The organism is Gemmatimonadota bacterium (assembly GCA_026702745.1).
Lineage (GTDB): Bacteria > JAAXHH01 > JAAXHH01 > JAAXHH01 > JAAXHH01 > JAAXHH01.
Genome location: JAPPBT010000058.1, coordinates 57,672 through 115,342, shown reverse-complemented (window position 1 = coordinate 115,342; position 57,671 = coordinate 57,672). Strand labels below are relative to the sequence as shown.

At 63.5% G+C, this 57,671-nt stretch carries 50 protein-coding genes (2 of these 50 cut by a window edge); 33 read left to right on the top strand and 17 right to left on the bottom strand.

Annotated elements, in window-relative coordinates:
* Positions 1–1,294, bottom strand: partial view of an excinuclease ABC subunit UvrC gene (gene uvrC / locus OXH56_09285; GenBank protein ID MCY3555500.1) — the 5' portion only. The gene continues 542 nt to the left of window position 1, outside the view; 1,294 of the gene's 1,836 nt are visible here — the first part of the coding sequence; its start codon is at positions 1,292–1,294; its stop codon lies off the left edge, out of view.
* A 232-nt stretch (positions 1,295–1,526) separates the two neighbouring features.
* Between uvrC and rpsT the strand changes: the two genes are divergently transcribed.
* On the top strand, positions 1,527–1,772 hold the full coding sequence (gene rpsT / locus OXH56_09280; GenBank protein MCY3555499.1) for a 30S ribosomal protein S20: 246 nt from the start codon (positions 1,527–1,529) through the stop codon (positions 1,770–1,772).
* A gap of 68 nt (positions 1,773–1,840) precedes the next feature.
* Here rpsT and OXH56_09275 read toward each other — a convergent pair whose 3' ends face one another.
* Together OXH56_09275 and OXH56_09270 are read right to left on the bottom strand one after the other, a co-directional pair.
* Positions 1,841–3,508, bottom strand: a complete 1,668-nt coding sequence (locus OXH56_09275) for a CTP synthase (protein MCY3555498.1) — start codon at positions 3,506–3,508, stop codon at positions 1,841–1,843.
* Positions 3,509–3,726: 218 nt separating this feature from the next.
* Positions 3,727–4,524 carry a transporter substrate-binding domain-containing protein gene (locus OXH56_09270; protein MCY3555497.1) on the bottom strand — a complete coding sequence of 266 codons (798 nt, stop codon included), beginning with the start codon at positions 4,522–4,524 and terminating at the stop codon, positions 3,727–3,729.
* 403 nt (positions 4,525–4,927) lie between these two features.
* Here OXH56_09270 and OXH56_09265 point away from each other — a divergent pair, with 403 nt between their 5' ends.
* The 17 genes from OXH56_09265 (at position 4,928) to metK (ending at position 22,353) form a co-directional block, all read left to right on the top strand.
* The gene (locus OXH56_09265) at positions 4,928–6,550 is read left to right on the top strand and encodes a CRTAC1 family protein (protein MCY3555496.1); all 1,623 of its coding nucleotides are present in this window, start codon (positions 4,928–4,930) and stop codon (positions 6,548–6,550) included.
* On the top strand, positions 6,547–7,395 hold the full coding sequence (locus OXH56_09260; GenBank protein ID MCY3555495.1) for an RnfABCDGE type electron transport complex subunit D: 849 nt from the start codon (positions 6,547–6,549) through the stop codon (positions 7,393–7,395). The genes OXH56_09265 and OXH56_09260 overlap by 4 nt, the downstream gene beginning before the upstream one ends.
* 17 nt (positions 7,396–7,412) lie before the next feature.
* Positions 7,413–8,426 (top strand): Gfo/Idh/MocA family oxidoreductase, encoded by a 1,014-nt coding sequence (locus OXH56_09255; GenBank protein ID MCY3555494.1) that lies wholly within the window; start codon positions 7,413–7,415, stop codon positions 8,424–8,426.
* 46 nt (positions 8,427–8,472) lie between these two features.
* A complete protein-coding gene (locus OXH56_09250) occupies positions 8,473–8,868 on the top strand; it encodes a VOC family protein (GenBank protein ID MCY3555493.1) in 396 nt (131 codons plus the stop codon).
* Between the two features lie 63 nt (positions 8,869–8,931).
* A complete protein-coding gene (locus OXH56_09245) occupies positions 8,932–9,363 on the top strand; it encodes a hypothetical protein (GenBank protein ID MCY3555492.1) in 432 nt (143 codons plus the stop codon).
* Between the two features lie 173 nt (positions 9,364–9,536).
* Positions 9,537–10,640: a carboxylate-amine ligase gene (locus OXH56_09240; GenBank protein ID MCY3555491.1), complete on the top strand. Its 1,104-nt coding sequence runs from the start codon at positions 9,537–9,539 to the stop codon at positions 10,638–10,640.
* A 10-nt stretch (positions 10,641–10,650) separates the two neighbouring features.
* Positions 10,651–12,285 (top strand): sulfatase-like hydrolase/transferase, encoded by a 1,635-nt coding sequence (locus OXH56_09235; GenBank protein ID MCY3555490.1) that lies wholly within the window; start codon positions 10,651–10,653, stop codon positions 12,283–12,285.
* 124 nt (positions 12,286–12,409) lie between these two features.
* Positions 12,410–13,261, top strand: a complete 852-nt coding sequence (locus OXH56_09230) for a phytanoyl-CoA dioxygenase family protein (protein ID MCY3555489.1) — start codon at positions 12,410–12,412, stop codon at positions 13,259–13,261.
* Positions 13,262–13,366: 105 nt separating this feature from the next.
* Positions 13,367–13,660, top strand: a complete 294-nt coding sequence (locus tag OXH56_09225; protein ID MCY3555488.1) for a hypothetical protein — start codon at positions 13,367–13,369, stop codon at positions 13,658–13,660.
* Positions 13,661–13,664: 4 nt separating this feature from the next.
* The gene (locus OXH56_09220) at positions 13,665–15,467 is read left to right on the top strand and encodes a glutamate mutase L (protein MCY3555487.1); all 1,803 of its coding nucleotides are present in this window, start codon (positions 13,665–13,667) and stop codon (positions 15,465–15,467) included.
* Positions 15,467–16,606, top strand: a complete 1,140-nt coding sequence (locus tag OXH56_09215) for a hypothetical protein (protein ID MCY3555486.1) — start codon at positions 15,467–15,469, stop codon at positions 16,604–16,606. The genes OXH56_09220 and OXH56_09215 overlap by 1 nt, the downstream gene beginning before the upstream one ends.
* On the top strand, positions 16,606–17,583 hold the full coding sequence (locus OXH56_09210) for a hypothetical protein (protein MCY3555485.1): 978 nt from the start codon (positions 16,606–16,608) through the stop codon (positions 17,581–17,583). The genes OXH56_09215 and OXH56_09210 overlap by 1 nt, the downstream gene beginning before the upstream one ends.
* A 5-nt stretch (positions 17,584–17,588) precedes the next feature.
* Positions 17,589–18,269 (top strand): hypothetical protein, encoded by a 681-nt coding sequence (locus OXH56_09205; protein ID MCY3555484.1) that lies wholly within the window; start codon positions 17,589–17,591, stop codon positions 18,267–18,269.
* 2 nt (positions 18,270–18,271) lie between these two features.
* A complete protein-coding gene (locus tag OXH56_09200; protein ID MCY3555483.1) occupies positions 18,272–19,153 on the top strand; it encodes a hypothetical protein in 882 nt (293 codons plus the stop codon).
* A 64-nt stretch (positions 19,154–19,217) separates the two neighbouring features.
* On the top strand, positions 19,218–19,892 hold the full coding sequence (locus tag OXH56_09195; GenBank protein ID MCY3555482.1) for a hypothetical protein: 675 nt from the start codon (positions 19,218–19,220) through the stop codon (positions 19,890–19,892).
* A 203-nt stretch (positions 19,893–20,095) separates the two neighbouring features.
* A complete protein-coding gene (locus tag OXH56_09190) occupies positions 20,096–21,145 on the top strand; it encodes a sugar phosphate nucleotidyltransferase (GenBank protein ID MCY3555481.1) in 1,050 nt (349 codons plus the stop codon).
* A gap of 65 nt (positions 21,146–21,210) precedes the next feature.
* Positions 21,211–22,353, top strand: a complete 1,143-nt coding sequence (gene metK, locus OXH56_09185; GenBank protein MCY3555480.1) for a methionine adenosyltransferase — start codon at positions 21,211–21,213, stop codon at positions 22,351–22,353.
* Between the two features lie 144 nt (positions 22,354–22,497).
* Here the strand turns inward: metK and OXH56_09180 are convergent, their stop codons facing one another.
* Positions 22,498–23,580 (bottom strand): LptF/LptG family permease, encoded by a 1,083-nt coding sequence (locus OXH56_09180; GenBank protein ID MCY3555479.1) that lies wholly within the window; start codon positions 23,578–23,580, stop codon positions 22,498–22,500.
* Between the two features lie 64 nt (positions 23,581–23,644).
* Positions 23,645–24,871 (bottom strand): LptF/LptG family permease, encoded by a 1,227-nt coding sequence (locus tag OXH56_09175; GenBank protein MCY3555478.1) that lies wholly within the window; start codon positions 24,869–24,871, stop codon positions 23,645–23,647.
* A 245-nt stretch (positions 24,872–25,116) separates the two neighbouring features.
* On the opposite strand from OXH56_09175, the gene OXH56_09170 reads away from it, so the two are divergent.
* From OXH56_09170 to OXH56_09140, 7 genes are all read left to right on the top strand, one after another.
* Complete coding sequence (locus tag OXH56_09170) at positions 25,117–25,554, top strand: single-stranded DNA-binding protein (protein ID MCY3555477.1); 438 nt, start codon at positions 25,117–25,119, stop codon at positions 25,552–25,554.
* A gap of 70 nt (positions 25,555–25,624) precedes the next feature.
* Positions 25,625–26,323 (top strand): winged helix-turn-helix domain-containing protein, encoded by a 699-nt coding sequence (locus tag OXH56_09165; GenBank protein ID MCY3555476.1) that lies wholly within the window; start codon positions 25,625–25,627, stop codon positions 26,321–26,323.
* Position 26,324: 1 nt separating this feature from the next.
* Complete coding sequence (locus tag OXH56_09160) at positions 26,325–28,145, top strand: tetratricopeptide repeat protein (GenBank protein ID MCY3555475.1); 1,821 nt, start codon at positions 26,325–26,327, stop codon at positions 28,143–28,145.
* 41 nt (positions 28,146–28,186) lie between these two features.
* Positions 28,187–29,089 (top strand): dihydroorotate dehydrogenase electron transfer subunit, encoded by a 903-nt coding sequence (locus OXH56_09155; protein ID MCY3555474.1) that lies wholly within the window; start codon positions 28,187–28,189, stop codon positions 29,087–29,089.
* Positions 29,086–30,036 carry a dihydroorotate dehydrogenase gene (locus OXH56_09150; GenBank protein ID MCY3555473.1) on the top strand — a complete coding sequence of 317 codons (951 nt, stop codon included), beginning with the start codon at positions 29,086–29,088 and terminating at the stop codon, positions 30,034–30,036. The genes OXH56_09155 and OXH56_09150 overlap by 4 nt, the downstream gene beginning before the upstream one ends.
* Positions 30,021–30,833 carry an orotidine-5'-phosphate decarboxylase gene (gene pyrF, locus OXH56_09145; GenBank protein MCY3555472.1) on the top strand — a complete coding sequence of 271 codons (813 nt, stop codon included), beginning with the start codon at positions 30,021–30,023 and terminating at the stop codon, positions 30,831–30,833. The genes OXH56_09150 and pyrF overlap by 16 nt, the downstream gene beginning before the upstream one ends.
* Before the next feature lie 74 nt (positions 30,834–30,907).
* Positions 30,908–31,483, top strand: coding sequence for an RNA methyltransferase (locus OXH56_09140; GenBank protein MCY3555471.1), 576 nt, complete (start codon positions 30,908–30,910; stop codon positions 31,481–31,483).
* 10 nt (positions 31,484–31,493) lie between these two features.
* Here OXH56_09140 and OXH56_09135 read toward each other — a convergent pair whose 3' ends face one another.
* The gene (locus OXH56_09135) at positions 31,494–32,267 is read right to left on the bottom strand and encodes a chlorite dismutase family protein (GenBank protein MCY3555470.1); all 774 of its coding nucleotides are present in this window, start codon (positions 32,265–32,267) and stop codon (positions 31,494–31,496) included.
* 130 nt (positions 32,268–32,397) lie between these two features.
* Here OXH56_09135 and OXH56_09130 point away from each other — a divergent pair, with 130 nt between their 5' ends.
* Complete coding sequence (locus OXH56_09130; protein ID MCY3555469.1) at positions 32,398–33,555, top strand: ferrochelatase; 1,158 nt, start codon at positions 32,398–32,400, stop codon at positions 33,553–33,555.
* A gap of 25 nt (positions 33,556–33,580) precedes the next feature.
* On the opposite strand, the gene OXH56_09125 is transcribed toward OXH56_09130, so the two are convergent.
* The 3 genes from OXH56_09125 to OXH56_09115 all read right to left on the bottom strand — a co-directional run bounded on the left by OXH56_09125 (position 33,581) and on the right by OXH56_09115 (position 37,757).
* Positions 33,581–34,636, bottom strand: coding sequence for an isochorismatase (locus OXH56_09125; GenBank protein ID MCY3555468.1), 1,056 nt, complete (start codon positions 34,634–34,636; stop codon positions 33,581–33,583).
* Positions 34,626–36,677, bottom strand: coding sequence for an NAD(+) synthase (locus tag OXH56_09120; protein ID MCY3555467.1), 2,052 nt, complete (start codon positions 36,675–36,677; stop codon positions 34,626–34,628). The genes OXH56_09125 and OXH56_09120 overlap by 11 nt, the downstream gene beginning before the upstream one ends.
* A gap of 195 nt (positions 36,678–36,872) precedes the next feature.
* Entirely contained in the window at positions 36,873–37,757 is an 885-nt protein-coding gene (locus OXH56_09115) for a carbon-nitrogen hydrolase family protein (protein ID MCY3555466.1), read from the bottom strand.
* A gap of 187 nt (positions 37,758–37,944) precedes the next feature.
* On the opposite strand from OXH56_09115, the gene queC reads away from it, so the two are divergent.
* Positions 37,945–38,631 (top strand): 7-cyano-7-deazaguanine synthase QueC, encoded by a 687-nt coding sequence (queC, locus tag OXH56_09110; GenBank protein ID MCY3555465.1) that lies wholly within the window; start codon positions 37,945–37,947, stop codon positions 38,629–38,631.
* A 4-nt stretch (positions 38,632–38,635) separates the two neighbouring features.
* On the opposite strand, the gene hrpA is transcribed toward queC, so the two are convergent.
* The 3 genes from hrpA to OXH56_09095 form a co-directional block, all read right to left on the bottom strand.
* On the bottom strand, positions 38,636–42,733 hold the full coding sequence (gene hrpA / locus OXH56_09105; protein MCY3555464.1) for an ATP-dependent RNA helicase HrpA: 4,098 nt from the start codon (positions 42,731–42,733) through the stop codon (positions 38,636–38,638).
* A gap of 134 nt (positions 42,734–42,867) precedes the next feature.
* The gene (locus OXH56_09100) at positions 42,868–44,067 is read right to left on the bottom strand and encodes a NupC/NupG family nucleoside CNT transporter (GenBank protein MCY3555463.1); all 1,200 of its coding nucleotides are present in this window, start codon (positions 44,065–44,067) and stop codon (positions 42,868–42,870) included.
* Positions 44,068–44,070: 3 nt separating this feature from the next.
* Positions 44,071–45,651 (bottom strand): glycosyltransferase family 2 protein, encoded by a 1,581-nt coding sequence (locus OXH56_09095; protein ID MCY3555462.1) that lies wholly within the window; start codon positions 45,649–45,651, stop codon positions 44,071–44,073.
* 2 nt (positions 45,652–45,653) lie between these two features.
* Here OXH56_09095 and OXH56_09090 point away from each other — a divergent pair, with 2 nt between their 5' ends.
* Entirely contained in the window at positions 45,654–47,078 is a 1,425-nt protein-coding gene (locus OXH56_09090; protein ID MCY3555461.1) for a hypothetical protein, read from the top strand.
* Positions 47,079–47,432: 354 nt separating this feature from the next.
* Positions 47,433–48,200: a glucose 1-dehydrogenase gene (locus OXH56_09085; GenBank protein ID MCY3555460.1), complete on the top strand. Its 768-nt coding sequence runs from the start codon at positions 47,433–47,435 to the stop codon at positions 48,198–48,200.
* 92 nt (positions 48,201–48,292) lie between these two features.
* Here the strand turns inward: OXH56_09085 and mltG are convergent, their stop codons facing one another.
* The 5 genes from mltG to OXH56_09060 form a co-directional block, all read right to left on the bottom strand.
* Complete coding sequence (mltG, locus tag OXH56_09080; protein MCY3555459.1) at positions 48,293–49,288, bottom strand: endolytic transglycosylase MltG; 996 nt, start codon at positions 49,286–49,288, stop codon at positions 48,293–48,295.
* Complete coding sequence (gene ruvX / locus OXH56_09075) at positions 49,285–49,884, bottom strand: Holliday junction resolvase RuvX (GenBank protein ID MCY3555458.1); 600 nt, start codon at positions 49,882–49,884, stop codon at positions 49,285–49,287. The genes mltG and ruvX overlap by 4 nt, the downstream gene beginning before the upstream one ends.
* Before the next feature lie 136 nt (positions 49,885–50,020).
* Complete coding sequence (locus OXH56_09070; GenBank protein ID MCY3555457.1) at positions 50,021–50,908, bottom strand: TauD/TfdA family dioxygenase; 888 nt, start codon at positions 50,906–50,908, stop codon at positions 50,021–50,023.
* A 68-nt stretch (positions 50,909–50,976) separates the two neighbouring features.
* Positions 50,977–52,041 (bottom strand): hypothetical protein, encoded by a 1,065-nt coding sequence (locus OXH56_09065; protein ID MCY3555456.1) that lies wholly within the window; start codon positions 52,039–52,041, stop codon positions 50,977–50,979.
* A 6-nt stretch (positions 52,042–52,047) separates the two neighbouring features.
* The gene (locus OXH56_09060; protein ID MCY3555455.1) at positions 52,048–53,265 is read right to left on the bottom strand and encodes a M20/M25/M40 family metallo-hydrolase; all 1,218 of its coding nucleotides are present in this window, start codon (positions 53,263–53,265) and stop codon (positions 52,048–52,050) included.
* A gap of 138 nt (positions 53,266–53,403) precedes the next feature.
* On the opposite strand from OXH56_09060, the gene lpdA reads away from it, so the two are divergent.
* The 4 genes from lpdA to OXH56_09040 form a co-directional block, all read left to right on the top strand.
* On the top strand, positions 53,404–54,801 hold the full coding sequence (gene lpdA, locus OXH56_09055; protein MCY3555454.1) for a dihydrolipoyl dehydrogenase: 1,398 nt from the start codon (positions 53,404–53,406) through the stop codon (positions 54,799–54,801).
* Between the two features lie 227 nt (positions 54,802–55,028).
* Positions 55,029–56,732 carry a PcfJ domain-containing protein gene (locus tag OXH56_09050; GenBank protein MCY3555453.1) on the top strand — a complete coding sequence of 568 codons (1,704 nt, stop codon included), beginning with the start codon at positions 55,029–55,031 and terminating at the stop codon, positions 56,730–56,732.
* Positions 56,733–57,031: 299 nt separating this feature from the next.
* The gene (locus OXH56_09045; protein MCY3555452.1) at positions 57,032–57,478 is read left to right on the top strand and encodes a hypothetical protein; all 447 of its coding nucleotides are present in this window, start codon (positions 57,032–57,034) and stop codon (positions 57,476–57,478) included.
* A protein-coding gene (locus OXH56_09040; GenBank protein ID MCY3555451.1) for a phytanoyl-CoA dioxygenase family protein crosses the window boundary here: on the top strand, positions 57,475–57,671 show its 5' end (the start). The gene runs 622 nt beyond the window's last position; the window shows 197 of its 819 coding nt (coding positions 1–197); its start codon is at positions 57,475–57,477; the stop codon falls past the right edge of the window. Before OXH56_09045 ends, OXH56_09040 begins: the two co-directional genes overlap by 4 nt.

The following is a 57,671-nucleotide window of genomic DNA, read 5'->3' as shown; positions in this document are numbered from 1 at the left end:
AGTCCGACTTGCGGGGCCGGCCGTCCACGAAGCAGACCATGGAGGCCACCGGGTCCGAACCCTGGATATTGGAGATGTCGAAGGTCTCCACGCGCCGTGGGGGCGTCTCGAGTCCGAGGATTTCCTGCAGGGATCCCACCGAGGCCGGCATGCTGCGGCGAACCCGGGCTTCGGCCCGTTTCAAGGCGTGGGTGTTCAGCTGCAGTTCGGCGTTCTGCACGGCAAGCCGGACCATGGCGGCCTTGTCGCCCCGGCGGGGCACGGCGATTTCGACTTTGGATCCACGCTGCCGGGCCATCCATTCCCGGAAGGTCTCCAAGCCGTCCGGTTCGCCGCTCAGGAGGATCTCGTCGGGCCAGAGCTGCGCGGCGAGGTAGTACTGGGTCAGGAAGGCGCCCAGTGTCTCCGGTTCCGTGGACTCCTCCGGCGCGGTCAGGAAGAAGTGCTCCTTGCCCAGCAGTTTGCCCTCCCTGACCTGCAGGACCGCTCCGCACACGTCGGTCCCGTTCCTGGCGAGTCCGATGATGTCCCGGTCCAATTCCCTGCTTGAAAAAGCCCGTTGGCGGATCGTCGTCTTCTCGATGGCGACGATCTGGTCGCGAATGCGTCCCGCCAGTTCGAACTGCAACTGCTCTGATGCCTGCGCCATCCGTACCTTTAACTGTTTCAGCAGGTCCTTCGTCCTGCCCGTGAGAAACTGGCAAACCTGCTCGATGATCTCGCCGTATCCTTCCTCGCCGATGTGTCCCTTGCACGGACCGGGACAGCGGTCGATGTAGTAATCGAGGCAGGGCCGGTCCATGGACGGCCACGCCTTCGCGCTGGGACAGGTGCGAAGCGGGAAGACCTTCCGGACCAGGTCGATCGTCCTTCGCATGGCCTTCACGTTGGTGTAGGGGCCGAAGTACCGGGCCCCGTCCTGCCGGACATTGCGCGTTACCACGACCCGCGGAAAGGCCTCGTTGGTCACCATGATGAAGGGAAAGGACTTGTCGTCGCGCAGCATCACGTTGTATTTCGGCTTGTGCTCCTTGATGAGATGGTCTTCCAGGAGCAGCGCGTCGACCTCCGACTCGGTGGCCACGTAGTCGAAGTCACGGATCCGGCTGGCCAGGGCGACGGCCTTGGGCGCCGTGAGACGGGTCTTCTGGAAATAAGAGCGGATCCGCTGCCGCAGCGCACGGGTCTTGCCCACGTAGATGATGCGCGACCGGGCGTCTTTCATCAGGTACACGCCCGGTTTGCCGGGGAGCGACTTGAGCTTCTTTTCGATTTCCGTCGGTTCGACAGCCATGTTAAGGGTCGTCCGTTACGTGGATTCGAGAGGTCTGGCGCCGGGATTCAATTTAACCTTGACTTCCGGCGGCTCGCCAGCTAATTTGATGCTGATTTCTACAGGACCTTGCGAGCCGAAGACCGGCTGCAAAACAACCGGCCGCAACACAACGGACCGTATCACGACAGGCCGCTTCGGTCGGAACGCCGGGCGGTGCATTGACGATTCAGCGTATTTAAGGGAGTAAAAGTTGCCTACCCTCGTTTCATCCAAAAAGCGTTTGCGCCAGGAAAGCGTTCGTCAGCGGCGCAACGCCACGGTCAAGTCCGCCCTCCGAACCGCCATCAAGCGCCTGCGCGCTAACACGGACGCCAAAGCGGCGCCCGGGCTGCTCGGACAGGCCTATTCCAAGCTGGACAAAGCCGTCAAGCGCGGCGTGATGCACCGGCGGACCGCCGCCCGCATCAAGTCCAGGCTGACGAAACAGGCCAACTGAACCTGTAGTCTGTTTTTCGGGTACCTGCCAGACCTGACCGAACGCACGTCCAACTGACCAACTTCCCGCTATTCCGCTTGCCCGGCCTCCATGGCCACCTGCCGGTCTTCCGCTGATTCCGCGTATGTCAATGCGGCCTGCACCAGGCCTCTGAACAAGGGGTGGGGTCTGTAGGGACGGCTGGTCAACTCGGGGTGGAACTGGGTTCCTACGAAGAAGGGGTGCGTGGGGATTTCCAGGATCTGCATGATCTCCTCGTCGGGCGTCATGCCCGAGAACACCATGCCCTTGTGCTCGATAAGTTCCCGGTACTGGTTGTTGAACTCGTACCGGTGGCGGAACCGTTCGACGGCCGCTTCCGATCCGTAGCAGCGGTGGGCTTCCGTGCCGGCCTTCACTTTCACTTCGTGTCCTCCGAGCCGCATCGTTGCCCCCATGCCGGTCAGTTTCCGCTGGTCGGGCAACAGGTAGATGACCGGCGTTTCCGTCTCCGCGTCGAATTCCGCGTGGGCGGCTTCCAGCATGCCGCACGCGTTGCGCGCGAACTCCACCACGGCCAGCTGGAAGCCGTAGCACAGGCCCAGGAACGGCAACCCGTTCTCCCTGGCGTACTGAATGAACCGTATCTTGCCCTCGGCGCCCCGCTCTCCGAAGCCGCCGGGCACGATGATCCCTGAAATCCCGTCCAGCATGCCCTCGTCCAGCGCCTGATCACTCGAGAAATCGGTCGTGTCTATCCACTCGGTGGCGATCTCAGCGCCCACGGCGACCTTGCTGTGGTCCAGGGCGTTCAGGATGCTCACGTAGGAATCGTGCAGGGCCGTGTACTTTCCGGTGATGGCGATCCGTATTTCAGGATGGCTTCCCGAAAGGTACTTCAGGTAAATGTCAAACATCTCGGGACGCTGGTCGGTACGCTGCGGGAGGTTGACGTTGAGCTTGTCGGCGACGATCTGCACCGTCTCCTGGCGGTCGAGCAGGGCCGGCACCCGGTAGATGGAATCCGTGTCCGGACTGCTGACCACGCGGTCCTCGGCGATGTTGCAGAAGAGGCTGATCTTCTGGCGGACGCTCTTGTTCAGGGGTATGGCCGAGCGGCACACCACGATATCGGGCTGGATGCCCAGCTGCAGCAGCGCCTTGACGCTGTGTTGCGTGGGCTTGGTCTTCAGTTCCCCGGCGGACGCGTTGTAGGGCACCTGCGTGACGTGGACCGACATGACGTTGTCCCGTCCCTCGTCGTAAAGCATCTCGCGGGCGGCCTCGATGAAATGGATGTTCTCGATATCCCCGACGGTGCCGCCGATCTCGACGACCAGGATGTCGTAGGGTCCCTCGTGGGCCTTGGTCCGGATCAGGTTCTTGATCTCACCCGTCACGTGGGGCACGACCTGCACGTCACGGCCGAGGTACTCGCCCCGCCGTTCCTTGTCGAGGATGATCCGGTACACCCGGCCCGATGTGATGTAGTTGTTCCGGTTCAGGTTATCGTCGAGGAAGCGTTCGTAGGTGCCCAGGTCCATGTCGCATTCAGTGCCGTCCTCGAGCACGAACACTTCCCCGTGGCGATAGGGGTTGATGGTGCCGGCGTCCTGGTTCAGGTAGCCGTCGATCTTGATCTGGGAGACCGTGAATCCGTAATGCTTGAGCAGGTGTCCGAGGGAGGCGCTGAAGACGCCCTTGCCCACGCCGGACATGACGCCGCCGGTGACGAAGATGTACTTGGTCCGGCCGATGCGGTAGTCGGTGGGGAAGAATTCGATGGCCTCGGACTCTACGGTCCTGGCGCTGTGGGCGTCCAGGTCGACTTCATCAAAAAACACATCGTCGCTATAGTCCGGGGCACCGGCCAAAGACTCGCTCCTTGTTCAGGATTTTGGGATTTGAATAAGGCCGCACCTAAGATAGGGCGGGAAAGGCGAAATCGCAATATAATTATATCAGAAATCCTCTATCAGTACTCCCCGATCCATTTGCTCCTCAGCTCGTCCAGCGTACCCTTCTGACTCATCTGGTACAGCCACAGGTTCAGGAAGTTGATGAAGGGCTGGTCGCCGCGGACGGTCATGTAGCCCAGGTCCTCACGGGTCAACGGCTTGTCCGGGTCGAGGGCGTAAAGCAGGGGATTCTGTCTCGCGTAGATCACCGCTTCCACGTTGTCCGTGAACATCACGTCCACGTCCCCCTCCGCCACGGCCGGCTGGACGTCCAGGTTGTTTTCGAACATGACGATCGTGGCCTGCCGGATGTTGGCCCGCACGAAGGCTTCGTTGGTACCGCCGTGGTTTACTCCGATCCGTACCCAGGGCCGGTCCATGTCCTGCAGGCCCCTGAAACGGTTGCGGTCGGACTTTCTGATGAGCGCCGATTTACCGATGGTGACATAGGGGTCGGTAAGTGCCAGGACTTTCTGACGTGTCAGCGTCCGCGTAATCCCGCCCATGGCCAGGTCGAACCGGTCGTTCAGGGTATCTTCGGACAGGTTGCTCCAGGTCGTGGGGACGAATCGTACGCTGACGCCGAGGGCTTCACCCAGCAGATGCGCCGCTTCGATGTCCATGCCCTCGTAGGTTGCGGTCTCCGGATTCAGATAGGTGAAAGGCTTGTAGTCGCCGGTGGTCCCGATTCGGATCTCGCCCCGTTCCTGGATCCGGTCCAGCAGGGAGGTCTGGGCATGGGTGTGCACAGTAACGGCACACAGGCAGGCAAGCAGAAGAAGCGATGGGATGGCGCGCACAGGGTAAGTACTCATTGATCACTCCGGTAGAGTATGATTCGCTGCGTGAACTTCGATCGATCTGCGGATCGGGCTGTCGGTGAGTTTATAGTGCTTCCGGTCCGGCGTGTCAATGCATCTTGACAGGCCAGTGCCGGGTTTCTACCTTGAAACGGCACCCGGACCATTCGTAATACACGTGGCATTCCCGTCTGTCCACCCGCTGGATTTCTTGCCCCTTCAGGCCATGTCACCAGCCTCCTCCAGTACAATACGGACATCGGCGACCGCGCTGTTCATCATACTGATCATTTCGCCCTTTTTCTTCGACCGGTGGCTGTCCCGAGACGTAGACGTACGTGAGACAGACGTACGCCAGGCAGACGGGCGCGAGACAGACACGGCAATCGCGGGCCGGTATGGATTCCTGTTGACCGATGTGACGGCGGCGGCCGGCATTGCCTTCGTCCACGCAAAACCGCAGCTCGATCCGCAGCTCGACCCGATCATGCCCCATATCTCGGCCCTCGGGGCATCCGTCTCGGTCGTGGATTTCGACAACGACGGGTGGCAGGACCTTTACGTGACCAGCAGTCGGAAGGGCACGCCGAACGCCCTGTACCGGAACCTGGGCGACGGAAGTTTTTCGGAGGTTGCCGGGGAGGCCGGCCTGGCCGATGTGAACGGGGACGGCGGCGTGTCCATGGGCTCGGCGTGGGGGGATTACGATAACGACGGATTCGAGGATGTCTTCATCTACATGTGGGGGCGCCAGCGCCTGTACCGGAACCTGGGCGACGGAAGCTTTGAGGACGCGACCTCCGAGGCGGGGTTCGACCGGTGGATGAACGCCAACAGCGCCGTGTGGACGGACGTCGACCGGGACGGCCTGATCGATCTCTACGTGGGCGGGTATTTCTCGGAAATCCATGACCTGTGGCAGGTTACGACGACGCGCATCATGCAGGAGAGTTTCGAATACGCGAACAACGGCGGCCACAACTATCTCTTCATGAACCGGGGTAACGGCCGTTTCGAGGACGTGACGGAATCGTACGGGGCGGACTGCACGCGGTGGACCATGTCCGTCGGCGCGGCGGACCTGAACGGCGACGGCTGGCCCGATCTGTACCTGGCCAACGATTACGGTCCCGAGGTGCTCCTCCTTAATGTCGAGGGGAAGCGTTTCGAGCAGGCCACCGGGACCTCGCTGGAAGAGACGTCCAAGAGCGGTATGAACGTGGCCTTCGGCGACCTGTACAACGACGGACGCGCGGACGTGTACGTGACGAATATCTCGAAGCGGGGCTACCTGTTCCAGGGGAACAATCTCCGCCGCAACCTGATCGCGGAAAACGGCCGGATGATCAACATCGCCGAGGGCGAGATCGCCGACGCGGGCTGGGCCTGGGGCGCGCAGTTCGGGGACCTGAACAACGACGGTTTCGTGGACCTGTTCGTCACCAACGGCTTTGTCTCGGCCGATCCGGAGGAGGACTACTGGTACGAGATGTCGCGGGTCGCCATGGGTAACAACAACATCTTCCAGGACGTGCGGAACTGGGCGCCTATGGGCGATCAAAGCCTGTCGGGATACGAGCGGTCCAGGCTGTACCTGAACGACGGCACCGGGCGTTTCTACGACGTGGCGGAATCCGTCGGCGTGACCGACCGGTACGACGGCAGGGGAGTCGCCCTCGCAGACCTCTTCAACCGGGGCGTGCTCGACGTGGTGGTGGCCAACCAGGACGGTCCCCTGGTACTGTACAGGAACGAGGTCGACGGTGAGAACGCTTGGATTGCCTTCGAGCTGAAGGGCAGAAGCAGCAACGCGAGCGCCATCGGCGCGGAGGTCCGGGTTTTCCGGGACGGCCGGCAACAGCTCCAGGTCGTGACGGCAAGCGCGAGTTTCGCAGCCCAGAGCCAGCGGAGACGGCATTTCGGCCTGGGGGTCGCCACCGAGGTCGAACGGGTCGAGGTACGCTGGCCGGGCGGGACAGTACAGACGCTGGAACGTCCCGATATCAACCGGCTGCACACCGTAACTGAACCGGAGGGATGATGGGCGCAACAAAGGCCGCAGCGGCCGGTTCGACAGGAAGCGCCGGGACGCCCGGTCCGCCGCCGGGACCGCCGAATGGAGCGGGATGGCAGATCGATCCGCGGTACCTGTCCTCCGGCCTGATCACCATGATCCTGGTCTTCGGCCAGCTTTACGTGGGATTCCTCCACGACCTGTCGCAACTGTTCACGGCGATCGCCGTGGCACTGGCGGCGGAGCTGGCCCTGGGTCGCCTGCTGACGGGCCGGTGGCTCAACCCCGCCAGCGCGTACATCACCGGGATCAGCTGCGGGATCCTGCTGAGGTCGCTTGCCCTGTGGCCCTACGCCATCGCCAGCCTGCTTTCCATCCTGTCGAAATACGTCCTCCGCTTCAGGGGCCGGCACCTGTGGAATCCATCCAACCTGGGCATCTGCGTGGTGCTCTTCGCGGCGCCCGGGACCGTGGCCGCCTTGAGCGAGCAGTGGGGCAACGACCTCTGGGCCATGGCCGTGATCTGGGTGCTGGGTTCGGTCATCCTCTGGCGGGCGAAGCGTTTTCACGTTACCTTCACCTACGCCGTGTCCTTCGTCGCGCTCGCCTACGTGCGGTCCTTAATGACCGGAACCCCGTTTCTGTCCGAAGTCGCGCCCATCACCGGCCCCATGTACCAGCTCATGGCCTTCTTCATGGTCACGGACCCCGCTACGTCCGTCTCCTCGCGCAACGGCCGCATCGGGGTGGCTTTTCTCGTGGCGCTGGCGGAAATGGTACTGCGACTTTACGAAATCGTGAACGCTCCGCTGTACGCGCTGTTCCTGGTGGGACCGGCGGCGAAGGCATTGGATTTGAAACGTTCGGCCTGACCGAAAGGGAGATCAACATGGCCCTCAGGGTAGGCATCGTCGGCGCGGGCGGCATCGCGCACTGCCACGGCAGGGCGGCCCGGGAAGCGCCCGAAGCGGAACTCGCCGCGATCTGCGACGTCTCGGAGGAGGCGATGGACCGTTTCGGCGAGACCTTCGGGGTCTCCCGCCGCTACACGGATCTGGAGCGCATGCTGCTGGAAGAGGAAATCGACATTCTCTCCATCTGTACCTGGGGCGATTCCCACGCCGACATAGCCGTCCGGGCCGCGCGGACCGGCCGGGTCAAGGCGATCCTCTGCGAAAAACCCATCAGTTCGACGGCGGCCGAGTGCGAAGCCATGATCGAATCCGCGCGGGACCACGGCGTCCTGCTCGCCGAGGCTTTCAAGTTCCGCCACCACCCGTGCCACATCAGGACGAAGGAGCTCATCGACGCCGGCGAGATCGGTCGGGTTAAATTGATCCGCAGCAACTTTACGGCCGCGGTGGATCCCGGTAACCTCAGACCGGATTACAACTGGCGGTTCAACAAGGACAAGCGCGGCGGCGCCACCTACGACCTGGGCTGCTACTGCATACACCACGCCCGGTTCATCACGGGCACCGAACCGGAAAGGGTCCTTGCGCGTGGCCACTACGGCCAGCGGTCCGGGGTGCCCGAGTCCGTCCTGGCGCAAATCGAGTTCCCCGATGAGATCAGCGCGCAGTGCGCCTTTTCCTTTCGGTTCCATAGTTCCCAGGAGTTCGAGGTGTTCGGTACGGACGGCTACATGCGGATGGACATGGCATGGAACAACGAAGATCGCCCGGTCGCGCTGGAAATCAGAAAAAACGACGGGGAAGAAAGGACCATCCGGTTCGCCCCGGTCTTTCAATTCACCGAACAGTTGCGGCACCTGTGCGACTGTCTCGAATTCGGCCGGCCGCACCGGATTCCGCCGGAGAACAGCCTGGGCAACATGCGGGTCATCGACGCCGTGCACGCGTCCATTGACGCGAGACAACCCGTTGTTATGAATCCCGGTTAGTTTCCCGGGCTTGTATTTCACACCCTACCGAGGAGGGCATCGAGCAATGAGAATCACACACACCAGTGTCACGGTAGATGACCAGCAGAAAGCGCTTCGCTTTTACACCGAAACACTGGGCTTCCAGTTGAAGCACAACATACCCCTGGGAGAACATGCCTGGATCACCCTGGTATCCAAGGAGGATCCGGATGGAACGGAGCTGGTGCTCGAACCTGACGCCTATCCCCCGATGCGTCCGTTCAAGAAGGCCCTTGTGGACGACGGTATCCCGTGGACCGCCTTCACGGTCGACGACGTCGCAGCCGAACACGAGCGTCTCGTGGCAAAGGGTGTGCGATTCGTACAGCCGCCTACGGATGCCGGGACAGTCGTTGTTGCCGCCTTCGACGATACCTGCGGCAACTTGATTCAGATTATGGCGGAGAAGGAGCAATCGTGACGATCGCATTGCCCTGTCGACCATCCTGTGGTCAACGGGCATGATGATATTGTTAGGAGGAACATGATGCTCAGGAACATCCTCGCGGCCATAGTCGGTTACGTTGCCATGGCTGCCGTACTCTTCGTACTCTTCTCGCTGCTGTGGGTGGCGGTAGGGCCCACGGGTGCCTTCCAACCGGGTTCGTGGGAAGTACCCGTCGGCTGGGCGCTCGGTTCGCTCGTGCTGGGGTTCGTAGGGGCGTACATCGCCGGTCTGGTCTGCGTCAGGGTGGGGCACGATGCCAGGGCCGCCACCCTACTGATAGGACTCGTGATCGTGTTCGGTGTGGTGAGGGCGCTGATGCCGGTGGAGATGCCGGCAGAACCGCGTCCCGACGATGTGTCGATGATGGAGGCGACCGCGGGGGCCGTTCATCCCGCGTGGTTCAACTGGCTCAACCCGCTGGTCGGGGCCGTGGGCGTCTGGTTCGGATCGCGTAAATCGCGCGCGTAGCATACGACGGGTCGTCAAGTCGTCGTGCGCGTAGCATACGACGGGTCGTCAAGTCGTCGCGTGCGTAGTCGTCGCGCGCGTAGCATACAATCTGCAGCAGTCAACAGGATCACCGGCGGCAGGATAACCAACGGTCCATAAACCGGTCCAGGATACCTGGAGCAGTTCACACCATGACCTTAGAAGAAATGACGCTTGGCGTCGAAGAGGAATACCAGATCATCGACCCCGAGTCGCGGGAACTGACTTCCTACATCTCCGAGTTTCTCGAAAAGGGGAAGCGGGTTTTTCGCGACCAGGTCAAGCCGGAATTCCTTCAGTCCCAGGTGGAAATGGGTACCGAGGTCTGCAAGGACATCAAGGAAGTCCGCAAGGAGATCGCCCGGCTTCGGAGCATGGTGTCCGAAATCGCCGAAAAGAGCGGCCACCGGATCGTGGCGGCCGGCACCCATCCCTTTTCCCGCTGGCAGGAGCAGGAAATCACCGAGAAAGACCGGTACCGCAGCCTGGTTGCCGACCTGCAGTACGTCGCCCGCCGCCTGCTTATCTTCGGCATGCACATTCACGTCGGCATACCCGACCGGGAATTGCGCATCGACACCATGAACCAGATCGGCTATTTCCTGCCCCACGTCCTGGCCCTTTCGTCTTCATCCCCCTTCTGGATGGGAGACAACACGGGGCTTAAATCCTACAGGAGCATCGTGTTCTCCGAGTTGCCCCGGACCGGTATACCCGATCGGTTCGACTCGGCCGTCGAGTACGACCATTTCATCCAGACGATGATCAAGACCGGCTGCATGGACGAGCCCACGAAGATCTGGTGGGATGTGCGTCCCCATCCCCGTTTTCCCACGCTGGAGCTCCGGATCTGCGACTGCATCACCAAAATCGACGAAGTGGTGGCCATCGTGGCCCTGGTCAGGGCGGTGGCGGCCAAGTTGATCCGGCTGCGCCGTGAGAACCAGTCCTGGCGGTACTACCGGCGCGACCTGGTGGCCGAGAACAAGTGGCGCGCCATCAAGGACGGGCTGGACGGGAAACTGGTCGACTTCGGCAAGGAAGAGGAAGTACCCCTGCGATATCTCATCGAGGAATTGCTGGAAATCGTGGACGACGTGGTGGACCCTCTCGGCGTCCGGGAGGAGATCGAGTACATCCGGGTCATGCTCGAGCAGGGCAGCAGCGCGGACCGGCAGCTCAAGACCTATGATGAAACCGGTGATCTGAAAGCGGTCGTCGACCAGCTCGCCGGGGAGACGATCGCGGGTTTGTGATAGTATCGAAATGACCGAAAAGAAGAGAGTGCGCTTGCATTCCCCGTCCAGACCAAACATCCTGTGGATCTCCTTCGAGGACACCGGCCCCTATTACGGTTGCTACGGCGACCCGGTGGCCCGCACACCGAACGTGGACCGCTTCGCTGCGCAGGGATGCCGGTGGACGAACTGTTTCTCCACGTCCGGCGTGTGCGCACCGGCCCGCTCCGCGATCATTACCGGGATGTACGCCACCTCCATCGGCACGCACCACATGCGGACCACCCACGCCGATCCCGCTGTACCTGAGTTACCCACGCCCTATTCCGCGGTTCCGCCCCACTTCGTCAAGTGCTTCACCGAATACCTGCGGGCGGCGGGATACTACTGTACGAACAACTTCAAAACCGACTACCAGTTCGAACCGCCGCTGACGGCGTGGGACGACCTGGGAAAGGATGCCCACTGGCGCAACCGGCCCGATCCGGAACAACCTTTCTTCGCGGTCTTCAACCTCATGCGCAGCCACGAGAGCGGGATGTGGCCGGAAAAGTGTCCTTCGCCAGCGTTCGATCCCAATGCCATCGAGCCGCCGCCCCACCTGCCCGACACGCCGGTGGTGCGGGAGGCCCTTGCCCGCATGTACACCCATATAGCCCACAACGACCGGGAATTCGGCACGCTCCTGGACCAGCTGGACGAAGATGGCCTTGCCGGGAATACGTACGTCTTCAACTGGAGCGACCATGGTCCCTTGCCCCGGGGCAAGCGCTGGCCCTATGACGCGGGTATTCATGTTCCGCTCATCGCGAGGGGGCCGGACCTGGAAGGCGGGCGGGTATGCGAAGACCTGGTCAGCACGATCGACCTGGGACCCACGATGCTTTCCCTGGCCAGCGTCGAAATCCCGCACCATATCCAGGGCCGCGCCTTTCTCGGGAGACAGGCTCGACCGCCGCGCGAGTTCGTCTTCGCCAGCCGGGACCGCCACGACGTATCCTACGACATGGTACGGGCCGTTCGGGACGGTCGGTACAAGTACATTCGCAATTACCGGCCGGACCTGCCTTACCTTTCCTGGATCCCCTATCGAAACCGCCATCCGATCATGCAGGAAATCTGGCGGCTGCGCCTGGAGGGCGGCCTTGACGAGGCGCAGTCGGCCCTGTTCCGGTACCCAAGGCCCGTCGAGGAGTTTTACGACACGGCGGCCGATCCCCATGAAGTACGCAACCTGGCCGACGATCCCCGGATCCGTACCGACCTGGAGCGGATGCGAACGGCGCTCGACGCCTGGCTCGAAGAGACCGGGGACATGGGCCGGGTCCCTGAAAGCGAGATGGTCCGGAACTGGTATCCGGAGGGCCGTCAGCCCGAGACCGCCCCCGTGGTCTGCGTGCCCATATGCGCTGACAGTCCCGGGATCGAGCCGGCCCTGGAGGGCGGCTCGTATGAAGGGCCGATACTGCTGCAGCTTCACTGCGCCACGCAAGGCGCATCCATCGCTTACACGCTTCAGACGGGAGATGACCCCCACTGGTTGTTGTATACCGGACCGCTGCGCCTTGATGCCGGCGAGTATCAGATAAAGGCGCGGGCGATCCGGATTGGATACGGGGAAAGTCCGGAGATCAGGGCGAAATTCGTGGTTCGGGAATCGTGACCTGCGCGTCGGCCCGGTCTTCAAAGTGGTTGACCACGGTGTGTCGAGTCGTTAAAAAATACGGGTACGAATTGCGACATTTACGTTTTGTGACGATCTGGCGTTCCGAACCCGGAGCTCCGCCTTGGACCCTTCCTGTCTTGCCTACTGCCTGACGGACGAAGAGCGGCGCCTCTTCGATGAACAGGGTTTTTTCATCGTGGAGAACGTGCTGCCTGGCGATATGGTGGAAGCGCTGGACCGGATCGCGGAACGCATCGATGTTGAACGCCGTCCCAACATGGGAGGCAGCCCCTACAGTATCAAGAATCATTTCGACATCATCGGACAGGACGATCTGCTGCTGGAACTGCTCGACTGGCCGAAGACCTTCCCCAAGGTCTGGGGCATTCTCGGCTGGCACATCCAGCTGTACCATTCACATTTGATCGTGTCGCCGCCGTCGCCGGCGGATCAGAAGCCCAAAAAGCGGCGTCTGGGCTGGCATCAGGACAGCGGCAGGCTCAATATCGATCTGGAGACCACGCCCCGACCGCGGGTGTCGCTGAAAGTGGCCTTCTTCCTGAGCGACTGCACGGCGACCGACCGGGGCAACTTCCACGCCATTCCGGGCAGCCACCGTCTCGAAGCGATTGAGTTTCCAGATGAGGCCGATCAGGATCCGGAAGGTGCCATTCCCATACGGGCGGCGGCCGGCGACGCCGTGTTTTTCGATCGCCGTCTCTGGCACGCATCCGGGATCAACTACTCCGATATCACCCGCAAGGTGTTGTTCTACGGCTACAGTTACCGCTGGCTGCGTCCCCGGGACAACATGACCGTGGATCACTACATGGACCGCAGCGACCCCATCCGCAGGCAGCTCCTGGGCGCAGGACCTTCGGGCGGTCATGGCTATACCTCGCCCCTGCCCGAAGACATACCCTTGCGGGAATGGATCGGCCGACACGCGGGTCCGGAATCTGTAATTAGCTGAGGCCGTGAGATGCTCCGACAGCCTGTTAGAGGACCGGTCGGACCGACCAGGCCGACCAGGCCGACCAGGACGACCAGGCCGATCAAGTGCACCAGGCGGACCGGCATGAGTGATTCATCAGAGACCGTGGCGGAACAGCAGGCCCTGCTTGACCGGATCGCCGAGGCCATAGCCGCGCGCGAGCTCACCGCGCCCGCGGTCCTCTTCCTGGAATCCATGAAACCCCTCTCGTTTCTGGGCGGCCAGTTCATGGCTTTCCTGAGCCCCTTCATTCACATGGTGGTGGACGCGTCGGACTACGACCGGATCGCCGAGGCCATCGAGCGCCGGGAGAACGTGGAGTTCCTGATCCAGCGCATTGAGCATCACGCCTCCGGGGCGGATGACACGGTAAACTGACTCCATGTCCCTTCCACCAGAAACCAGCGTCATCCTGGCCACGGACTGCGGCAGCACCACCACCAAGGCCATCCTGATCAAGCGACGCGCCGACGCCTACCGTCTCGTCGTTCGCGGTGAGGCGCCAACGACCGTGGAAGCGCCCTTCGAGGACGTCACGCGGGGCGTCCTCAACGCGGTGCGCGAGGTGGAGGAGCAGTCCGGCCGCGAGATCCTCGACGGAGAACGGATCGTGTCGCCCGCCGAGGGTGACCGCGGGGTGGACCTCTACGTCTCGACGAGCAGCGCCGGCGGAGGGCTCCAGATGATGGTGGCCGGCGTGGTCAAGAGCATGACCGCCGAGAGTGCCGAACGGGCGGCCCTGGGCGCGGGCGCCATCGTCATGGAAACCCTGGCGTCAAACGACGGGCGCCTGCCCCACGAGCGCATCGAACGCATACGTCAGCTCCGGCCGGACATGATCCTGCTGTCCGGCGGCGTGGACGGCGGCACGAAGTCCCACGTGGTCGAGATGGCCGAACTGATCGCCGCGGCGGACCCGAGACCCCGGCTGGGCAGCGGCTACGATCTGCCGGTCATCTACGCCGGGAACGCCGACGCCCGCGAAGACGTCGGACGAATTCTGGCCGAACGGACGGAACTCAGCCGGGTGGATAACCTGCGGCCCGTGCTCGAAGCGGAGAACCTGGGCCCCGCCCGGGAACAGATCCACACCCTGTTCATGGAACACGTGATGGCCCAGGCGCCCGGGTACAGCGACCTGATGGCGTGGACCCACGTGCCGATCATGCCTACACCCGGCGCCGTGGGACGGATGGTTCGGGTCGTCGCGGAACGAAGTGGCATCGACGTGCTGGGTGTGGATATCGGCGGTGCGACCACCGACGTGTTTTCGGTCTTCGGCGGCGCGTTCAACCGGACCGTCAGCGCCAATCTCGGCATGAGCTACAGTATTTCCAACGTGCTGACGGAGGCGGGGCTGGATAACATCGCCCGGTGGCTGCCCTTTGAAATGACCGACGCCGACCTGAAAGACCGCATGGGCAACAAGATGATCCGGCCCACCAGCATCCCCCAGACCCTGGAGGAGCTGATCATCGAGCAGGCCGTGGCCCGCGAGGCCCTGCGGCTGGCCTTCGAGCAGCACCGGAACTTCGCCGTCGAGTTGAAGGGCGTGCAACAGCTTCGAACCATATCGGACACCTTCGACCAGCAGACGGGCGGCCGGACCCTGGTCGATCTGATGAACCTGGACCTGGTCATCGGCAGCGGGGGCGTGCTCTCCCACGCACCGAGCCGGGCGCAGGCCGCGCTGATGATGGTGGACGCCTTCCAGCCCGAGGGCATCACGAACCTGGCGGTGGACAGCATCTTCATGATGCCCCACCTGGGCGTGCTGTCGACCGTGCATGAAACCGCGGCACTGGAGGTTTTCGACCGGGATTGCCTTGTCCATCTCGGTCCGTGCGTGGCGCCCGTGGGTACCGGAGCGCGCGGCACCCCGTGCGCGACCGTCAGGGCGAGGACGGACGACGGGGAATGGACGCACGAGGCGGCCGTGGGCGAACTGGCCGCGATTCCGGCCGGGGAGGCGGAGGAGGTCGCCCTGGAGGTCGTGCCCGTCCGTAGTTTCGACGCCGGCGCCGGACGGGGCGTGACGGTCGCCCGTACCGTGCGGAACGGTCCCCTGGGCGTGATCGTCGACACCCGCGGCAGACCGCTTCATTGGCCGGCGGACGCGGCCGAACGGGTGGAAAGGCTGCAAAGGGATTGCCGCGCACTCGACCTCTATCCGGAGCCAGACTGATGGCCCACGCCTATACATCAGGCCTGCGCGTATCGCCCCGGACCGTCGTCGCCAGGACGCGTCGCCTTCCGCTGAGCGGCCAGGTGCTGGTGGAGGTCGGCGACCGGGTACGGCCTGACACGGTAGTCGCCGAGACCTACCTGCCCGGACCGGTGCACAACGTCAATGTGGCCAATGCCCTGGCCATCGCACCGGAAGAAGTGCCGGGCTGCATGCTCAAGCAGCGGGACGAACCGGTGGCGAAAGGCGAACTGATCGCCGAATCGAAGGGGATCTTCGGATTGTTCAAATCCAGCGTCCGGGGTCCCGAAAGCGGCACCATCGAAATGGTCTCGGAAGTGACCGGCCAGGTGCTCATCCGGGAACCGTCGACCCCGGTGCGGATCAACGCCTACCTCGACGGCACGGTCACCGAAACACTGCCGGGGGAGGGCGTCGTGGTGGAAACGGCCGGCGCCTGCATTCAGGGGATCTTCGGCGTGGGGGGCGAAACGCACGCGCCCATAAGCCAGATCGTCCAATCGCCCGAGGAAGAGGTCACCGGCAAAATGATCGATGACCGTCTGCGGGGCCGGATCGTATGCTGCGGATCCATGATCACCCTTGACGCGTTGCGTAAGTTGATAGAGGTTGGCGCGTCCGGCGTTGTCGTGGGCGGCATGCGTTACCACGATATCGGCGACCTCCTGGGATACCAGATCGGCGTCGCGGTGACTGGCGGGGAAGACATCGGACTGACCATGATCGTCACCGAAGGCTTCGGATGGCTGCCCATGGCAGAACGCACCTTCGAACTGCTCCGTTCCATGCAGGACCGCGAAGCTTCCCTGAGCGGCGCCACGCAGATCCGGGCCGGTGTGATCCGTCCCGAGATCATCATCAGGTCCGACGGCGACGAGGCGTCTGCTGATCAGGCCTCCTCGGATCGGGCGGCCCCGGCCGGCCGCGGCCTTGAAGCCGGTTCGCTCGTACGCCTGATCCGCGAACCCTGGTTCGGTGAACTCGCTACGGTGGCGTCGCTGCCCGAACAGCCCGTGCGGCTTCCCACGGGCGCCTTCGCACGGGTGCTGGAAGCGCGCCGGACGAACGGAGCGCTCGTGACGGTGCCCCGGGCGAACGTGGAGATCGTGGAGACCTGATGCATTTCCGCCCAACGACCCGCATACCGCAGAACTTAACCACCGCGACCGGCCTGTCGCAGGCGGTCCTTGCCTTCGCGGCGGACTTCTCCTTGTCGCGGGCGATCCTCGCCCTCACGGCAATCTTCTCCGTGCTGCAGCCGGATCCCGTACTGGCCCAGGCCGGCACCGAATCCGGCTGGTTCAACGCGGACCGGACCCAGGCCCTGGTCCTGGGGATCGTCCTGACGGGCGCTATCCTGCTTTACGTGGTGCTGGCCTCCGCGGGCCGGCCGCTTTTCATACGCAAGATCGCCGGCCTGGAGACGGTGGAGGAAGCCGTGGGACGGGCGACGGAGATGGGCAAGCCCATCCTCTACGTCCCCGGCCTGAACGACATGGACGAGGTGCAGACCATCGCGTCCATGAACCTGCTGGGTCATCTCGCCACCATCATCGCGGGCTACGATTCCAGATTGCACGTGCCCGTGCGCAAGTCCCTCGTCATGAGCGTGGCCCGGGAAACCGTGCAGCAATCCTACCTGACCGCGGGCCGCCCCGACGCCTACCAGGAAGACGACATACACTACGTCTCCGATGCGCAGTTCGCCTACGCGGCGGCCGTAGACGGCATCATCGTGCGGGAAAAGCCGGCCGCCTGCTTCTACCTGGGCGGGTTCTACGCCGAATCGCTTATCCTGGCGGAAACGGGCAACTCCATCGGCGCCATACAGATCGCGGGGACGGCCAGGCCTCCCCAGTTGCCCTTCTTCGTGGCGGCCTGCGACTATACGCTGATCGGAGAGGAACTGTTCGCTGCCAGCGCGTACCTGTCCAAGGAACCACGCATGCTGGGCAGCCTGAAGGGACAGGACGCCGGCAAGGGCATCGCCATCGTATTCATCCTGGCCGGCAGCGCGCTGGCCACCCTGGAATCCATTACCGGAAGTGAAACCGTCCGCGAAGTCTCCGAAATCGTGCTCTGGCTCTTCAGGTAGGTCCCATGCGCCGTAGAATACCCCTCATCATCACCTTTATCATCGGCGTGGTCCTGATCACGGGCTACTTCGTGACGCGGGGTCCCTTCAATACGCTCTACGAGAGTTTCTCGGATTACTTCGCCATCATCACCGTCTTTGCGTTCATCCTCGGCGGCGGGAGCCTGCTCAAGATTCACCTGAAACGCGTTTCCAGCCGCGCTGCGGACTGGCCCTACAGCGTGGTGACCCTGGTGGCGTTTCTCGTCACCCTCGTGATCGGCCTGTTCAAGGTGGGCAACCCCGGCGGGATGGGTGGGGAGATCCTGGCCTCGGGTTCCTGGCTGCGGTTCATGTTCGACGGGGTCTACAACCCGCTGTCGGCCACCATGTTCTCCCTGCTGGCCTTCTTCGTCGCGTCGGCGTCCTACCGTGCCTTCCGGGCGCGCACGAAAGAGGCGACCATCCTCCTGTCGGCCGCGATGGTCATCCTGCTGGGTAGGACGCCCGTAGGGGCCTGGCTGACAGCCTGGATGCCGGAAAGCCTGGCCTTCCTCGAACTGCCGAACCTGGCCAACTGGATTATGGCCTGGCCCAATACGGCCGGCCAGCGGGCCATCATGATCGGCATCGCCCTGGGGGTCATCGCGACTTCTCTGCGCATCATCCTGGGGATCGAACGCAACTACCTGGGACGGGGAGAGTGAGCATGCGGATTCCCGATTTCATCCTGCAGATCGACCGCCGGATCATCTTCCTTCTCATCGGGGCGGCGGTCTGCATTCCACTGCTCCTGAAACCCCGTTTCCAGGACAGCCCCACGCCTATCGTCCAGTCGATCTTCGACACCGTGGAACGACTTCCGGCCGGGTCGCGGGTGTTCCTTTCCTTCGACTACGGTCCGGACACCGCTCCCGAGCTGGATCCCATGGCGAAGGCCCTCGTGCGGCATACGATGATCCGCGGCCACGAGGTGTCCTTCTTCACCCTGTTCCCCGAGGGGGTGGGACAGATCAAGAAGATTACGGACAACCTGCTGCCCGAGGAGTTTCCGGACAAGGCGTACGGCCGGGACTTCGTGAACCTGGGGTACAAGGCCGGCCTGGGCGGCGCGATCAACACCATGGTGGTCAACTTCAGGACCCTGGTCAACGCCGACGCGGAGGGCACGCCCCTCGACGACCTTCCCATAACCGCGGACGTGGACGAGATGGTGGACTACGTCATCATCCTGAGCCTGACCGCAGGGGACCCGGGACTGAAGGAGTGGATCCAGTTCGCGGGCGACATCGCGGGGATTCCCGTCATGGGAGGCGGCACGGCCGTGGTGGCGCCGGAACTCTATCCCTATTATCCCCAGCAACTGGTCGGCCTGATGGGCGGCCTCAAAGGGGCTTCCGAGTACGAGTCCGCCCTGGTGGACCGGTATCCGGCCTACCGGAACGCCACCATGGAGGCCACCATGCGCATGGGTCCCCAGGTCGTGACCCACGTGCTGATCGTACTGCTGGTCCTGTTGGGCAACCTGGCCTATTTCTTCGGCCGGGCGGACCGGGCGGGCAGAACGGGCCAGGGTAACCGGGCAGGCTAGGCCGGCCGGACAGACCGGACATGCCAGAGGGACCGGGTCTGACACCGGCCATAGAGGACTATTTATGGATGTAACGCTGATGCTCTGGATCGACGCGGCCCTCACGCTGATGATCCTCAGTTTCCTTTACCGGGACAATCCCTTCTACAAGTTCGCCGAACACCTGTTCGTCGGCGTTTCGGCCGCTTACCTGATGGCCGTCGGGTTCTGGGACCACCTGGTGCCGAACCTGCTCGGCAAGCTGTTCCCTTCGCTCATGTCAGGCGTCGTGCCCGGCGCCGTGGGCCGGTCGCCGGACTACTACTACCTTATCCCCGCCGTCTTCGGCCTGCTGCTGCTCACCCGCCTGATCGAACGCTGGGCCTGGCTCAGCCGCTGGGCCCTGGCCTTCATCGTCGGCGGTGCGGCGGGATTCAACCTGCCCCGTTTCCTCGATTCGGACTTCATCATCCAGGTCCAGAGTACCATGATTCCCCTCGTGGTGCTCGATGCTTCGGGCAACCTGCTCTGGGGCGCCAGTTTCTCCCACGTCGTACTCGTCCTGGGCGTGATCTGCGGCCTGGTATACTTCTTCTTCTCTGTCGAGCACAAGGGCGTGCTGGGACACGTGTCCCGCGCGGGTATCTGGGTGCTGATGGTGACCTTCGGCGCGGCCTTCGGCTACACGGTCATGGCGCGCATCTCCCTGCTGACCGGCCGGATGGAAGCCCTCGGTGCCTGGCTCGGTTCGATCTTCTGAATCCCGGGACAGCATGCAGCCGAAGAGACCGGATCCCGCAGCCGCGAAGACGGGGATCCGCCGGCGAGTAGACCGTGGTTGGCAGCTTCCGGCGACGATGATTTCTGTTGCGCGCGGCCCTGGTCCGTTGTTACTTACTGAACCGTTCTTTTCGGTCCCGGCGCGTTCCGCCGGGAGAGGGTGCGCACGCGCAAGGAATCTCCATGAAAGCCATCATTCCCGTCGCCGGCAGCGGCAGCCGATTGCACCCCGTCACGCTTGAGACTCCCAAGGCCTTGGTCCCCGTCGCCGGCAAGCCGGTGCTGGAATACCTGCTCGACCAGGTAACCGCCATGGGCATCCGCGACGTTGTGTTGGTAATCTCGCCGTCGGGTGACGCCATCCGCCGGTACGTCGACCGGCGGGATGACCTCGAAGCCCGGTACGTCTTGCAACAAGAGCCGCTCGGGATCGGACACGCCGTGCACCTGTGCGCGGACCTCGTGGATGACGAGCCGCTCCTGGTCCTGCTGGGTGACGTCATCTATCTGTCTGATTTTGCTTTCCTCGCCGACGAACCGCCCGGTAACGCCATCGGCGTCAAGCGGGTCGCCGGTGACCTTAGCCGGTACGGACTGGTCGAGGTCGAGGACAGGCGGATCACCCGGCTGGTGGAGAAACCCGACCACCCCGTTTCGAATCTCGCGATCGCCGGGATCTACGGTTTCTCCAATCCCCGGCCGCTCATGGAAGGACTGGAAACCCTGGTACGTTCCGGCCGAAGGACCCGGAACGAGTATCAGCTGACGGACGCGCTGCAATGGATGGTGGAACAGGGCGAACACCTGGTCCCCTTTGAAGTCGACGACTTGTACGATTGCGGCACGCCGGAGCGTCTGCTGGAGGCCAACAGGCGGCTGCTCGACCTGAACGGAGGGCGTTGCGACATTCCCGGCAGCGTGATCATTCCACCGGTAGACATCGCGGACGACGCCCGGGTCCACCGGTCGGTCATCGGCCCCCACGTCGCCATCTCGTCCCGGGCTTCCGTCGCGCGTTCCGTCGTCCGCGACGCCACCATCGGATCCCACGCCCGTATTGAGAACTGCGACCTCCGGGGTGCCATCGTTACCCCCCACGCCGTCCTGGCCGACACGGTAAGGCGTGTTCCGATCGGCCTGGGCAACCTGGGCGGCCCGGTCGACCTGGGAGGTCTGGGCGGCCCCGACGGCCCACACAGTCCGGAAGGCACAAACTGCGAAGTTTTCGTCTGACTGATTACCGAAACCACGAAACCGATCGTTCCCGATCCACGGGTCGATCATCAGGAGCATGACGCATGACACCTGGTTACCTCTTCACTTCCGAATCCGTTACCGAAGGCCATCCCGACAAGGTCGCCGACCAGATCTCCGACGCGGTGCTTGACGCCGTCATCGAACAGGATCCCTACGCCCGCGTGGCCTGTGAAACCTTCGTCACCACGGGCCTGGTGGTCGTTGGCGGGGAGATCACGACGGACGGCCACGTGGACGCGCAAAGCGTGGCCCGCGAGACCGTCAAATCCATCGGGTATACGGATTCCGGGTTCGGGCTGGACTGGGAGTCCTGCGGCGTGGTCGTATCCCTCGACCAGCAGTCGGCCGACATCGCCATGGGGGTGGACCGGCAGGGCGCGGGCGACCAGGGCATGATGTTCGGCTACGCGACCAACGAGACCCCCGAGATGATGCCCCTGCCCATCACCCTCGCCCACCGGCTGACCCGGAACCTCGCGGCGATCCGGAAGAATGGCGCGGCCCCGTACCTGCGTCCCGACGGCAAATCGCAGGTCACGGTGGAATACGTCGATGGCCAGCCCCGCCGGATCGACACGGTGGTCATCGCCGCCCAGCACGACCCGGACGTCTCCAACGAGCGGATCAGGGAGGACATCGTCAACGAAGTGATTGCCCCCGCGTTGCCGGAAGCGTTGATCGACCCGGGCCGGATCAAGTACCATGTCAACGCGACAGGTCGGTTCGTCACCGGCGGCCCCCAGGGAGACGCCGGCCTGACGGGCCGGAAGATCATCGTGGACACCTACGGCGGTTACTGCCGCCACGGGGGCGGGGCCTATTCGGGCAAAGACCCGACCAAGGTGGACCGCTCAGCTTCCTACGCGGCCCGTTACGTGGCCAAGAACGTCGTCGCGGCCGGACTGGCCGAGAAATGCGAGATCCAGCTGGCCTACGTCATTGGCGTAGCGGAACCGGTTTCCGTCAACGTCAATTCCTTCGGTACCGGCGCGGCCGATGACCTGGAGATCACGCGTCTGATCCGCAAGCACTTCGACCTGACGCCCCAGGGCATCATCGAAAGCCTCGACCTGCGCCGGCCGATCTACCGCCCCACGGCGTCGTACGGTCACTTTGGCCGCAACGAGGCGGGATTTACCTGGGAGAACTGCGACAAGGCGGAGGAACTCAGGAACCACGCCTGAGTCGCCAGAGTCTTATTTGGGCGCTCCGACCAGGGCGTTGCTACGCGACGCGAGTCTTATTTGGGCGCTCCGACCAGGGCGTTGCTACGCGACGCGAGTCTTATTTGGGCGCTCCGACCAGGGCGTTGCTACGCGACGCGAGTCTTATTTGGGCGCTCTGACCAGCAGTACCAGGGCCAGGAGGCCGAAGAGCGCGTTGGCGCCCCAGGCCGCCGACATGGGGTCAAGCAATCCGGCGTGTCCGAAGGCCTGGGTAAAGCGGAGCAGCCCCCAGTAGATGAAACAGATACCGATACTCAGGGCAAATCCCACCGCGACACCGCCCCGTCTCAGGTGAGTGGCCAGCGCGCCGCCCAGAAGCACGATAATCAGGCCCGCGCTGGGGAAGGCGATCTTCAGGTTGAGGTCTACCAGGTAGCCCTGCACGTCTCCGCCTCCGCGCCGGACATTCTGAATAAACTGGTCGAGTTCTCCGTAGCTCATCTCCTCGGGACGTTTCTGCCCCCGCATGAAATCCTCCGGCGTTACGGACCATCCGTCCGGTTCCCGTTCGACGAAGGTATTGTATTCGGACAGTCCGCCTCCCGCCTGGAACCGTCGTTCCACCCCGTTTGAAAGCAGCCAGCGCCCGTCCTGCCAGACGGCGCTTTCCGCCTCGAGCACGCTGGAGACGAGGCTGTCCTGGAATTCGGTGACGAAAACCCCCGTGCCCTCCGCGTCGAGACCGTCGAATACGCGGATATAGAACTGGCGCCCTCCCTCTCCCCTGAAATACACGTCGTTTCGTATGTGCTGCCCCACGCCGCCCCGCAGGTCCACGTGCTCCGACTGGATTTCCGCCCGTTTCATGCTCGTATGGGGAACGAGCCATTCACCGGCCCAGAACAGGCCACCGCTTGCCACCGCGCTGACCAGGAGCAGGGGCCTCAGCAACCGGTACACACTGAGCCCCGATGCCTTCATGGCGGTCAGTTCGCCCAGCCTGGTCAGTTGGCCGAAGGTATACAGGCTGGCGAGCAGCAGGCTGACGGGAATCGTGAGTACGAAGATATAGGGCGTGTAGTAGACGTAGTAGAGCGCGATGTATACCGGGGCCACATCACGGTCCAGGAACCGGTCCAGCTGCTCAATGAGATCGACCACGAAGAAGATGCTGACGAAGGCGATCAGGCTGACGGCGATAGCGGTGATGAACAAGCGTAGCACGTACCGGGTGATCAGGGACATGAAACGGCGTTCCTCCGGTGGTATCGAACGAATCGAAGCGGATAAAACGAGTCCAAGCTGACCGTCAGATGCGGTCCCTGCCGGTGACCCAGACCAGGACGGCGCCGGGAACGCCGATGACGATGTTTGCCGCCCACATCGCCCAGACGGGGTCGATCAGGTCGCGGTCCGCCAATTCCTCACCGCCGAGCAGGCAGGCCCAGTACAGCAGGAAGAAGCACAGGCTGACGCCCACGCTGACGCCGATGCTGCCGCGGCGTATGCGAACCCCCAGCGGTGCGCCGATCAACACGAAGACGAAACAGGCCGCTGAAATGGCGTACTTCTTGTGGATCTCCACGATGTAGCTGTTCTTCTGCCGCTGCCTCAGCGAGACCGTCCGCTCCGCCCGGTCCCTCGCTGCCTCGAGGGAATCCGCCTTCGCCTCCGGGGAAACCGGTCCGGGTGCCATGATCGCCAGTGCAGCGTCGATCTCCGTCTGCCATTCATCGATTCTGGCGCGCATCATCGCGATGTTCAGCTCGCGGTCGCTCCGGATTCCCGCCTCCGACCGCTGGACGCCGGCCGGCTCGGTGCGGATCGTGAACCGCTGCCGCTCGAAGATCTCTTTTAGATAGCGTCCCGAAGATTCGTCCTGCTGAAGCAGTTCTCCGTCGTACAGCATGAGATCGAGCCGGCTGCCCGTCTCGTTGACGTGGAATTCTCCGGTCTTTGCCGTCATGAGGCGCGGATAGCGCATGTTCTCTGTCTCGTAGATGGTGATACCGGAGATTTCGTTGTTTCTTGGATTGACCCGGTCGATCAGGATGCTGTATCCCGGTATGTCCTTCATGAATATGCCCCCGGTGAAAAGCAACGTGGGACGCGCACGGTGGATGTCGTTCATGAGCGAGCGCGCCCGGTAGTTGGATTCGGGCAGAATGACGTCCATGAAGAACAGGTGGCCGCTCCCCAGGAGGAGTCCCGCTACCAGGACCGGCGAGACCATCTGGAAGAAACTGACGCCGCCAGCCTTGAGGGCGGTAACCTCGTTGTCGGCCGAAAGCCGGCCGAATGCCATGAGGCTGGCGACCAGCACGGACATGGGGATCGATACGGCGACAATCCAGGCCAGGTTGAGGAAAAACACCTCGAGCACGATGAACAGGTCGAGGTTCTTGCCGATGATGAGGTCGGCGATCTGGAATATGATGTCCATCACGAGGATGAACGTGATGATCACGAAGGAAAACAGAAAGGGACCGACGTGCGCCTTGAACACGTATCGGTAGAGGTGAACCGGGAGGATCATGGGCCAATCAGGCGGAAAACGGGCCAGGGGAGGGCATACCGACGCATCCGGTGTCGGGTTCCGTCAACAATAGTTACGATGTTTTGAAAAGGTCCCTCGACTATTCGAATATAGGGCGCGATACCGGGGAGAAGCAAGCCGTTTTCTCCTGCGCGACGGTCCCGGGACAGCGGGAAATTCGCTTGACTTGCCCCGTGTATCGCGCTATACTCACTTCATTCTTTTTCATATAAGGAGCATCCCCAATGGCCAGCTTGAATAAAGTCATTCTGATCGGTAATCTCGGCGCGGATCCCGAGATGAGGTACACGCCTGCCGGCCGGGCCGTGGTCAATTTCCGCATGGCCACGACGCGCCAGTGGAACACGCAGGACGGAGAACGGCGGGAAGAAACGGAATGGCACCGGATCGTGGCCTTTTCGAAACTGGCGGAGATCTGTGGCCAGTACCTCAAGAAAGGCGCACCGGTGTATGTCGAAGGACGGCTGCAGACCCGTTCCTGGGAAGATCAGAACGGGATGAAACGGTACATGACCGAGATCGTGGCAAACGAGATGCAGATGCTGAGTGCCCGCCAGCAGAATGAGCTCGCATCGGACGCGTCCGGAGGAGTCGGGAGTACGGCGACGGAAGCGCCGCCTCCTTCGCCCGAGGCCGATTCCGACGACGATCTTCCGTTCTGACGCCGTTCGAGGGAAAGTCCGTTCGCTGCAACCGGTTGCTCCTTCCAACGTGGGCCTGCAATGAGAACCCATGACCGTTAGACTTAGCGGCAACGGGCTTCCCCGAATTTCGATCCTTTTTGCCCGCCAGGAACCCGTCGAACCGCTGATCAGGTGGTTGAGCGGCGCAGGTTACGCCTTAACGGAACTGCATTACACCGTTGTTGAAGACCTCCACGCTCGCATACCCGATTCGGACCTCTTGCTCATCCAGACGGACCGGCCCCGGTCGGTCCTTCCCTTCGTGATGGACGAACTGCGGTCGCGCGGGTTCCGGCACGCCCCCGCGGTCATGGTCCTGACCGGCGCTGACGTTATCGGCGACCTCGACGTCACCCGGGGAATCGACGATTTCATCTGCGCGCCATACAACGTCCGCGAGTTCGATCTTCGCATCAAGAACGTCCTCTGGCGGCGCCACAGCGTGCAGATCCAGGATATGATCGCCTGGGGCGACCTGCTGATCAACCTGGGCAACTACGAAGTCACCATCCGGGGCAAGGCGATCGATCTGACCCTCAAAGAGTACGAGTTGCTCAAGCACCTGGCCCGGCACAGGGGACGGGTGTTTACGCGGGACGAGCTGCTGACCGCCGTCTGGGGATACGATTATTTCAGCGGTACGAGGACGGTGGACGTACACGTTAGACGGCTGCGCATGAAGATCGAACGCCACGGCGTACATATCATTACGACCGTCCGGGGCGTCGGCTACAAGTTCGGAGATTGAGATGCGCAGAACTTCCCTGATCCTGTCCACCCTGGTGTGCGTGGTTTTCGGTTGCGCGTACTACAATACGTTCTACAACGCCAGGAAAGCGTTCAAGGAAGGGGAGCGGATACGTCTCACCCAGCAGACGCCCGATGGCGGCATACCGCCCCTGGCCCTGACCTCCTACGAACTCGCCGTCGAAAACGCGGGTCTCGTCCTGAGGGATCACTCCGGAAGTTCCTATGTGGACGACGCGCTGGTACTGATCGGCGACGTCCGGGCGATCCAGGGACAGCATCTACAGGCCATCAAGCGGTATGAGCAGGTGCTGAGGCTGTTCCCGAACGGCGAATTTACCGGCCACTGCGTTTTCTCCCTGGGCAACAGCCTCCTCAACGCGGGGGATTCCACCCGGGCCGATGAACAGCTGGACCGTTTCGTCAGGGAGTTTCCCGGCAGCGACCGGATTCCGGACGCCCTGATGCTTCGGGGAAAGATCGCCCTGGGCGGCGCCCGGTACGGGGAAGCCGTCGTGCGGTTCCAGGAAGTGCTGGATTCGCGCCCCGGCGATGAACGGGAGGCGGAGGCCAGGTACCACATCGCACGCGCCAGGCTGGAGGAGCATCGGTTCGCCGAAGCCCGTGAACAACTCGCCCAGGCCATCGAGCAGGCACGGACCCGGATGCTTAAGTTTCATGCGGCTTTCTTGCTGGGCGAAAGCCTGCGGCGAGAAGGGGATCTGTCGGCCGCGCTGGGCGTATACGAGTCGTTGCTCGATCAGCGCGCTTACAGCGAATATCACCCGGAGGTCATGCTGGCAATAGCCGCATGCCTGGCCGAACTGGACTTGAAGGAATCGGCCGTCTCCACGTACGAGACGCTCATCACCCGTTTCGAGTCCGACCGGAGCTACGCCGAAGAAGTATCCCGGGCCATGTTTGAACTGGGGGAACTGTACCGGACCGAGGGAGATCTCGATCTGACGGAACAGTGGTACGACGAGGCGCGGCGCAAGAGTCCGCGATCGTTCTGGATCGGCGATGAGGCCGACCGGAAGCATCGCGCCATACGCGAACTGCGGCGTCTGGACGGAAACCTCGGAAACCTGCTGGCCGCCATGGAAGCGTTGAAATCCCCCGGCGATCCCACATCGAATACCACGTCGAACTATGCGAAGTTGACGGAAGACGCGGTCGGTCTGCGATTCCAACTGGCGGAACTGTACCTGTTTCAATTGGAAATGGCCGACGCAGCCCTGAGCCAGTACCGCGCTATCGAAGAAGCTTCGAATGATCCCTCCATTGCCGCCAAGGCCGCTTATGCAAGGGGCTGGGTACTCGACGAGATGCTGAGTGACACGGATAGCGCCCGTTCGGTCTTCGATTACATCGCTACCCAGTATCCCGGGACCGCGCACGCCGTGGAAGCAGCCATCCTGCAGTCGAAGCCCATCGTAGGTGAACTACCCCCGGACCGGCTTTTCCACGAGGCGGAAAGGCTGCTTTTCGAAACCGACCGGCCGGACTCCGCGCGCGGGCTCTACGAGCTGGTCCTCCAACGGGATCCGGATGGTGAATACGCGTCGCGTGCGCTCTACGCGCTGGGCTGGCTCGCCGAGACGCACTACGACGATCCCGAAACCGCCCTCGACCGCTACCGCGAAATCATGGACCGCCATCCCCGGTCGGAGCAGGCAAGATCCGTCCGCGACAAGATTCGCTTAATGGAGGAACTGCTCCCTGCACCGGCTACTGACCCGGCTGCGTCCCCGGCCCCAACCGCGTCCCCGGCCCCAACCGCGTCCCCGGCCCCAACCGCGTCCCCGGCCCCGGACAAATGATGCGTTGACATCCGGTCCTGTCGGTTGTATTGTAGTGGAGCATGTCCACCATCCCCATCTGCCAGTATGACGCCGAGATCCTCGCCAACCGTGAAATCGGTCCCGGCCTGTACTGGATCGACCTGCTGGCACCCGAAATCACACGACACGCCCTGCCCGGTCACTTCGTACACCTCATCGCTTCCGATGTTTCGAAGGACAGCAGCAGGCAGACCTGGCTCCGTCACACCCCGCTGCTCAGGCGTCCCTTCAGCATTGCCGAACGGGATCCGGAACGCGGTGTCTTCGGGCTCATATACCGGATTGTCGGCGGCGGCACCGAGATCCTGGCTACGCGGCGCCGCGGAGAACGGGTCGACGTGCTCGGACCCCTGGGAAGGACGTTCGAGCCGGTGCGCACCGGCCGGCCAGTGATCATGGTCGCCGGTGGCGTCGGCGTAGCGCCCTTTCTCTCCCTGGCCCAGGAGACGGCAAGGGATGGACTGGCGCGGCCGGCCGAAATGACGGTGCTCTTCGGCGCGGCCACGGCGGGCCTCTTGAGCGGGGAAGAGAAATTCGGCGAATACGGGGTCGACGTCAGGCTGGCGACCGACGATGGTACGACGGGCCACCACGGCCTGGTGACGGACCTGCTGGAACGGGAACTGGCCTCCTCACCCCGGCGGTGCGCCTATCTCTATGCCTGCGGACCGACACCCATGATGCGCCGTTGCCAGGAGATCGCCCGTGAAGCCGGTATCGACGGACAGGTCTCCCTCGAGGGAATCATGCCCTGCGGCGTGGGCGTGTGCATGGCCTGTGTCGTGGCCTGCGACGCCCCCGGTACCGACCCCGACCCCGGCGCCACTCCCGGCAAGGTCCCCGTCGCTCGGTCGTCATCCCGACGCTACGAACGGGTCTGCGACGCCGGCCCGGTGTTCGACATGCAGGAGGTCGTGCTGTGACGGCATCACCCGATCTGACGGTCAATATCGGCACGCTTGAGCTGAGGAATCCCGTGCTCGCCGCATCGGGCACCTTCGGATACGGATCGGAATACGGACGGTTCGTGGATCTCTCCGATTTCGGCGGCATCGTCACGAAAACGCTCACGCCCGAACCCTGGCCGGGCAATCCCCCGCCCCGGGCCGCGGAGACGGCCGCCGGCATGCTCAATTCCATCGGACTGCAGAACGTGGGCGTGGAGGCCTTCATCCGGGACAAGATGCCTTACTTGAGAAACGTGGACACCGCCTTGATCGTCAACGTGGGCGGAGGCCCGGTGGAGGAGTTCGTCTACGTGACCGAACGCCTGTCGGACTGCGAGGGCATCGATGCCCTGGAGATCAACATGTCCTGCCCGAACGTGTCCGGCGGCATGGACTTCAGCACCGATCCCCGGCGCGCGGCGGAACTGGTTTCTACGCTGCGGGGCATCACCGAACTGCCGCTCATCGCCAAACTCACGCCAAACGTTACGGACATCGGGGAGATCGCCCGCAGCGTCGAGGAAGCCGGCGCCGACGCCATATCGGCTATCAACACCCTGCGCGGCATGGCAGTGGACATCAATACGCGCCGTCCCATGCTCGGTGCCGTCACGGGGGGGCTGTCCGGTCCGGCCATCAAGCCCGTGGCCGTTGCGGCCGTCTATCGGATCGCGCGCCAGGTGGCCGTCCCGGTCATCGGCATCGGCGGCATCATGAGCGGAGAAGACGCCGTGGAGTTCCTCGTGGCGGGCGCCACGGCCGTCCAGGTGGGCACGGCCACCTTCGTCGAACCCCGCGCCGGACCGTCTGTCGCGCGTACGCTGGCCGAATGGTGCGCCGCGTCGGACGTGCATTCGGTCCGCTCGTTGATCGGAAGCATTCAAATCCCTTCACCAGAGGACGCACCATGTCACCCTTCGTAGATAGATTGAACCGCGCCCGGACCGCGGCGGACAGCCTGGTCTGCGTGGGACTCGATCCGGACCTGGATCGATTCCCGGAGCACGTAAGGTCGGCACCGGACGCGTTGTTCGAGTTCAACCGGGCGATCATCGAGCACACTTCGGACCTCGTTTCGGCCTACAAGCTGAACATCGCGTTTTTCGAGGTCATGGGCTCGAGGGGTTACGAAGCGCTGGAGCGCACGCTCACGGTCATACCGGATGGGGTCGTGGTCATCTGTGACTGCAAGCGGGGAGACATGGGGAACAGTGCCCGCATGTACGCGAAGGCGCTGTTCGAGCATTTCGATTTCGACGCGGTGACCGTCAATCCCTACCAGGGACGGGATTCCGTGCAGCCCTTCCTGGACTACACCGACCGGGGGGTTTTCATCCTCTGCCTGACTTCCAACGAAAGCGCGCGCGAATTCCAGTACCTGTCCGTCAACGGACACCCGCTGTACCTGGAGGTGGCCAACGCGGCCAGGTCGTGGAACACCGCCCGGAACGCGGGCCTGGTCGTGGGGGCCACGCAGGCGGAGTCCCTGGCCGGCATCCGCGCCGTCGTCCCCGACATGCCCCTGCTGATCCCCGGGATCGGCACCCAGGGCGGCGACCTTGAAACGGTCATTAAGGAAGGCGCCGACGAGCGCGGCGGGGGCCTGCTCATCAATTCCTCCCGGAGCATCCTCTATTCCTCCGGTGGCCGTGACTTCGCCGAGTCCGCCCGGGCGGCCACCCTTCGACTCAGAGAAGAGATCAACGACCTGCTGCCCTGAACGCCCCGCGCGAAGGACCGTCCCGCGCAGTGAACGCCGGGCGCGAAGGAACGCTCCGTGCGAAGGAACGCCCCGTGCAGTCCAGGAAAACCGGAGACATGGAGACGAATTTCGAGGTCCGAAGCTTCGACGCGGAGATCACGAAGGAAGCGTACGACCGGCTGCCCAAGCTGCCCCTCTATTTCGTCCTGGACAACCTGCGCAGCGCATTCAACGTGGGCTCCATCTTCCGGACCTGCGATATCCTGCGGGTGAAGGGCCTTTACCTGTGCGGATATACGGCCTGTCCGCCCCACGCGAAACTGGAGAAAACCGCCCTGGGCACCATCGATTACGTCCCCTGGCGTTACTTCGAAACGGCCGTCGACGCGGTCGAATGGCTGCAGGATCGCAATGTCGAGGTGTGGGCTGCCGAAACCACGTCGGATTCGGTATCGTACGACGCCGCGGCGTTCCCGGACGAACTGGCCATTGTGCTCGGTAACGAAGCGCTCGGGGTGAGCCGGGGCGTGCTGGAGCGCTGCGACGGCCTGGTCGAGATCCCCACGCGGGGCTACAAGAATTCACTGAACGTGGCGTCCGCCTGCGCCGTCCTGGGATTCAAGGCGCTGGAGATTATGGAAGGGACGCGAGGCGATTCGGGAGGATGACACCGGGAATTTACGGGTCGCTCGACCAGGTCTTCTTGCCGACGAAGAACGGTCCTAGCGAATCGATGTACAACGCGGTCTGCTGGGTCTTTCGCATGTCCTGCACGACCCGGGACAGGGGGTAGAGTTCCTTGCCGATCAGCCCGATGACGAAGTCGTTGTCGGCCTCGTCCAGCCCGTAACAGGCCAGGCGGATATCGTGGGCGAAGTCGGCCCGGCCGTAGGCCCGTCCGATATGGGCGTGCTCCATCAGGATCTGGCGCTGTTCCTTGTGTTCCAGTCGCGCGAAAGCGCCGTTGCGCCGCAACGGGTACCAGATGGCCCAGGGCCAGTCGGGGTTGAGCACGGTGTTGCGCGGCCGGTGAATGAGCGATTCCATCAGATCCGGCTCGAATCCCATGGAGTAGGTCCTGCCGAGCATCGTCATGGACCCGCGCCGGTCCAGGACATCGAAAGGCCGTTCCGTCAGCAGGTTCCGTACATCGGATACGAAGGTGTCGGGATCTTCGGCGAGAAACAGCACGCCGATGCCCACGGGATCGTTGACGTCGAGGTACACCGCGGCGTCCAGGCCGGAATTCCCGAGCCTGGACGCGATATCGTCTGCCATGGTCCGGGTCTGCCGAGTCCGGCCAGGCTGATCAGGCTGACCGCAGGATTCGGTGCCGGACAGGGTGAACACATTGAGCTGCATGTACAGCCGTGTTTCAGCCGTCTGGGGTTGCCCGTCGACGGGCGCTCCGTGTTCTAGAATGTCGGGGATTTTTCCGGTATCTTCGCTCACTGCGCTTCCCTGTTGCCTATTCTGAGATACCACGCCAAATTCCGATGGTCCAGCCGTGCGTAAATTAGGGTCGAACCGGTAGCATGGCAAGGAAATACAGAGTCGGCACACCCTGCGGAGAGGAAGGCTTTTGAACTACGACGCACTGCTCCTGGTTTCCTTCGGAGGCCCCGAAGGCGCAGACGAAGTCATCCCCTTCCTCGAGCGCGTGCTCAAGGGCCGGCGCGTCCCCCGGGAACGGATGATGGAGGTCGCGGAACACTACCATCATTTCGACGGGGTGAGCCCGATCAACGGCCAGAACCGCGCCTTGATCTCCGCCCTGGAAGCGGCGTTGGAAACCCGCGACCTCTCCCTGCCGGTCTACTGGGGAAACCGAAACTGGCATCCCCTGCTTCCGGATACGGTCGGGCGCATGGCCGCGGACGGGATTAAGCGGGCGCTGGCCTTTGTCACGTCTCCGTACAGCTCCTGGTCGAACTGCAGGCAGTACCTGGAAAACATCGAGGCGGCCCGGCGCGACGCGGGGCCCGACGCACCGGTGATCGAGAAGATCAGGCCCTTTTTCAATCACCCGGGATTCATCGAAACGATGACGGCGCGCGTTCGCGCTGCTTTGGATCGCCTGCCGGGGGAACGCCGTCCGCAGGCGCACCTCGTGTACACCGCCCACAGCATACCCCTGGCCATGGCCGGCGGCTGTGCCTATGAAGCGCAACTCCGCGAAGCGTCACGGCTCATCAGCGAGCGCGTCAGCGCGTCCTCCTGGGCGCTGACCTTTCAGAGCCGCAGCGGGCCGCCCGCCCAGCCCTGGCTGGAACCCGACGTCTGCGACTATATCCGGTCGTTCCACGAAGCAGGCGCGGCCCGAACGGCCCGGGCAGACCAGGTGGACAAGGTGGACTCGTCGAACAAGGTGGACTCGTCGGACAAGGTGGACTCGGCGGACAAGGTGGACTCGGCGGATCAGGCGGACCAGGCGGGCTGCGATATCGTGGTGATCCCCGTGGGTTTCATCTCGGATCACATGGAGGTGGCCTACGACCTGGACGTGGAAACGCGGGCTTTATGCGATGAACTCGGGGTGTGCATGGTCCGGGCGGAGACGGCGGGGACCCATCCCCGCTTCGTGGACATGATCGTGGACCTCGTCGAAGAACGGTTGTCCCCGGCGGCGACCGGACCGGCCGGGACGACCAGGATGGCCGGGACGCCCCGGCCGGCCGAAGGCGTCCTGGGTCCCTGGCCGGATCGATGTCCGGCGGAATGCTGTCCTTCCGGCAGGTAGAGAAGCGGTCGCGTGCCGGGCGTCCTCAGTCCGGAATCCCCCAACGGTCCATGGGCACGGTGGAACGCACCCGGTGCATGCCCGCGTCGGCGAAACGGCCGAAGGCCTCCTCCGCCTCTTCGGTGAAATCGATCACACCGGGCACGACGACCGGCGAGGTACAGTCCTCCAGCAGGCAGACGCGCGCGGTCATGGACGGCTTGTGCGCGGCGAACTCCGACTTTAGATCCTCCACCGTCCACGCCACGCAGTGGCTCTTGGCCTGCCCGGCCACGATGACGGCGTCAAAGGTCATCAGGTGGTCGACCAGCGGCGTGTTCTTCACGCCCAGCGGCGTGTTCTTCACGCCCAGCGGGCGGCCTTCGGCGTCTTCCGTCACTTCAGGGCGCAACGCCGAGTAGTTTTCCGTGAGAGCATGGTTCCCCTTGATCTCGAAACGCGTCTGCCGCACCCGGGCGATGCTGTGAAAGAAGACCGCCTCCTCTACAGCGGACACCAGGGCGTGGCCGATACCCCCGAGCATGGCGTGGTAAGGCCAGATCATGAGGGGATACTTGCCGTCCCGCGTGAGGCGCCGGACGTAATGCAATGCGTAGGCGGAGAGATCGATCCGGTTGCTGAATCCGGCCTCCACGGCCGGGTTGACGCGCCAGGTTCCCGCTTCCACGTCGTCCGGTGTGATGACGGTCTCGCCGCCGGTGGGGTGTTCGCCGTCCCGGTCTACCCAGAACACCGGATGGAAGACCTGGTGGGCCGTGTGGGTGTCCATCGTCGGGATGATTTCCGAGATGGAATGTAGATTGCGGTAGATAAAGGCGCAGAGCCGCGCGTTGTCTTCCACTGCGCCCCGGCCGCTCCGGCCTGCTACGAAGAGTTCGAACTCGGGAAGACAGAAGGTGTTTTGGCAGTCCACCAGGAGCAGCGCGGTGCGCCATTCATCTAAGGCCGAGGATCGGATGCCGTGTTCCGCCGCCCACGCGCGGGCATCGGCCGCCCGTTCTCCGTAGGGAACGCGCCAGCAGGTCTCGACGGACTCGGGCCGGTAGTGGGGCGGCACTTCGCCGGGTGGTCTATAGCGCATCGGGGATGCGTTCCAGGTCCGCCAGCCAGGCTGCCGGCGAAGCATCTGACGGCATCCGCCAGTCGCCGCGCGGGGAGATGCAGGTCATGCCGACCTTGGGCCCTTCGGGCAGGCAGTTCCGTTTGAACTGGTTCTGGAAAAACCGGACGATGAAGACGCGGAGCCAGGCCTTGATCTCGGGGAGTCCGTACTTTCCCTCGAAGGCGTGGAGCGCCATCCGGGCGATCCGCGAAGGCGAAAAGCCGAATCGCAGGAAGTAGTAGATGAAGAAGTCGTGCAGCTCGTACGGACCGATCTCTTCTTCGGTTTTCTGTGCGATTTCGCGATCACTCGGGGGCAGCAGTTCCGGCGAAATGGGCGTGTCGAGGATGTCCAGCAGTACCTCGCGGACCTCCGGTTCCTCCTCGAAGACCACGTCGGCCGTCCACTTGATCAGGTAGGAAATGAGGGTCTTGGGTATCCCGGCGTTGACCCCGTAGTGGCTGGCGTGATCCCCGAACATGGTGCACCATCCCAGCGCCAGTTCCGAGAGGTCTCCCGTGCCGAGCACGATGCCTCTGACCTGGGCGGCCGTGGCGAGCTCCTCCAGCTTCCGCGTCCATGCCTGGGTGTTCTCGTAGACGAGGTCTTTCTTGTCTTCCGAATGCTCGATGTCCGCGAAGAACTTTCGCACCGCGGGTTTGATGTCGATCTCCCGGAACGTAGCGCCGACGGCCCGGATCAGGGCGCAGGCGTTCGTGTAGGTCCGCTCCGTGGTGCCCAGTCCCGGCATGGTCAGGGCCACGATGCGGGACCTGGGCAGACCGAGCAGGTCCATGGTGTGCACCGCCACGTTCAGGGCGTGGGTCGAATCCTGGCCGCCGGAGACCGCAATGACAACGCGCCGGTTATCTTCGGGCAGCGATCTGAGCTTGGTCGCCAGCCCCGTGGCCTGGATCATGAAGACCTCGCGGCAACGCTGGCTGCGTTCCGCCGGATTCTGCGGTACGAAGGGATGGGCCGGGATGTCACGATGGAAGGCTTGATGCGTCGCTTCACAACCCCTTCCGGCGGCATCGGCATCCTCATCCCCGGCCTGTCCGGGTCGGAAGCCCGGCAATGAGACGGACCGCCAGGATGACTTGTAGTCCATGGCGTTCTGCCGGAACGAGCCCTGGACGCCGCGCTCCAGCACCAGCGCCTCTGCGTCCACGTCCGCCGTGATGCAGGCCCCGTCCAGTTGAAAGCGTTCCGTTTTCGCCAGCATGTAGCCACGCTCGGCGATGAACCCGTGGCCGTCCCATACCACGTCCATGGTCGATTCCCCGAAGCCCGCCGCGGCGTACAGGTGTACGGCTTCGTTGCGTCCCGAGGAGGCCAGGATGAGGTCCGCGCGGTACTGCGCCTTGCCGATGACGATGTTCGAAGCGGAGAGATTTGCGAGTATGGTCGCCCCCGCCAGCGCCGCACGGCTGGCCGGCGGGACCGGTACCCAGTCGTCTTCACAGATCGTCGGGTAGATCACCACCCGGGGATCATCCGTACGCAGGAGCACGTCCGGTCCGAAGGGCGCGTCCCGGCCGCAGAGGGATACGGTCTCCGTCTGCGCTTCGGCTGCCCGGGCGAAGTACCGCGTCTCGTAGAATTCGCGATACTGGGGAAGATAGGTCTTGGGCGTTACCGTCAGGATCTTGCCGCGTGTGCAGGTCACCGCGACGTTGAAGACCGCGTGGTCCAGCCGCAGCGGCATGCCGAAACTGAAGGCCAGGTCGAAATCCTCCGTGCCGTCGAGCAACGCTTCCAGGCCCTCCAGGGCGCCTTCCAGCAGTGCCTGGGAGTGGAAGAGATCTGCGCAGGTATAGCCGGTGAGACTCAGTTCGGGGAAGAGGACGTAGGAAGCCCCTTGTTTTCCGGCCGATTCGATCTGTTCGAGGTGATGGGCCACGTTCTCCGCGGGATCGCCCACCCGTATGCGGGGTACGGCAATGGCCAGGCGGACGAAGCCGTGACTGCGGATGTCGAGGAACTGGTCGGGTGTGAACTTGGAGTCCATAATCACCATATCTCGCAACGAATCCGTGCGAAACGGGTCGATCCGGCATTCCGGCCGGCGGACCGAACCACACGCCGGTGGCCCATACCAAACGCCGGCGAACCGAACCGCACGCCGGCCGTCTGACAATCACGAAAAAGATAAGGGAACAGCGATTGGACAGGCAAGACGCATTTTAAGGCGCACCAATGGGTTCTGAGGCCGTCAGTCCTTGTCGATCAGCCGGCCCTTCGCGTCATGGCCGACCTCAACGGTGTCCCGGCCCTGCCTGCTTCTGCGCATACGGTCCCGGTACCGCAGGGGCATTTCGCGGCTGCGCCAGGCGAGGAATCCCCGTTCATGACGGTCCCGGTTCCGAAGCGACGGCGGCGCCGGAACGGCGATGGTCCCATGGGTAATAACGGTCTGCTTGCGGGACAGGACGACGATTTCACCTTTGCTCACGATCAGTGTGACGCCGACGTTGGCTTCGACGATGGGCACGCCGTTCTCCCGGGCCCGGGAGAGCACCGCAAGGTCCTGGGCGCGGGCCGTCGATCCGAAGGAGGGAATGAGCAGGTACCGGGCACCATCGAGCACCGGAATGCGGGCAATATCCGGGTTCCACCGATCATTGCAGATGACCATGCCGGCCCGGCCGAAGGGGGTGTCGAAGGCGCGGCTCCGCTTGCCGAGGCAGTTGAACCACCACGACCGGTGATGGCCCTCTGCCAGCTGCATCTTGTGGTACTTGCCCCGCAGCCGTCCCCGGTGGTCCAGGAATACCGCGCAGTTGTATACCTCGCCCCCGATCCGCTCGGCGAGACCGAAGGCGAGGCACATATCCAGCGATTTCGCGAGTTCCCGGAACCGCCCGATGACCGGGCTGCGCATAGTGAGCGAGACGCGGTTCATTTCCTCCGGTGAGATATCGCCGTCGATGATCTCGTTGACCACGTAGCCTTCCAGCACGCCCTCCGGCGCGACCGCGAGTTCGGCCCCACCGGCCGCGGCCTCGCGAAACATCCCCTCCAGCCGGGCCGCGTTTCCCTGCAGGTCCAGCTTGACCGGTTTGAACGAGATCGCCGCAACACGCACGTCTCTGAACATGTTTTGCCTCCGGATTACAGGCTAGAAGCATTGCGGTTTTGCGACTAACTCAATATATTGCGCCCGATCGCATCTATGCAACGGTGGTATAATCTTCCCGCGTTCTATACATGGGACGAGGGTGCATTCCGATCACCGGATCCATCATCGCCAGTCTGCTCTATACTTCCTGATGGATGGGACCGCCATGAAGGCTGCCGTCGTCCTGCTCAGCGGCGGGGTCGATTCGGCGACCACGCTCGCCATCGCCCGGCACGAAGGATTCGCGTGCCACGCAATCACCTTCGATTACGGCCAGCGCCACCGTTTCGAGCTCGAAGCGGCCAGGCGCGTCGCCGAGTCCATGGGGGTGGGGCGTCACGTGACCATACCCTTCGACCTGCGGGCTATCGGCGGGTCTGCGCTGACGGATGACATCCCTGTGCCCAGGGATCAGGATCCGGAGACCATGGCCGGGCAGATCCCGTCCACCTACGTCTCGGCCCGCAACACCATCTTTCTGTCCTTCGCGCTGGGCTGGGCCGAGGTGCTCGGTGCCTTCGACCTGTACATCGGCGCCAACGCCATCGATTACAGCGGCTATCCCGATTGCCGGCCCGAATATATCGCGGCCTACGAGCACCTGGCCAACCTGGCCACGCGCGCTGGGGTGAGCGGCGAAGGCCGGTTCAATATCCATGCGCCGCTCATCGAATTGTCCAAGGCCGATATCCTGCGTACCGGAGTCCGGCTCGGGGTGGACTACGCCCTCACGACCAGCTGTTACGACCCGGCGAAAGACGGGGCGGCATGCGGCCGATGCGACGCCTGCATCCTCCGGCGGAACGGATTCGAAGAAGCCGGTTTCAAGGATCCGACGCGATACGTCTCTTGAAGCCTCATGAAGCGCCCGGGTCGCGGAAGCCCGCTTCGATCCTACCCATTAATTCCTCCAGTCTCTTCGGCGAGACGGTCCGTGCGGTCCCGAGTTCCTGGGCGAACACCGACACGCGGAATTCCTCAAGCAACCACCTGAATTCATCCAGCCTGGTGGTATCCACGTTGTCCCGGGCTCCGAGTGAATTGAGTGCTTCGACGAAGGGCTTGACCCGCTCCGCCTTCTTCAGGTCCTTCGATCGGTCTTCCCGGGCCCGGCGGGAACGTATTTCCACCGCCTTGAGGTATCGGCCCAGGTTGGGCAATTCGACGGCGGGTGTTTTCCGCAGGAAATCGGGTGGAAACAACCGGTCGAGGTCGTCTTTCATGCCGGGGTAAGCGCCGGCCGTTCCGAGGTCTTTCCCGACAAACCCTTCCAGTGCCTCCATCTGTTGCCGAAACCAGCGGGGGAGCTGCTTTAACAGCGCCCGCGCGGTCTCCACGTCTTCTTCGAAGCGCTGGGCTGTCAGCGGATACAGCGGTTCCCGGGTGAACAGGGCGGCCAGGAGGTGGTCGTAAGCGGAATCCTGCAGCGCTTCGGACCCGCCGGCATGGTCCGCCAGGGCATGTAGGTCTTGCAGAAACGCCAGGTCCCGGCGCAGCCAGGCCATTTCATCGCCCATCCGGCGTTCGAGAAGGCGTACCAGTCCCCCTCGGCTTTCCCGCAGCGCTTCGTGACGGTCCCGGAACAGGCGCAGGTCCACCAGGTCGTCATCGGCCTGTAGTCCGGGATAGGCGTATTGCGGCACGGTTCCCGATAAACCGATTTCGACCCTTTCCGGCAGGTCTCCGATCGACCAGTCCCGCAGGTCAAACTGCTCCCAGCTTTCCGCCGCCTTCCGCCATCCTTCCGATTCGACGGCGGCGACGCGGTCCGTGACTTCGGCTTGCAGGCGGTCCGGATCGCGGGTGGAAAGAACGGTGCTCCCGTCCTCCGCAGTCACGAGGACGCGCATGCTCAGATGATCGGGAACGGAACCGGGCGACCAGTCCGTCGAGTCGATTTCGATCCCGTGCCGCCTGGTGATGTATGCCGCAAGCGCATCGGTCAGGGAGGAAGCGGAAGGATCCAGGCTCTCCACAATCGTCCGGGCCGTTTCCGGAATGGGCACGAGCTGCTTGCGTTTCCTTCCGGGAAGCCCCCGGAGGAGGGCTTCGATCTTCTCGCATAGTAGGCCGGGCACGAGCCATTCCAGCGTATCGGTATCCAGCAGATGGACGCGGTCTGCCGGCAGCGTAAGGGTGACCCCATCCTCTTCACGGCCCGGGCGGCAGGCATACTGCAGGGGAAGCAGATCGCCTTCCAGGTTGAAATGTTCCGGGAAGCCCTCTGGTCGGCCTGGCCGGTCCGGACTGCCTGGCCCTCCTGGTCCGCCCGGTCCATCCTGGCCTCCCGCCCCACCCTCTTCTTCCGCGGTTCCCGTGAGATCCCCGATTTCCATGTGCAGGAAGGAAGTGTCCTCCTCGCCGGCAGTCTTCATCAGCCGGTTGAGATCGTGCACCGAAGATACCCCGGAGATCCGTTCTTCGTAGAAACGGAAGGCGGCCTCGTCGAGATCGACGCGGTAGGCGTTACGGTGTTGCAGCAGCCAGGTTTCGGCATCCCGCCGTATCTTGCGGTTATGCTCCAGGAAGTCATGCCGGGCTCGCAGATCTTCGCCGTCCGGGCCGACCGGGCTGACCGGGCTGACCGGGCCGACCAGGCCGCTCTGGCCGTCCAGGCCGCTCTGGCCGTCCAGGCCGACTAGTGCCTCGCGGATAAAAATACGCGTCGCGTCATCGGGATCGATCTTCTTGTAGTCGACAGTACGGCGGGCGACCATCAGGCCGTACAGGTGCAGCGTTTCCGTGGCCGTCACCCGCCCGGTGGACCGGTCCCACCCCGGATTGGAGCAGGAAGCGCGGCACAGGTGGCGGCCCAGTTCGGCGGCCCAAACGGATTGTATCCGGGCCACCGTGCGCGCATAAAGCCGGTTGGTCTCGACCATCTCCGCGGCTACGATCCAGGTTGCGGCGCCGGTCGTGTTCCGTGGTCCATCCGCACCATCCCTCCCGGTTTCCGCGTCCCCCCGACCGGCAGGTCGTTTCTCCGAGTGTCGGTCGACCGATTTCCGTCGAAAGAGACCGGAACCGGGGAAGATCATGGCGGTGCGGTTCCGGGCCCCGGTATATAGGTTGCCTTCCCGGAATTCCGCAACCTGGCTGAGCAGTCCGCTGAGGATCGACCGGTGGATCGCGTCGTAGTGTGCTTTTCCGGTACGTCCCGCCCTTCCTCGGAAACCGCCGGATTCCCGGAGCGCGCGGCGAAGTTGCACGTAGATATCGCGCCACTCGCGCATGCGGTTGTAGGACAGGTAGTGTTGCCGGCAGAATTTGCGCATGGCGCCCTGGGTCTGCAGATGCTCGAAAGTGCGGTGAAAGGCCTCCCAGATATTGAGCAGGGTCAGGAAGTCCGAGGTCCGGTTCCTGAATTTGCGGTGTTCGGCGTCCGCCTGTTCCTGCTGGTCGAGCGGCCTCACGCGGGGGTCCTGTATGCTGATGGCCGACGCGATCACGAGAACCTCCTGCAAGGCACCCTCCTGCCGGGCCTGCAGCAGCATGCGCGATACCGTGGGCGATACCGGCAATCTAGCCATCTCCCTGCCCCGGCCGGTCAACCGCCGATTCCGGTCGATGGCCCCCAGTTCGACGAGCAGCCCGAACCCGTCCCTGACCGCCTGGGGCGTGGGTGGGTCGAGAAAGGGGAAGGCGTGGACGTCGCCCAGTTTCAGCGCCAGCATGCGCAGGATGACTTCGGCGAGATTGGCGCGTTGCAACTCGGGCGTGGTGAACTCCGGCCGGCCCGCCAGGTCGGCCTCGCTGTAGAGCCGAAAACAGACCCCTCCCATTACGCGACCGCACCGTCCGGCCCGCTGCTGGGCGCTGCTTTTCGCAATGGGTTCGATGGGCAGTCGCTGGGTGCGGGTCCGCGCGGCGTACCGGCTGATCCGCGCGAGGCCGGTATCTACGACGTACTTGATGCGCGGAATGGTCAGCGAGGTCTCGGCGACGTTCGTGGCCACGACGATGCGCCGGTTGTTCCCCGGCCGAAACACCCGCTGCTGGTCTGCGTTGGTCAGCCGACCGAAGAGCGGAAGCACGTCGGTATGGCGGTAGGACCGGCCTTCGAGTCGCCTGCGGGTCTCGTGGATATCTTTCTCCGTGGGGAGGAACACCAGGATGTCGCCCCGGCCGGGTTCTTCCATGATCCTGTCTACCGCGTCCACCGCGCCGTCGACATAGGTATATACTTCGGCTTCGCCCCGGGTATCCTCGAGGGGCAGATATCGGATCTCCACCGGATGCAGCCGTCCAGATACTTCGACGACCGGCGCCTGGCCGAAGGCGTTCGAGAAAGCGGCGGCATCGATTGTCGCCGAGGTGACCACGATCTTGAGGTCCTTCCTGCGCCGGGTCAGCAGTCGCAGGTAACCGAGCAGAAAGTCGATGTTCAGGCTGCGTTCATGGGCCTCGTCGATGATGATCGTGTCGTATTCAAGCAGGTCCGGATCGTGCTGTATCTCGGCGAGCAGCATGCCGTCGGTCATCATCTTGATACGGGTCTCGGCCACGGTCTCGTCCGTGAACCTGATCTTGCACCCGACTTCCCGTCCCCAGGTCGCGCCGAGCTCCTCGGCGATGCGGCGCGAGACCGACAGGGCGGCGACGCGCCGGGGCTGCGTGCACGCGATGCGGCCGTATATACCCCGGCCGGCTTCGAGACAGATCCGGGGCAGCTGCGTCGTCTTGCCCGATCCGGTCTCTCCCGTCACAATAACCACCGGGTGGCCACGCAGGGTTTCGAGGATTTCATCTTTTCGAGTTGAAATGGGCAACTGGGGGTCGATGTCGACGGAGGGGGCCGACCGAAGGCGTGCCTCCACAAGCCTTGCCGAGGCGTCCGCCTGCTCCTTCAGCCTGCGAAGCCGGCCGTGGTTCCCACTCCCACTGCGCGCACCGCCGCCACTCCCGCTGCGGTCGCCGCTCCTACTGCGGTCGCCGCTCTCGTTCTCGCTGCGCACACCACTCCCTCTCCCGCCGCGTGCACCGCGCGACCTTTTCAGCCCACGCTGAATGTCCCGCCGGTCCTTGAGCGTGCAGCGGGGGAGCAGTTCCCGGATCTCGGCCGCCAGCCTATGGTCCCTGGAGGCGTCCACTACATCAGGAGGCCCGCCACGGTGGCGGTCATGTTGGCGGCCAGTGCGCCGCCGATCATGGACCGGATACCGAACCGGGCGATGTCCTTGCGCCGTTCCGGCACCAGTCCGCCGATCCCCCCGATCATGATCGCGATGGTCCCGAAGTTGGCGAAGCTGCACAGCGCGTAGGTGGCGATGGCGAACGACCGTTCCGACAGTTGCGACTGCATGGCGCTGAGGTCCTGGTAGGCGAGGAATTCATTCAGGATGGTCTTCTTGCCGATCAACATGCCCACGGCCTGGGCGTCTTCCCACGCCACGCCCATGAACAGGGCCAGCGGCGCACAGAGCCATCCGAGCATCCGTTCGAGAGACAGCGGCTCACCGCCCACGTAGGGGGCGAGGCCCACCGCCCAGTTGAACAGGCTCACGAAGGCAATGGCTATGATGAGCATGGCCGCCACGTTCAGCGCCAGTCTCAACCCGTCCGACGCGCCGCTGCAGGCCGCATCGATGAAGTTGACCCCCGGTTTCGGAACGTCTACGGTCACGACGCCCATGGTGCGGGAGGTTTCGGTCTCGGGGATCATGATCTTGGCGACGACCAGCGCCGCGGGCGCTGACATGAGCGAGGCGGCCAGGAGATGGCCGGCGTCGGCGCCCAGGGCGACGTAGGCGGCCAGCACGGAACCCGCCACGGTCGCCATGCCGGAGGTCATCACGGCCATGATCTCGGACCGGGTCATGGTCTTCAGGTAGGGCAGAACGACGAGGGGCGCGGTGGACGCCCCGAGATAGACGTTTGCCGCCGCGGCCATGGACTCCGATCCGGAAGCGCCCATGACGCGCACCATGACACGGGCCATCTGCCGGACGACCCACTGGATGCAGCCCAGGTAGAACAGGATCGAAGTAATGGAGGATACGAAGATGATCATCGGGAGCACGGAAAAACCAAACAGCGCGGTTTCCACCAGGTCGCCGAATACGAACCGCGCGCCCTCGTTGGAGAAGGCGATCACCTTGTTGACGGCCAGCCGGGCCACGTCGAACACCACCTGGCCCGGGGCAGTGTGCAGCAGCAACAGGGCCAGCAATCCCTGAAGCGCGAGGCCGCTGCCGATAAGCCGCCAGTTCATCCGCCCGCGGTTATCCGAGAGGAGCCATGCAATGGCCAGAAGTACAACAAGGCCGAAGAGGCCGAAGACACGTTCCATGGGCTAACCTTGGCTGGCGGTTCCCGGCCAAAGGGAGGCCAGGCCGACATACAGGTAACCGGCGAAGAACAGGCACAGGAAGGGAATGGAAGCGTAAATGCCGTTGATGGCCGTATAGTAGATCAGCAGGCCGAAATGCACGGCGAACAACAGTTCCAGCGCGGGAAGCAAGTTCCGGTTCCCCCGGTAGCGCAGATCGCGCCACCGGGGTGCCTGGCCGGGTTGATTCGCCTGGCTGGGCTGATTCGCCCGGTCCGCCCGGTCCGCCCGGTCCGACCGGTCCGCCCGGTCCGCCTGGTCCGTCTGGTCCGCCTGGTCCGCCTTTCCGAGGATGCCGTATTTGGGCGTCCGCTGGAATCCCGATTTGAGGTTCAGCAGTGCCTCCAGGACGGCCCGCGTGTTGTTGAGGCAGATGCCGATGCCGATGGACATGAGTACCGGAAGATAGAAGGGGGACCACTTCCACCGGGGACGGTTAATTTCATACTGCGCGAACAGGTAGAAAAGCGATACGGAAACCGTGGCCGCGCACAGAAAAGGCAGGTCGATCCAGAAGGAATTGATCCAACCGGCCTGCACCCGGATCACGATGGACGGGAAGATCAGGACCGACAGCAGCAGCATCAGCAGGTAGGCCATATTGTTCGTCAGGTGATAAGTCGCCTCCAGCTTGAAGCGGAAGGGCAGCGCGCTGCGCCATACCGGGGGAAGCATTTTCTTCGCGGTCTGTATGGACCCCTTGGACCACCGGTGCTGCTGGGTCTTGAAGGCGTTCATTTCCACGGGGAGTTCGGAGGGCGTGGTGACTTCCTCCAGGAATACGAAGCGCTGCCCCCGGAGTTGCGCCCGGTAGCTCAGGTCGAGGTCCTCGGTCAGCGTGTCATGCTGCCAGCCGCCGGCCGCCTCGATGCACTCCCGGCGCCAGATTCCCGCTGTACCGTTGAAGTTGAAAAACCGCCCCGACCGGTTCCGCGCGCCGTGTTCCATGACGAAATGGCCGTCCAGCATGATCGCCTGGACACGGGTCAGGATCGAGTAGCCCCGGTTGAGATAGGACCACCGGGTCTGTACCAGGCCCACCCGCTCGTCACGGAACCGGTGCATGGTGTTCCTGAGGAAATCCGGCGGCGGGATGAAGTCGGCGTCGAAAATCGCGATGAACGCGCCGCGCGCCACCTCGAGTCCCGCCTGCAACGCGCCAGCCTTGTATCCGGTGCGCTCCTGCCGGTGAATATAGTGGATATCGATGCCGGCCGCCCGGTGACGTTCGACGCAACGGGCCGCGAGACCGCGGGTTTCGTCGGTCGAATCGTCCAGCACCTGTATCTCCAGCCGGTCGCGGGGATAGTCGATGCGGCAGACTGCGTCGATCAGCCTTTCGACCACGTATTGTTCGTTGTAGAGGGGCAGTTGCACCGTGACCGCGGGGGGCGGATCGCCCAGGGCTTCCGGCTTTACACGCCCGGCCCGGTCCTTATATTTGTAGTACAGATAGACCATCAGGTACCGGTGGACCCCGTAGACCGCGAGCAGGAATAGGACGAGGAAGTAGAGAAGTATGAAAATCAGCGAGAGATAGCTCATACATGTCCGTTTCTGCTTACAGCATCCGGGCCGGATTCGCTGGACGGCTTGCCCCGACCGCCATCCCCGGTCTCCTGCTCGTCGCCGCATGTGTCGTCATAGTGGCCATCGGCGACCTGCGGGCGGGTCTGATCGGGCCAGGCGGACCAGGCGGTCCAGGCGGGCCGTTCGATCCCGACACGTTCCTGCCTGACTTCCTGTCCTCGATGGTGGCCTTGCCGGACGCCCTGCTGCTGTTCTGGATCCCCTTCGCCGCGGCATTCGTCGCCTATACGGTCGCCGTCGTCCACCGGGTCCGGGCCGATGCGGCACCGGACCGGAGTACGTTCTGGTTCATCCTGGCCGCGGCCATCCTCTGCCGGGTCATCCTGCAGTTCAGTCCGCCCACCCTGTCCGACGACATCTACCGGTACCTCTGGGACGCCAGGATGCAGTTCCATGGCGTCAATCCCTACGTGTACGCCCCGGAGAGCGACGAAATCGCCCACCTCCGCGATGAATACCATGGGGGGATCAACAACAAGGACGTCCCCACGGTCTATCCGCCCCTGATGCAGGTGGCTTTCATGGCCGCGGCGTACCTGTGGTACAGTCCCGCTTCGATGAAACTGCTCTTCACCCTGTGCGACGTGGGCGTGATCATCCTCACGATCCTGATGCTTCGTCGCCGGAACCTTCCGCGGGAGCGTGTGCTCATATACGCCTGGAATCCCCTCGTCCTGGTCGAAATTGCGGGCAGCGGCCACAACGACTCGCTGCCGGTCCTCCTCATGCTCGCCGCGTTGCTGGCCGTGGACGGCCTACGTCCGGCCCGGGCGGTTGCCTGGCTTGCCCTTTCCATGCTCGCCAAGTGGTTCACCGTCATGCTTGTACCGTCCTTCTACCGGAAAATACGCGGCATCAGGCCTTTCTGGCTGCTTCCAGTCCTGCTGCTCGCCGGCTACCTGCCTTACCTCGGCGCCGGACCGGACCTGTTCAGCGGCCTCCTGGTCTACGGCGACAAATGGCGGTTCAACGACAGTATTTTCTCGATCTTCTTCTATCTGACGGATTCGCTGAACGCCTCCAAGATCATCGCGGCTTTGCTATTTGCCGCCCTGGCCGCGTACTGCGCGGCCAGGATAACGGATCCGTTCCGTTCGGCCTTCGTGCTACTCGGCGGCTACCTCGTGCTAACGCCCACGGTGCAGCCCTGGTACCTGGTCTGGATCATCCCTTTCCTCTGCCTGTACCCCAATCCGGCTTGGATCCTGCTATCCGGCCTGGCCGCCCTTTCTTACCATGTCGTGATTGGTTTCGTCCTCACGGGGACCTGGGAAGAGGAAACGTGGGTCCGTTTTGTGCAGTACGTCCCCTTCTACGGCCTGTTGATCGCGCGATTCCTGAGGGACGGATCGTGGCGGAACGTGCTGAAACCGGCTTCCTGAATCACACGAAAACTACGGGAGAAACCTGCCGGCGCACCCTTGCCGGCGTACCATGCCGGCGCACCGGCGTAAAGTAACCGGCGCAGGCGCCGGATGCAAGGGCTAAGGCGCCATGCGGCGCCGCGGCAACAGCCGAAATCGATTGACGAAATCCGGTCCCGAATGTACACTGCTCCGCCGTAGTCAGCCAGTTGACCGCGTGGCTTCCATGGTTCCCGGGCCACGCGTATCCCATGCATGTCCGAGCATGTCCCGGACAGGGCCCGGCATAACCAAACCTGACCAAGCCTGACCAAGCCTGACCAAGCTTGACCAAGCTTGACCAAGCATGACCAAGCATGACCGGAGGATTCAATGTCCGATACATCCCTGTTTTCCCTGGAAGGCAAAACCATGATCGTCACCGGTGCGAGCAAGGGCATTGGCAAGGCCGTCGCGTTGGGGGCCGCCCGCGCGGGCGCCGACCTGGCCATTGGAAGCCGAACCCGGGCCGACCTTGAGCTGGTGGCTTCCGAGATTCGGTCGATGGGCCGCGATTGCGCCGTTCATACGGTGGACGTGGGCAAGGTGGACTCGATCCGAGCATTCGTGGACCAGGTGCTCGCCGACGCGGGAGACATCGACATCCTGGTCAACAACGCCGGGTGCAACCGGATCATGCCGGTGCTCGAAGTCACCGAGGAAGTATACGACGAGATCATCGACGTGAACCTGAAGAGCGTCTTTTTCCTCAGTCAGGCCCTCGCCGCGCACATGATCGAACGGGGCCGCGGCGGACGCATCATCAACGTATCCTCCCAGGTGGGCGTCGTCGGCGGTCCGCTTCGGGCGGCCTATACGGCGGCCAAGGGCGGCGTGTGCACGCTGACCAAGTCCATGGCCGCCGAATGGGCGGAGCACGGCATCACCGTGAACGCCGTGGCGCCGACCATGACGCGAACCCCCATGGTGGAGAAGGCGATGGAGAACCCGGGGTTCAGGGCCAATATCAAGAAGATCCTGCTAGGTCGGCTGGCCGAGCCGGACGAGATCGCCAGTTCGATCATCTACCTCGCGTCCGACGCGAGCGCCATGGTGACCGGCCATACCTTGGTCGTGGATGGCGGATACACGGCCGTTTGACGGCTGCCAGCGATCCAACACAAACATCACCAGGGTCAGTTCCGTTCATCGAGATTGATTCTACTCGTCGAGATTGAATTTACTCGTCGGGATCAATTGCGTTGCCGTCTGACCTGGGCCCGTGCCCGGTTGTGCTCGCGGTTGGTCACGGAGAAGATGTGCCTGCCGTCCCCGCGGGCTACGAAGAAGAGATAGGGCACGTCCTGCGGATAGAGCGCGGCGTGTATGGACGCCTCGCCGGGGCTGCAGATCGGTCCCGGAGGAAGCCCGGCGTGCAGGTACGTGTTATAGGGCGACGGGTGGGAGAGGTGCTTCTCGTAGAGTCTCATGTTCGGACTGCCGATCCCGTACTGGACCGTAGGGTCGGCCTCCAGTCGCATGCCCCTCTGCAGCCTGTTGTGAAAAACCCCCGATATGACGTCCCTTTCGTCGTCGACCACCGCTTCCTGTTCGATGATGGAAGCCAGGGTGACGATCTCGTGTAAACTGTACTCCAGTTCTTCCGCCCGCTTACGGTATTCCTCGGAGATGGTTTGCAGATGTCGCGACGTCATCTGCTTGAGGATGTCATCGACCGTCATGTCCGGGTACATGTTATAGGTCGCCGGGTACAGGTATCCTTCCAGGGTGGGCGCTTCGATCCCCAGCGATCGCACTTTCTCCGGATCGGCGGCCCGTTGTACGAACGCGGTGGAATCGATGCCGATCCTCGTCCGCAGGACCCGGGCCGTTTCCGGGATGGTCAGGCCCTCCGGTACGTTGACGCGATTGACCACGATCCTGCCCTCGACGAGCATGCTCAGGATCTGACCGGCATCCATGTAGGTCTCGATTTCGTAACGTCCCGCGTTTATGCCGTGCCCCACTTCCCTGTAACGCGCCAGCAGTTCGAACAGGATCGCGTGACGTACCACGCCCCGGTCCTCCAGTTCCCCGGCGACATCGGACAGGGTCATGCCGGGTTCGACGGTGTACTGGATGACGGTGTCGCGCTCGATCGCCAGGTTGGAGAACTGGTAAGCCACGACCAGCGCGGCCGTTCCGGCCAGCACGACGAGGACGATGGCAGCGGCAAGTAGCTTTTTCATGGGCGTGAATCCGGTTCCTTTATCGACCCCCGGCGGAAATCCAGGTAGTTCTGCAGCAGCAACGTGGCGGCGATCCGGTCCAGGCTGCCTTTGTTTCCCCGGGCCGTGCTGCCCATTTCATGCATGGCCCGACGGGCCGAAACGCTGGTCAACCGCTCGTCCCACGTACGTACCTCGCAGGCCACCCTCTTTCGAAGTAGGTCCGCCAGCGCCTCGACCTTCCCGGCCATTTCGCCCGCGGTCCCGTCCATGTGGACCGGCAGTCCCAGGATGATCTCCCGTACCTGATGTTCTTCGACGATGTCCACAATGGATGCGAGGGTTTCGTCCGTGCCGGCCGTATGGATCGTCTCCAGCCCCTGGGCGATCAGACCGGCCGGATCACTCAGGGAGAGCCCGATGCGTCTTTCACCGTAATCCACGGCGAGAACTCGTCCCGCCGGAGGTTGGACCGTTCCGGTTTCCGCGGGTGTGCCGGCATCAGCAGGAACGACGGTATCAGCAGGAACGACGGCATCAGCGGGATCATCGGCCAGGCCATCAGCGGCCAGGCTGTCACCGGCAAGGCCATGACCGGTCATGTCATCACCGGCCATGCCATCGGCGCCATGCGCGGGGAGGCCAGTCCGCCGTCCGCGCTTCGACTTCTGCCGTCGCGGCGCTGTGGTGCTGTGGGGTCTGTTTTTTCTGGGCATGTCGATCCTGCCTGTCTTACGTGGCGCTGGAATCCGCTCAGGGCGTAGCCGCCCGTTCCCGCTCGATCATCGGCGGCAGCCCGGTCACGCTGATGCGCCAGAGCAGGCGGCTGTCGCGGGGACTGCTGGCCGGTTCCAGCACCGTGGCCTTGTGCAATGTCGAGAAGGTGTCCCACGCACCGGCATCGCCCACCCTGAAGTCGTACTCGGTCACGTATTGAGGCTTGATGGCGTGGGCGGCCAGTTCATCCAGTAAATCGAAGGCTTCGTCGTCCGGCATGCCGACGATGCCGAAGGAACTGCCGCAGACGCCGTAGAGCGCTTTGCGGCCGGTGACCGGGTGTCGCTTGACCAGGGGATGGTAGACGTTCTCGACCCGGTCCTTCTGGTCCAGCGTCAGTTTTTCCGCCGAGGTCGAGGACTCTTCGTTCATGTCCGCCCGGTTGCCGTAATGATGCAGGACGGACAGGTTGTCGATCCGTTCTTTCATCTTCAAGGGCAGATCGTCGTAGGCGGTCATCTGGTCGGCGAAGTAGGTCGGACAGCCCCCGTCGGGCCATTGCCGGCCGAACACGACCGTGGAACTGTTGGGCGGGTCCTGGTAGGCCACGTCCGTGTGCCAGAAGGCCGCGCCTTCGTAGACGCCGATCGGACGTCCGTCTTCGAAAATGTTGGAGAGGTTGAGGATGGCCGGATGGTTCTCGTGTCGCAGGTGATCCAGGAAATGGGGCTTCTGCGCGCCGAACTCCCTGGTGAAGGCGTCGTAGCGGTCGAAGGTCATTTCCTGGCCGGGGATCACGATCAGGCCATGGATGTGAAACACCCGCAGGATTTCCCGCATGACGTCAGGTTCCAGGGGTTCCGACAGATCGACGCCGGATATCTCCATGCCGAATCCGGGCAGGGGTCTCGTAGATATTCGCATGGCGGTCACATCCTCCGGTTCGTCGTGGCGCTGTCCTTATTGCACTGCACCCTCTCCAATCAGCCGTCCTATGCCGGCGCGCCGTAGGGACTGTCTCGAAACACGGCCTTCAGGTCCCGCGCCCATCCCGATTCAGGCAGAAAGCGCGCGCAGTCATTCCAACCCGATTCGAGGGCTGCGCGGAACAGCGGTTCCGCCGATGACCGCGGCCACGCGCCGATCAGCCGGAACAGCGCGGGCGAGTACGCACCCGGTCTGGGCGATCCAGGCGGTCCGGACTGCCCGTCCGGACTGTCCGTTGCGGCTGGCCCGTCTTTCCCATCCGGCGCAGGCGGACCATCCGCTGCAGCCGGCTTCGGCCGGTTCATGGCGTGGACGGCCGCCGCGTAAAGGCGGTCATCGTATCGAGCCAGCAGTTCGTCGACCGGGGTCTCGCCATCCGGTACGGGTTCGTCCTCCGTCTTGATCAGCAACTGCAACAGGGGCACCATGGCCTCGTCGGGCAGCGCCTCTGCCGGGCACTCGAGCAGGGAGACATAGGCCGCGTCTCGGGTATATTCCGCACCCAGGCTGCCCAGGTGGCCGTACTGATCGCCGACCGGCGGCGGCGTCCCGTACGCTACCGGCGCCAGGGACCGCTCCGGGGGGAGGACCGTTTCCCCGTCCGACGGAAAGATTTCCCGGTAGGCCGTAAGGGTGAGCCGCTTGACCTCGTACGCGTACATGTCGGGGTGGACGTCCTGCACGCGATCCGCGGCGAACAGCAGCCACCCGGGTGCGTGTACTGCCTTGTCCCGGTAGAGTAAGGCGCGGACAGGCTCGGATGCCCCGTCGGCCAGGACACGCAGTTCGTCGGCATCGAGAGGCAGGCCCCGGACGGTACGGTGCGCCACGTCGAACAGTACCGCCACCTTCTTCACATCATTTTCGTCTTCGAGCTTCAACGACGATTTCAGGGTGTGTTCGGCGGCTCTACCAAGCCTTCCCAGCGGTTCGACTACCGCCCAACTGCCCTTTATTTCCGACTGTCCCCTACCGATCCAGCCTCCCCGGTTGAACCAGTTCGCGATCGTTCGAACGAGCAGGATCGCGACCACTATAAATAAGGCGACGATGAGTAGGCGTTGAAACATGATGGGCTAACGCGCGACTCCCAGCATGTCGATCACGATGCCGCAATAGGCTCGCGCGACACGGAGGGTGGACTCGATATTTACGAATTCGTTGGCCTGGCAGGTGTTTCCCCCTTCGGGTCCGTACACCAGCGTCGGGATGCCCCCGGTCACGGCAAAGTGATTCGTGTCGGCCACGCTCCTTGCCAGGGCGTATCGCACCGGCCGGCCGAGTTGCTCCTCGACCCGTTTCCGGGTGGTCTGGACGAACTTCGATCCGGGATCCACGATGTACGGCGCCGGCGCGGGCGTGGGCCGGTCGTCCCACGAGACGCGCCACTCGGACGCGATCGGCAGGGACCGGATCACCGCCTCGATGTCCTCCACGGCCTTGTCGATCGACTGCCCGGGCAGTATGTGCCGGTCGAGGACGACCCGCGCGTGTTCCGGCACGAGGATGATGTTTCTCCCCCCGCTGATTTCGATGACGCAGATCGTGCCGCCGAGTTCGAACTCCTCGTTCCAGCCCAGTTCGATCCGGTCCAGGGCCGTGATGATCGTCGCGGCGTCATGAACGGCGTTGACGCCCTCTCCAGTGTACGCGGCATGGGCCGTCCTGCCCGCCAGGTCGATTTTGATCACGTGACGGCCCCGCGAACCGATGCGCAGGCGTCCCGGCGGCGTGGGTTCGGGAATGAGGCAGCCTTCGCACCCCTCGAGCAGCCCGCTGTCGATCAGGGCGTGGGCGCCCCGGGACCAGTTCTCCTCGTCGGTCGTGGCGGAGACGATCAGGTCGCCGGCCAGTTCCGCCCCGGACCGAACGATGGCCTCCACCGCGGCGAGCACGGCCGCCGCCCCGGCCTTCATGTCGTGCGCGCCGAGTCCGTACAGACATCCGTCTTTGACCACGGGCGACCACGGGTCCGTCTCCCAGCCATCGCACGCATCGAAGGTATCCTGGTGGAAATTGAGCATGAACGCACGGCCGTTCCCGCGGCCGGGAATTCGCACGGCCAGGGTGTCGCCCGAATCCTCCACCGGAATCCGGTGGATCCCGACAAGACCGATCTCGCCGAAAAACCCGTGGAGCATGTCGCCCAGTGCCCGTTCGTTTCCCGTGACCGACGGGATGGCGACGAGCCCTTCGATCAGCTCGGTGATACGCTCGTGTGTGATGGACGTGGTGATGGCTTCCAGGGTCATGTGTCCGGTCGTTTCGATGCGCGCTCCGAGGCCCGTATTCATCGGTCTTCCGCTCCTTTTCATGATACAACGTAAAGCCCTGGCAGACAAGAGAATTATCTTGACATTCAGGGCCTTGCGCCTTAGTTATACCAGCGCTTCAGGGGCTGTTGGAATTCATACATTTTACCGGAGTCAGACATGGCATCAGAGATCTACGACGTGGCAGTGGTCGGCGGCGGGCCCGGGGGGTACGTTTCGGCGATACGGGCGGCCCAACTGGGCTTGAAATCGGTGGTGATCGAGAAGGACAAGCCCGGCGGCGTGTGCCTGAACTGGGGGTGCATTCCCACCAAGGCGCTGCTGAAGAATGCCGAGCTCGTACTGACCCTGCGCCACGCCGAGGATTACGGCATTTCCTGCGACAACCTGCAATTCGACATGGGCAAGGCCGTGCAGCGCAGCCGCAAGGCCGCCGACACACTGGCCGGCGGCATCAAGTTCCTCCTCAAGAAGAACAAGGTGGATCTCGTCAGCGGCCACGGCCGCCTGACTTCGGCCACTTCCATCGACGTGGCGAACGGCAAGGGCGAAACAAAGACCGTAAACGCCCGTTCGATCGTCCTGGCGACGGGTTCGCGCTCCAAGGCGATCCCGGCCGTTCCGGTGGACGGAAAGCGGATCATCACCAGTACCGAGGCCATGCTGATCGAAGAGCCGCCCGGATCGATGACCATCATCGGCGGCGGTGCGATCGGCGTGGAGTTCGCCTACTATTACGCGGCCTACGGCACCGAGGTCACCATCGTCGAGATGCTGCCTCACCTGCTGCCCGTTGAAGACGAGGAAATCAGCGAAACGCTGGAAAAGAGCTTCGCGAAACTGGGCATCGGGATCAAGACCGGGGCGCGCGTCGAATCGGCCGAATCGGGTTCGGACGGCACCTCGGTGACCGTAACCGTCGACGGGGAGGAAGAAACGTTGAAAGCCGACGTCACGCTCCTGGCCATCGGCCGCGACGCGAATATCGAGGATATCGGGCTGGAAGCACTCGGCGTCGAAACCGACCGGGGCTTCATCAAGGTGGATGAGGAGTGCCGGACGACGGTGTCCGGCGTGTATGCCATCGGCGACGTCACGGGCCCGCCCCTCCTCGCCCACAAGGCTTCCGCGGAAGGGATCAACCTGGTGGAGCGGCTCGCGGGCCATCCATCGGCGCCCATCGATCGCGAGAACATCCCCGCGTGCACCTATTGCCAGCCACAGGTCGCCAGCGTCGGCCTTACCGAGGCGCAGGCCGCCGCGGAAGGGCGAGAAATCCAGGTTTTCAGAATGCCCTATCGCTCCAGCGGCAAGGCCGTGGCAGCCGGCCAGACGGACGGCATGGTCAAGCTGATCGCGGACGCGAAGTACGGCGAGATCCTCGGCGCGCACATCATCGGCGCGGACGCCACGGAACTGATCGGGGAGATCTGCACCGCGCGGACGCTGGAATCGACCACCCGGGAACTCCACAAGACCATTCACGCCCACCCCACGCTGTCGGAACTGGTCATGGAAGCCGCCGCCGGGTTGGAAGGCGCGGCAATCCACATCTAGGGCTGCCCGCATGCCTCGCGTGGTTCGTACGGCCCGCTGTTTTCTAGCCGCCTTCGTCCTCATCGCCGGGCCCGTGGTCCTGGGTTGCGATGCCAGCCCCGGCTTTCCCGCAAACAGGCTGTGACCCGGAAGCCGCCGCCGGGCCCGTTCGGGACGTGAAAGCAGTTGCCGAATACATCCGCATTGGTGTACAGTAACGGGAGGACTCAACCTGTACAGGATACGCCATGCCTGAGACCCATCTCGAGGCCGACCCGCGACTGAGCGCACCGATGCGCCGGCATCTCCGTTCGCTTCACCTGGCTACGGTGGAAGCCTACCGGACCTGGTGCCGGGAGAACGGTTTCAACGTCCGGCTCAACAAGACCCTTCCGCAGCGGCGGCGGGAACTGGCCTCGTCGCAAAAGACCACGAAACAGCACCGGATCGACGCGGAACTCGAAGCGCATATCTCCGCCCTGGGCCTGGGCACGGTCGCGGAGTACCAGGCGTGGTGCCAGGCGCACAGCGCCGGAGACGGCCTTCAGAAGAGCAAGGCGCAACGCCGGCATGAGATCCGGATCGAGCAGCAGTCACGCAGCCGGGAGAAAGCCGACCGGTCCTCCGCCAGCCAGCACCGGCGGCGCCGGAAAGACCTGCTGAAGCGGATCGCCGGCGGCGAGGTCGACGACCGGGAACTCACCAGTCCCGTGCTGCTCCGGGTGCGCTACCTCTTTCAGAATGGGCTGCTCGATCCGAAGGCCCGGTCCGCCTTCCTGGCGCTTCTCCTGCACGTCGAAAGACAGGGCAGGCTGTTTCATCTCAAGCCGGTCGTACCCCAATACGGACCGCAGCCGGCCAACAATTTCGTGGACGGGCTGGCGTCGCTGGCCGCCTGGCACGGCCGCTGGATCCGGAAAGTGGAGGCGTGGAAACCGGACAGCCACAACGGCCGGCGGCAGTTCGGCGCGCTGGCGCGCCATCTCCTGGCCGAATACGACGTGCCCGCATGCATGGACACGGCTTTTTTTGCGGGTATGGAATCCGAGGCGAGGACGCGGCAGGACTGGTTCGTTCATGTCGGTACCGGCCAGAACATCCGCAAGGCCGCCATACCACTGCGATTCACCAAGCGCATGGCCCACGAATTCATACTGTCCGCACCGTCCGGATACACGGTGGACATGGCCCTTCGCTGGGCCCAGGTGATCGGGATGGGCGGCGACGACCTGCTGGCGGAGGCGGTGTGCGATTCGATGCTCGGGGAAAGGTTCGAGGACGGGCCGTTCTGGGAGACCGTGCTGCACTTCTTCGTGAACCATCCCATGCTCGACGTGGCGCACGTGGGTCCGATCGTAGACTACGTCCATCACCGGAGGACCGTCGTCCAGGAGCAACGGGATCCGGACGGTACCGTTCGCGCCATCGATCCTCCCGAACCGGATTTCACCATGAAGGGCCGCACGCCCGAATCCATGCTGCGGCGGGTGGACGCCTGGCATCGCGGGTTGAATCGATCTCAGCCCAGGAAACCCCGCCAGTGGGCATCCTGCGGGGTAGATGGATACACGTGGGTGGACGAAGACGAAAGGGCGGGGGAGATCCGGACCTGGCGCATCGAGGAGATCCGCAACAGCCGGGACCTGGCCTACGAGGGCAAGCATATGAAGCACTGCGTGGCCTCGTACCTGACCTCCTGCGCGAATGGGACCCGGTCCATCTGGTCCATGAAGGTCGATTACCTGGGGTCCGGAGCGACCAGAAACGTGCTGACCATCGAACTGCTCAACAACAGGAAGTATATCCGGCAGGTGCGCGGCCGCAGCAACAGCCGGCCCACGGACGCCCACAGCGGCCGCGCGCAGGAAGGCTGGAACGTGCTGACCATGTGGGCGGACCAGGAGGGCCTGACGCTTCCGGGCGCCAGGTCGCGGGCCATGCGCAGGATTTAGCAAAAAAGAAAGCGACGGCATTTGGGCGGCCGCATGGGAAGCGGCAAGGAATGCCGTCGCTTAGATGATTGGATATGCTCCCGCGGGGCGCCGGAGTCATATCGAATCCTTGATCATTGGCGGGCAATCGATCGTGGCCGTGATGCAATCACGTGTTCGATGCCTGCCTGTACTACTCTATTGGACTCCTGAACGCCAAAAAAGATGCATTAAATCGGCCGTAGCCTACGTATTCGCGATCCCGGCCCATGTATTCGCGAACCCGGAAGACCAGGGCCCCACTAGTGCACCCTCGAACAATGCAAATCGAAACGATTACCTTTCTCGCCGCAATTGTGGGGTACGCCGGGTTGACCGCGAATATGGTCCTGGTCGCCGCGGACCGGCACCGGCCGAAATACATGACGCCGGTCGCGCTAATCGTTTTCGCTCATGTCTTAATGATCTGGCTCTTCCGGTACGAATGGGAGATTGACCAGGCCACGAGAAACGGATACGCAGGGTTTGTTATATTCCATGCCGCGTTGCTCGGCATTCTGGCCGCCCCGCTAGTCGGGAACCGGTGGGCGAGGCGGCTCGTGGGCATCTCGTTCCTCGTCGCCGCCATGGGGGCCAGCGGCGCCGTTATGCGTTACGACGAAGTGGCGGTCTACCGGCTGCCCGTTTTCGTTTGCGATCTTGTCGGCCTTTCTGCACTGGCTTATTGGATATACGGGCGGTACAGAACACGGGGGACTTGGCGATGATGAGCCTGGCTGAACAGAAGGCCTTTTTCGAGGAAGAGGGATACCTGGTCGTCGAAGACGTGCTGTCGGGAGACGAACTGGCCGGATGTCGCGAGGAAATCGAACGCCTGCACCGGCTGTCTGCGGAACTCGAATCCGCCGGCGATCCGGCCTCCTCGCAATTCCAGCGCGAGCCCTACGCGAAGGGCGCGAA

What these genes read in the sequence shown, in the direction of transcription:
- OXH56_09270 (MCY3555497.1), bottom strand. Translation starts at nt 4,524, where the DNA reads ATGAGTACTTACCCTGTGCGCGCCATCCCATCGCTTCTTCTGCTTGCC.
- OXH56_09260 (MCY3555495.1), top strand. Translation starts at nt 6,547, where the DNA reads ATGATGGGCGCAACAAAGGCCGCAGCGGCCGGTTCGACAGGAAGCGCC.
- OXH56_09255 (MCY3555494.1), top strand. Translation starts at nt 7,413, where the DNA reads ATGGCCCTCAGGGTAGGCATCGTCGGCGCGGGCGGCATCGCGCACTGC.
- OXH56_09250 (MCY3555493.1), top strand. Translation starts at nt 8,473, where the DNA reads ATGAGAATCACACACACCAGTGTCACGGTAGATGACCAGCAGAAAGCG.
- OXH56_09245 (MCY3555492.1), top strand. Translation starts at nt 8,932, where the DNA reads ATGATGCTCAGGAACATCCTCGCGGCCATAGTCGGTTACGTTGCCATG.
- OXH56_09240 (MCY3555491.1), top strand. Translation starts at nt 9,537, where the DNA reads ATGACCTTAGAAGAAATGACGCTTGGCGTCGAAGAGGAATACCAGATC.
- OXH56_09235 (MCY3555490.1), top strand. Translation starts at nt 10,651, where the DNA reads ATGACCGAAAAGAAGAGAGTGCGCTTGCATTCCCCGTCCAGACCAAAC.
- OXH56_09225 (MCY3555488.1), top strand. Translation starts at nt 13,367, where the DNA reads ATGAGTGATTCATCAGAGACCGTGGCGGAACAGCAGGCCCTGCTTGAC.
- OXH56_09220 (MCY3555487.1), top strand. Translation starts at nt 13,665, where the DNA reads ATGTCCCTTCCACCAGAAACCAGCGTCATCCTGGCCACGGACTGCGGC.
- OXH56_09215 (MCY3555486.1), top strand. Translation starts at nt 15,467, where the DNA reads ATGGCCCACGCCTATACATCAGGCCTGCGCGTATCGCCCCGGACCGTC.
- OXH56_09210 (MCY3555485.1), top strand. Translation starts at nt 16,606, where the DNA reads ATGCATTTCCGCCCAACGACCCGCATACCGCAGAACTTAACCACCGCG.
- OXH56_09205 (MCY3555484.1), top strand. Translation starts at nt 17,589, where the DNA reads ATGCGCCGTAGAATACCCCTCATCATCACCTTTATCATCGGCGTGGTC.
- OXH56_09200 (MCY3555483.1), top strand. Translation starts at nt 18,272, where the DNA reads ATGCGGATTCCCGATTTCATCCTGCAGATCGACCGCCGGATCATCTTC.
- OXH56_09195 (MCY3555482.1), top strand. Translation starts at nt 19,218, where the DNA reads ATGGATGTAACGCTGATGCTCTGGATCGACGCGGCCCTCACGCTGATG.
- OXH56_09190 (MCY3555481.1), top strand. Translation starts at nt 20,096, where the DNA reads ATGAAAGCCATCATTCCCGTCGCCGGCAGCGGCAGCCGATTGCACCCC.
- metK (MCY3555480.1), top strand. Translation starts at nt 21,211, where the DNA reads ATGACACCTGGTTACCTCTTCACTTCCGAATCCGTTACCGAAGGCCAT.
- OXH56_09180 (MCY3555479.1), bottom strand. Translation starts at nt 23,580, where the DNA reads ATGTCCCTGATCACCCGGTACGTGCTACGCTTGTTCATCACCGCTATC.
- OXH56_09175 (MCY3555478.1), bottom strand. Translation starts at nt 24,871, where the DNA reads ATGATCCTCCCGGTTCACCTCTACCGATACGTGTTCAAGGCGCACGTC.
- OXH56_09170 (MCY3555477.1), top strand. Translation starts at nt 25,117, where the DNA reads ATGGCCAGCTTGAATAAAGTCATTCTGATCGGTAATCTCGGCGCGGAT.
- OXH56_09165 (MCY3555476.1), top strand. Translation starts at nt 25,625, where the DNA reads ATGACCGTTAGACTTAGCGGCAACGGGCTTCCCCGAATTTCGATCCTT.
- OXH56_09160 (MCY3555475.1), top strand. Translation starts at nt 26,325, where the DNA reads ATGCGCAGAACTTCCCTGATCCTGTCCACCCTGGTGTGCGTGGTTTTC.
- OXH56_09155 (MCY3555474.1), top strand. Translation starts at nt 28,187, where the DNA reads ATGTCCACCATCCCCATCTGCCAGTATGACGCCGAGATCCTCGCCAAC.
- pyrF (MCY3555472.1), top strand. Translation starts at nt 30,021, where the DNA reads ATGTCACCCTTCGTAGATAGATTGAACCGCGCCCGGACCGCGGCGGAC.
- OXH56_09125 (MCY3555468.1), bottom strand. Translation starts at nt 34,636, where the DNA reads ATGCGCTATAGACCACCCGGCGAAGTGCCGCCCCACTACCGGCCCGAG.
- OXH56_09120 (MCY3555467.1), bottom strand. Translation starts at nt 36,677, where the DNA reads ATGGTGATTATGGACTCCAAGTTCACACCCGACCAGTTCCTCGACATC.
- OXH56_09115 (MCY3555466.1), bottom strand. Translation starts at nt 37,757, where the DNA reads ATGTTCAGAGACGTGCGTGTTGCGGCGATCTCGTTCAAACCGGTCAAG.
- queC (MCY3555465.1), top strand. Translation starts at nt 37,945, where the DNA reads ATGAAGGCTGCCGTCGTCCTGCTCAGCGGCGGGGTCGATTCGGCGACC.
- OXH56_09100 (MCY3555463.1), bottom strand. Translation starts at nt 44,067, where the DNA reads ATGGAACGTGTCTTCGGCCTCTTCGGCCTTGTTGTACTTCTGGCCATT.
- OXH56_09095 (MCY3555462.1), bottom strand. Translation starts at nt 45,651, where the DNA reads ATGAGCTATCTCTCGCTGATTTTCATACTTCTCTACTTCCTCGTCCTA.
- OXH56_09090 (MCY3555461.1), top strand. Translation starts at nt 45,654, where the DNA reads ATGTCCGTTTCTGCTTACAGCATCCGGGCCGGATTCGCTGGACGGCTT.
- OXH56_09085 (MCY3555460.1), top strand. Translation starts at nt 47,433, where the DNA reads ATGTCCGATACATCCCTGTTTTCCCTGGAAGGCAAAACCATGATCGTC.
- mltG (MCY3555459.1), bottom strand. Translation starts at nt 49,288, where the DNA reads ATGAAAAAGCTACTTGCCGCTGCCATCGTCCTCGTCGTGCTGGCCGGA.
- ruvX (MCY3555458.1), bottom strand. Translation starts at nt 49,884, where the DNA reads ATGGCCGGTGATGACATGACCGGTCATGGCCTTGCCGGTGACAGCCTG.
- OXH56_09070 (MCY3555457.1), bottom strand. Translation starts at nt 50,908, where the DNA reads ATGCGAATATCTACGAGACCCCTGCCCGGATTCGGCATGGAGATATCC.
- OXH56_09065 (MCY3555456.1), bottom strand. Translation starts at nt 52,041, where the DNA reads ATGTTTCAACGCCTACTCATCGTCGCCTTATTTATAGTGGTCGCGATC.
- OXH56_09060 (MCY3555455.1), bottom strand. Translation starts at nt 53,265, where the DNA reads ATGAATACGGGCCTCGGAGCGCGCATCGAAACGACCGGACACATGACC.
- lpdA (MCY3555454.1), top strand. Translation starts at nt 53,404, where the DNA reads ATGGCATCAGAGATCTACGACGTGGCAGTGGTCGGCGGCGGGCCCGGG.
- OXH56_09050 (MCY3555453.1), top strand. Translation starts at nt 55,029, where the DNA reads ATGCCTGAGACCCATCTCGAGGCCGACCCGCGACTGAGCGCACCGATG.
- OXH56_09045 (MCY3555452.1), top strand. Translation starts at nt 57,032, where the DNA reads ATGCAAATCGAAACGATTACCTTTCTCGCCGCAATTGTGGGGTACGCC.